This is a genomic window from Vreelandella sp. DA03-1M (assembly GCF_055725665.1).
Genome location: NZ_CM146798.1, coordinates 2346579 through 2402617 on the forward strand (window position 1 = coordinate 2346579; position 56039 = coordinate 2402617).

Annotated in this window: 58 protein-coding genes (2 of these 58 cut by a window edge); 34 read left to right on the forward strand and 24 right to left on the reverse strand. The window is 52.8% G+C overall.

The genetic code is table 11. From position 1 onward, the window contains the following. Positions 1-451: the 3' portion of a YciK family oxidoreductase gene (locus ACXUPB_RS10895; protein WP_472956628.1), read on the forward strand. Its footprint begins 311 nt before the window's first position; 451 of the gene's 762 nt are visible here — the last part of the coding sequence; the start codon falls outside the window, past its left edge; it ends in the stop codon at positions 449-451. Positions 452-495: 44 nt separating this feature from the next. Here the strand turns inward: ACXUPB_RS10895 and ACXUPB_RS10900 are convergent, their stop codons facing one another. Then, positions 496-1164, reverse strand: coding sequence for an HAD-IA family hydrolase (locus tag ACXUPB_RS10900; protein ID WP_176302116.1), 669 nt, complete (start codon positions 1162-1164; stop codon positions 496-498). Then, positions 1165-1908, reverse strand: a complete 744-nt coding sequence (ubiG, locus tag ACXUPB_RS10905) for a bifunctional 2-polyprenyl-6-hydroxyphenol methylase/3-demethylubiquinol 3-O-methyltransferase UbiG (RefSeq protein ID WP_472956630.1) — start codon at positions 1906-1908, stop codon at positions 1165-1167. It abuts the gene before it with no gap. Between the two features lie 148 nt (positions 1909-2056). Between ubiG and galU the strand changes: the two genes are divergently transcribed. The 7 genes from galU (at position 2057) to ACXUPB_RS10940 (ending at position 12342) form a co-directional block, all read left to right on the forward strand. Then, the gene (gene galU, locus ACXUPB_RS10910; protein WP_472956631.1) at positions 2057-2947 is read left to right on the forward strand and encodes a UTP--glucose-1-phosphate uridylyltransferase GalU; all 891 of its coding nucleotides are present in this window, start codon (positions 2057-2059) and stop codon (positions 2945-2947) included. A 3-nt stretch (positions 2948-2950) separates the two neighbouring features. Next, positions 2951-4243 carry a nucleotide sugar dehydrogenase gene (locus tag ACXUPB_RS10915; RefSeq protein ID WP_472956633.1) on the forward strand — a complete coding sequence of 431 codons (1293 nt, stop codon included), beginning with the start codon at positions 2951-2953 and terminating at the stop codon, positions 4241-4243. Positions 4244-4252: 9 nt separating this feature from the next. Beyond that, positions 4253-5074 carry a GumC domain-containing protein gene (locus ACXUPB_RS10920; RefSeq protein ID WP_336268997.1) on the forward strand — a complete coding sequence of 274 codons (822 nt, stop codon included), beginning with the start codon at positions 4253-4255 and terminating at the stop codon, positions 5072-5074. A 130-nt stretch (positions 5075-5204) separates the two neighbouring features. Continuing rightward, entirely contained in the window at positions 5205-7058 is a 1854-nt protein-coding gene (tamA, locus tag ACXUPB_RS10925; RefSeq protein ID WP_472956635.1) for an autotransporter assembly complex protein TamA, read from the forward strand. A gap of 9 nt (positions 7059-7067) precedes the next feature. Continuing rightward, positions 7068-11111, forward strand: a complete 4044-nt coding sequence (gene tamB, locus ACXUPB_RS10930; protein WP_472956637.1) for an autotransporter assembly complex protein TamB — start codon at positions 7068-7070, stop codon at positions 11109-11111. Between the two features lie 11 nt (positions 11112-11122). Then, positions 11123-11749 (forward strand): peptide-methionine (S)-S-oxide reductase MsrA, encoded by a 627-nt coding sequence (msrA, locus tag ACXUPB_RS10935; protein WP_472952364.1) that lies wholly within the window; start codon positions 11123-11125, stop codon positions 11747-11749. Between the two features lie 62 nt (positions 11750-11811). After that, positions 11812-12342 (forward strand): c-type cytochrome, encoded by a 531-nt coding sequence (locus ACXUPB_RS10940; protein WP_472952366.1) that lies wholly within the window; start codon positions 11812-11814, stop codon positions 12340-12342. A gap of 27 nt (positions 12343-12369) precedes the next feature. Here the strand turns inward: ACXUPB_RS10940 and can are convergent, their stop codons facing one another. Continuing rightward, a complete protein-coding gene (gene can / locus ACXUPB_RS10945; protein ID WP_176302125.1) occupies positions 12370-13017 on the reverse strand; it encodes a carbonate dehydratase in 648 nt (215 codons plus the stop codon). Positions 13018-13203: 186 nt separating this feature from the next. On the opposite strand from can, the gene gorA reads away from it, so the two are divergent. The 4 genes from gorA (at position 13204) to ACXUPB_RS10965 (ending at position 17332) form a co-directional block, all read left to right on the forward strand. Beyond that, complete coding sequence (gene gorA, locus ACXUPB_RS10950; protein WP_472952367.1) at positions 13204-14586, forward strand: glutathione-disulfide reductase; 1383 nt, start codon at positions 13204-13206, stop codon at positions 14584-14586. Between the two features lie 308 nt (positions 14587-14894). Beyond that, the gene (gene ectA / locus ACXUPB_RS10955) at positions 14895-15473 is read left to right on the forward strand and encodes a diaminobutyrate acetyltransferase (protein ID WP_008957963.1); all 579 of its coding nucleotides are present in this window, start codon (positions 14895-14897) and stop codon (positions 15471-15473) included. Positions 15474-15582: 109 nt separating this feature from the next. Continuing rightward, positions 15583-16851 carry a diaminobutyrate--2-oxoglutarate transaminase gene (gene ectB / locus ACXUPB_RS10960; RefSeq protein ID WP_035558202.1) on the forward strand — a complete coding sequence of 423 codons (1269 nt, stop codon included), beginning with the start codon at positions 15583-15585 and terminating at the stop codon, positions 16849-16851. A gap of 91 nt (positions 16852-16942) precedes the next feature. After that, positions 16943-17332, forward strand: coding sequence for an ectoine synthase (locus ACXUPB_RS10965; RefSeq protein WP_008957961.1), 390 nt, complete (start codon positions 16943-16945; stop codon positions 17330-17332). 100 nt (positions 17333-17432) lie between these two features. Here the strand turns inward: ACXUPB_RS10965 and ACXUPB_RS10970 are convergent, their stop codons facing one another. Next, positions 17433-17981, reverse strand: coding sequence for a DUF3833 domain-containing protein (locus ACXUPB_RS10970; RefSeq protein ID WP_336273075.1), 549 nt, complete (start codon positions 17979-17981; stop codon positions 17433-17435). A gap of 228 nt (positions 17982-18209) precedes the next feature. Between ACXUPB_RS10970 and ACXUPB_RS10975 the strand changes: the two genes are divergently transcribed. The 6 genes from ACXUPB_RS10975 to yidD are packed head-to-tail and all read left to right on the forward strand — an operon-like array spanning position 18210 to position 22963. After that, positions 18210-19046: an ATP-dependent zinc protease family protein gene (locus ACXUPB_RS10975; protein ID WP_179915110.1), complete on the forward strand. Its 837-nt coding sequence runs from the start codon at positions 18210-18212 to the stop codon at positions 19044-19046. 38 nt (positions 19047-19084) lie between these two features. Then, complete coding sequence (locus ACXUPB_RS10980) at positions 19085-20608, forward strand: inactive transglutaminase family protein (protein WP_339935289.1); 1524 nt, start codon at positions 19085-19087, stop codon at positions 20606-20608. Then, positions 20605-21603, forward strand: a complete 999-nt coding sequence (locus ACXUPB_RS10985; RefSeq protein WP_035558183.1) for an alpha-L-glutamate ligase-like protein — start codon at positions 20605-20607, stop codon at positions 21601-21603. The genes ACXUPB_RS10980 and ACXUPB_RS10985 overlap by 4 nt, the downstream gene beginning before the upstream one ends. Positions 21604-21660: 57 nt before the next feature. Beyond that, entirely contained in the window at positions 21661-22101 is a 441-nt protein-coding gene (locus ACXUPB_RS10990; protein ID WP_035558180.1) for a transcriptional repressor, read from the forward strand. Positions 22102-22142: 41 nt separating this feature from the next. Then, positions 22143-22613 carry a phosphoribosyl-AMP cyclohydrolase gene (gene hisI / locus ACXUPB_RS10995; RefSeq protein ID WP_035558177.1) on the forward strand — a complete coding sequence of 157 codons (471 nt, stop codon included), beginning with the start codon at positions 22143-22145 and terminating at the stop codon, positions 22611-22613. Between the two features lie 17 nt (positions 22614-22630). Continuing rightward, entirely contained in the window at positions 22631-22963 is a 333-nt protein-coding gene (gene yidD / locus ACXUPB_RS11000; RefSeq protein WP_082072684.1) for a membrane protein insertion efficiency factor YidD, read from the forward strand. Between the two features lie 9 nt (positions 22964-22972). Here the strand turns inward: yidD and ACXUPB_RS11005 are convergent, their stop codons facing one another. After that, entirely contained in the window at positions 22973-23389 is a 417-nt protein-coding gene (locus ACXUPB_RS11005; RefSeq protein ID WP_035558174.1) for a SufE family protein, read from the reverse strand. 66 nt (positions 23390-23455) lie between these two features. Further along, positions 23456-24619 carry a tyrosine-type recombinase/integrase gene (locus ACXUPB_RS11010; protein WP_035558172.1) on the reverse strand — a complete coding sequence of 388 codons (1164 nt, stop codon included), beginning with the start codon at positions 24617-24619 and terminating at the stop codon, positions 23456-23458. 214 nt (positions 24620-24833) lie between these two features. Here ACXUPB_RS11010 and ACXUPB_RS11015 point away from each other — a divergent pair, with 214 nt between their 5' ends. Then, a complete protein-coding gene (locus ACXUPB_RS11015) occupies positions 24834-25883 on the forward strand; it encodes a DNA-binding protein (RefSeq protein WP_472952372.1) in 1050 nt (349 codons plus the stop codon). Between the two features lie 93 nt (positions 25884-25976). Here ACXUPB_RS11015 and nfuA read toward each other — a convergent pair whose 3' ends face one another. Beyond that, positions 25977-26600: a Fe-S biogenesis protein NfuA gene (gene nfuA, locus ACXUPB_RS11020; RefSeq protein WP_035558166.1), complete on the reverse strand. Its 624-nt coding sequence runs from the start codon at positions 26598-26600 to the stop codon at positions 25977-25979. 292 nt (positions 26601-26892) lie between these two features. On the opposite strand from nfuA, the gene metH reads away from it, so the two are divergent. From metH to ACXUPB_RS11040, 4 genes are all read left to right on the forward strand, one after another. Beyond that, positions 26893-30588 carry a methionine synthase gene (gene metH, locus ACXUPB_RS11025; protein ID WP_472952374.1) on the forward strand — a complete coding sequence of 1232 codons (3696 nt, stop codon included), beginning with the start codon at positions 26893-26895 and terminating at the stop codon, positions 30586-30588. Positions 30589-30591: 3 nt separating this feature from the next. Then, a complete protein-coding gene (locus ACXUPB_RS11030; protein WP_472952377.1) occupies positions 30592-31917 on the forward strand; it encodes an MATE family efflux transporter in 1326 nt (441 codons plus the stop codon). Positions 31918-32073: 156 nt separating this feature from the next. Next, positions 32074-33726: a nitrite/sulfite reductase gene (locus tag ACXUPB_RS11035; protein ID WP_472952379.1), complete on the forward strand. Its 1653-nt coding sequence runs from the start codon at positions 32074-32076 to the stop codon at positions 33724-33726. Beyond that, entirely contained in the window at positions 33719-34282 is a 564-nt protein-coding gene (locus tag ACXUPB_RS11040) for a DUF934 domain-containing protein (protein ID WP_472952382.1), read from the forward strand. The genes ACXUPB_RS11035 and ACXUPB_RS11040 overlap by 8 nt, the downstream gene beginning before the upstream one ends. Before the next feature lie 59 nt (positions 34283-34341). On the opposite strand, the gene smrA is transcribed toward ACXUPB_RS11040, so the two are convergent. Continuing rightward, positions 34342-34932, reverse strand: coding sequence for a DNA endonuclease SmrA (gene smrA / locus ACXUPB_RS11045; protein ID WP_008957944.1), 591 nt, complete (start codon positions 34930-34932; stop codon positions 34342-34344). 300 nt (positions 34933-35232) lie between these two features. Between smrA and ACXUPB_RS11050 the strand changes: the two genes are divergently transcribed. The 3 genes from ACXUPB_RS11050 to ACXUPB_RS11060 are packed head-to-tail and all read left to right on the forward strand — an operon-like array spanning position 35233 to position 36696. After that, complete coding sequence (locus ACXUPB_RS11050) at positions 35233-35628, forward strand: gamma-glutamylcyclotransferase family protein (RefSeq protein ID WP_472952384.1); 396 nt, start codon at positions 35233-35235, stop codon at positions 35626-35628. A gap of 58 nt (positions 35629-35686) precedes the next feature. Beyond that, the gene (gene wrbA / locus ACXUPB_RS11055) at positions 35687-36310 is read left to right on the forward strand and encodes an NAD(P)H:quinone oxidoreductase (protein ID WP_472952387.1); all 624 of its coding nucleotides are present in this window, start codon (positions 35687-35689) and stop codon (positions 36308-36310) included. Then, entirely contained in the window at positions 36307-36696 is a 390-nt protein-coding gene (locus ACXUPB_RS11060) for a DUF2069 domain-containing protein (protein WP_472952389.1), read from the forward strand. The genes wrbA and ACXUPB_RS11060 overlap by 4 nt, the downstream gene beginning before the upstream one ends. Before the next feature lie 7 nt (positions 36697-36703). Here ACXUPB_RS11060 and ACXUPB_RS11065 read toward each other — a convergent pair whose 3' ends face one another. After that, positions 36704-37390, reverse strand: coding sequence for a cytochrome b/b6 domain-containing protein (locus ACXUPB_RS11065; protein ID WP_472952391.1), 687 nt, complete (start codon positions 37388-37390; stop codon positions 36704-36706). Positions 37391-37627: 237 nt separating this feature from the next. On the opposite strand from ACXUPB_RS11065, the gene pdxH reads away from it, so the two are divergent. Further along, positions 37628-38272 (forward strand): pyridoxamine 5'-phosphate oxidase, encoded by a 645-nt coding sequence (gene pdxH, locus ACXUPB_RS11070; RefSeq protein ID WP_472952393.1) that lies wholly within the window; start codon positions 37628-37630, stop codon positions 38270-38272. Positions 38273-38367: 95 nt separating this feature from the next. On the opposite strand, the gene ACXUPB_RS11075 is transcribed toward pdxH, so the two are convergent. After that, entirely contained in the window at positions 38368-41115 is a 2748-nt protein-coding gene (locus tag ACXUPB_RS11075) for a bifunctional acetate--CoA ligase family protein/GNAT family N-acetyltransferase (protein WP_472952395.1), read from the reverse strand. A 103-nt stretch (positions 41116-41218) separates the two neighbouring features. On the opposite strand from ACXUPB_RS11075, the gene ACXUPB_RS11080 reads away from it, so the two are divergent. Together ACXUPB_RS11080 and ACXUPB_RS11085 are read left to right on the forward strand one after the other, a co-directional pair. After that, positions 41219-42160 (forward strand): histone deacetylase family protein, encoded by a 942-nt coding sequence (locus ACXUPB_RS11080; protein ID WP_472952396.1) that lies wholly within the window; start codon positions 41219-41221, stop codon positions 42158-42160. Positions 42161-42262: 102 nt separating this feature from the next. Beyond that, positions 42263-42895, forward strand: a complete 633-nt coding sequence (locus ACXUPB_RS11085) for a helix-turn-helix domain-containing protein (protein WP_008957936.1) — start codon at positions 42263-42265, stop codon at positions 42893-42895. A gap of 17 nt (positions 42896-42912) precedes the next feature. Here ACXUPB_RS11085 and ACXUPB_RS11090 read toward each other — a convergent pair whose 3' ends face one another. From ACXUPB_RS11090 to ACXUPB_RS11110, 5 genes are all read right to left on the reverse strand, one after another. Continuing rightward, positions 42913-43263, reverse strand: a complete 351-nt coding sequence (locus tag ACXUPB_RS11090; RefSeq protein ID WP_472952398.1) for a TusE/DsrC/DsvC family sulfur relay protein — start codon at positions 43261-43263, stop codon at positions 42913-42915. A 3-nt stretch (positions 43264-43266) separates the two neighbouring features. After that, positions 43267-43557 (reverse strand): sulfurtransferase complex subunit TusB, encoded by a 291-nt coding sequence (tusB, locus tag ACXUPB_RS11095; protein WP_472952400.1) that lies wholly within the window; start codon positions 43555-43557, stop codon positions 43267-43269. A gap of 10 nt (positions 43558-43567) precedes the next feature. Then, positions 43568-43933 (reverse strand): sulfurtransferase complex subunit TusC, encoded by a 366-nt coding sequence (gene tusC / locus ACXUPB_RS11100; protein ID WP_472952402.1) that lies wholly within the window; start codon positions 43931-43933, stop codon positions 43568-43570. Positions 43934-43944: 11 nt separating this feature from the next. Then, positions 43945-44334 (reverse strand): sulfurtransferase complex subunit TusD, encoded by a 390-nt coding sequence (gene tusD / locus ACXUPB_RS11105; protein WP_472956739.1) that lies wholly within the window; start codon positions 44332-44334, stop codon positions 43945-43947. 102 nt (positions 44335-44436) lie between these two features. Continuing rightward, a complete protein-coding gene (locus ACXUPB_RS11110; RefSeq protein WP_008957931.1) occupies positions 44437-45117 on the reverse strand; it encodes a Bax inhibitor-1/YccA family protein in 681 nt (226 codons plus the stop codon). A gap of 173 nt (positions 45118-45290) precedes the next feature. On the opposite strand from ACXUPB_RS11110, the gene ACXUPB_RS11115 reads away from it, so the two are divergent. After that, the gene (locus tag ACXUPB_RS11115) at positions 45291-46049 is read left to right on the forward strand and encodes a dienelactone hydrolase family protein (RefSeq protein WP_472952403.1); all 759 of its coding nucleotides are present in this window, start codon (positions 45291-45293) and stop codon (positions 46047-46049) included. A gap of 72 nt (positions 46050-46121) precedes the next feature. Here the strand turns inward: ACXUPB_RS11115 and ACXUPB_RS11120 are convergent, their stop codons facing one another. From ACXUPB_RS11120 to ACXUPB_RS11160, 9 genes are all read right to left on the reverse strand, one after another. Further along, the gene (locus tag ACXUPB_RS11120) at positions 46122-46289 is read right to left on the reverse strand and encodes a hypothetical protein (protein WP_472952405.1); all 168 of its coding nucleotides are present in this window, start codon (positions 46287-46289) and stop codon (positions 46122-46124) included. Between the two features lie 128 nt (positions 46290-46417). Then, positions 46418-47440 (reverse strand): LacI family DNA-binding transcriptional regulator, encoded by a 1023-nt coding sequence (locus ACXUPB_RS11125; RefSeq protein ID WP_472952406.1) that lies wholly within the window; start codon positions 47438-47440, stop codon positions 46418-46420. Positions 47441-47543: 103 nt separating this feature from the next. Continuing rightward, on the reverse strand, positions 47544-48476 hold the full coding sequence (kce, locus tag ACXUPB_RS11130; RefSeq protein ID WP_472952408.1) for a 3,5-dioxohexanoate:acetyl-CoA acetone transferase: 933 nt from the start codon (positions 48474-48476) through the stop codon (positions 47544-47546). A 34-nt stretch (positions 48477-48510) separates the two neighbouring features. Next, positions 48511-49479, reverse strand: coding sequence for a 3-hydroxyacyl-CoA dehydrogenase (locus ACXUPB_RS11135; RefSeq protein ID WP_472952410.1), 969 nt, complete (start codon positions 49477-49479; stop codon positions 48511-48513). Positions 49480-49503: 24 nt separating this feature from the next. Beyond that, complete coding sequence (locus ACXUPB_RS11140) at positions 49504-50277, reverse strand: SDR family oxidoreductase (RefSeq protein ID WP_472952411.1); 774 nt, start codon at positions 50275-50277, stop codon at positions 49504-49506. 26 nt (positions 50278-50303) lie between these two features. After that, complete coding sequence (locus ACXUPB_RS11145; protein ID WP_472952413.1) at positions 50304-51572, reverse strand: TRAP transporter large permease; 1269 nt, start codon at positions 51570-51572, stop codon at positions 50304-50306. Positions 51573-51574: 2 nt separating this feature from the next. Next, on the reverse strand, positions 51575-52102 hold the full coding sequence (locus ACXUPB_RS11150) for a TRAP transporter small permease (RefSeq protein ID WP_472952415.1): 528 nt from the start codon (positions 52100-52102) through the stop codon (positions 51575-51577). Between the two features lie 59 nt (positions 52103-52161). Next, positions 52162-53160: a DctP family TRAP transporter solute-binding subunit gene (locus tag ACXUPB_RS11155; RefSeq protein ID WP_472952417.1), complete on the reverse strand. Its 999-nt coding sequence runs from the start codon at positions 53158-53160 to the stop codon at positions 52162-52164. A 460-nt stretch (positions 53161-53620) separates the two neighbouring features. Next, on the reverse strand, positions 53621-53803 hold the full coding sequence (locus tag ACXUPB_RS11160; RefSeq protein WP_045812118.1) for a hypothetical protein: 183 nt from the start codon (positions 53801-53803) through the stop codon (positions 53621-53623). Positions 53804-53899: 96 nt separating this feature from the next. Between ACXUPB_RS11160 and ACXUPB_RS11165 the strand changes: the two genes are divergently transcribed. The 4 genes from ACXUPB_RS11165 to ACXUPB_RS11180 form a co-directional block, all read left to right on the forward strand. Further along, positions 53900-54382 (forward strand): hypothetical protein, encoded by a 483-nt coding sequence (locus ACXUPB_RS11165; RefSeq protein ID WP_472952420.1) that lies wholly within the window; start codon positions 53900-53902, stop codon positions 54380-54382. A 293-nt stretch (positions 54383-54675) separates the two neighbouring features. After that, positions 54676-55002, forward strand: a complete 327-nt coding sequence (locus ACXUPB_RS11170; protein ID WP_139041550.1) for a hypothetical protein — start codon at positions 54676-54678, stop codon at positions 55000-55002. Continuing rightward, complete coding sequence (locus ACXUPB_RS11175; RefSeq protein WP_158414210.1) at positions 54999-55142, forward strand: hypothetical protein; 144 nt, start codon at positions 54999-55001, stop codon at positions 55140-55142. The genes ACXUPB_RS11170 and ACXUPB_RS11175 overlap by 4 nt, the downstream gene beginning before the upstream one ends. Before the next feature lie 134 nt (positions 55143-55276). Next, positions 55277-56039 carry the 5' portion of an ion channel gene (locus ACXUPB_RS11180; RefSeq protein ID WP_472952423.1) on the forward strand. The gene runs 299 nt beyond the window's last position, so 763 of the gene's 1062 nt are visible here — the first part of the coding sequence; the start codon lies at positions 55277-55279; its stop codon lies beyond the right edge, outside the window.

A 56039-nucleotide genomic window follows, 5' to 3' on the forward strand; every position in this document is an offset into this window, starting at 1 on the left:
TGGGCTATTAGGTCGCATTACGCCATTTGAGCAATATAACCCTGAGCTATGGCAGCAGGTGATGCAGGTCAATATCAATGGGCCTATCTGGATGACCCAAGCGTTATTACCACTACTGCAACAGTCTGAAGATGCTTCGATAATCTTCACTTCCTCTAGCGTTGGCCGTAAAGGGCGAGCCTACTGGGGGGCTTATTCTGTCTCTAAATTTGCCACTGAAGGCTTTGTCGAGGTATTGGCTGATGAGCTGAATAATCAGTCACATATTCGGGTGAATTCACTTAACCCCGGCGCCACACGCACCCAAATGCGGCGTACGGCGTTTCCTGGTGAAGATCCCTTCACACTGCGTACGCCGGAAGAGATTATGCCGACCTACCTGTGGCTAATGGGGCCAGACAGCGCAGGCACCAGCGGGCAAAAGCTAGATGCCCAACCTCCCCGCACATAACCGTTTGTTTTGAAAGCCGCGTCGATGCTCGCCATCATGCTTGTCTAGAGCTTGAACTCGCCTAGGGCATCGACCAGCGCTGCACACTCTTCAAACCAAATATCAGCGGGCCACTGCTGGTAGTCATCCTCTTCGCTGATATAGCCATAGCCAACCGCGACGGCGGTCATACCGGCGGCGACGGCGGCCTCCATATCCCGTACATGGTCACCGATGTACCAGCAATGTTTAGGGTCAACGCCAAGGCGTCGGGCAGCTTCCCAAAGCGGTTCAGGCGCTGGCTTTTTAACGCTGAGATCATCCGCACATAGCAGTGCGCCAGGCTGTAGCAGCAGAGCTTCTAGTAGCGGCAAGGTATAGCGGCGCGGTTTGTTGGTGACAATCCCCCAAGGCCGCTGATCGCCGTGCCACTCTTGTAGCCACGCATCAAGCGGCGAAAAAACCCGGCTGTGTACCGCTACAGCTTGCTCATAAGCATCAAGTAGAAACTGGCGTGCTTGAGTGTGTCCCTCAGCAGAGGCCTCTAAGCCCAGCGCTAGCGTAACCAGCGCACTGCCGCCATTAGAGACTTGGCGGCGAATTACCTCAAAGGGTAGCGGCGCTAACCCATGGTGAGCACGCAGTGCATTGGTCGCTTCTGCCAAATCGGGGGCCGTATCGACCAACGTTCCGTCCAGGTCGAAAAGTATTGCTTGAGGTGCTTGCATCGACATTTAATCGCTTACCTTGCGGCAGTACATCATGTAATTGACCGAGACATCATGGCTGACCAAGCGGTAGTGGCGGGTAAGCGGATTGTAGGTTAGTCCCGTCTGTTCACGCACTTCTAAACCGCTGTGGCGAGACCAAGCCGCCATTTCTGAAGGGCGAATAAATTTTGCATAGTTATGCGTGCCTCGTGGCAGCAGTTTAAGCACATACTCGGCGCCTAAAATTGCGAACGCGTATGACTTGGCAGTACGGTTTAACGTAGAGAAAAACACATAACCACCCGGACGCACGAGGGCGCTGCAAGCACGAATGACGGAGGCAGGATCCGGCACGTGCTCCAGCATTTCCATGCAAGTTACCACGTCGTAAAAACCAGGCTTCTGAGCGGCCATGGCCTCCACGCTGATATGTTGGTAATCAACTTTTACGCCACGCTCTTCGGCGTGCAACCGGGCCACTGCTAATGGCGCTTCACCGAGATCAATGCCCGTTACCGTCGCACCGCGGTGGGCCATTGACTCGCTTAAAATGCCGCCTCCACAGCCTACATCAAGCACTTTTTTACCCGCCAGCCCCGCACGCGCATCAATAAAGTCAAGACGTAAGGGATTAATATCATGAAGGGATTTGAATTCACCCTGCGGATCCCACCAGCGGCTAGCAAGAGCCTCAAATTTGGCGACTTCTGCTGCATCGACATTGTCTTGATAGTGATGAGCAATGCTATCCTGTGGTGTCGCTTGCATAGTGTGACTCCCATAACTTTTGAACATTTAGCAAAATATTGACGTGTAGCCACTTGTTCGCCGTTGCGAGGTGGTATCCATCCACGCCTTCAGTATTATGGACATTCTAACCACTCCTGTGTCGGAACGCATGAAAAGGACCTCTTCTATGATTCGTAAAGCCGTACTTCCTGTTGCCGGGTTTGGTACCCGCTGCTTGCCAGCGTCTAAGGCTATTCCCAAGGAGATGATTACGATTGTCGATAGGCCGGTGATCCAGTATGTCGTTGAAGAGGCAATTGCCGCTGGTATCCGTGAGATTGTGCTGGTCACTAGTAGCAATAAAAGCGCTATCGAAAATCACTTCGATACCCATGCTGAGCTGGAAGCTAGCTTGGAAAAAAAGGGAAAACATGAGCTTCTGACAATGTTGCGCAATATAGTGCCTGACGACGTCAGCATTATTAGCATTCGTCAGGGCGTGCCGTTAGGGCTAGGCCATGCAGTACTCTGTGCCCGTCCCATCCTTGGCGACGATGAACCTTTTGCGGTGCTATTGCCCGATGTGTTGGTCGATAACAGTGCCAACTCAGCAACGGACTTGGCCGGTATGTTAGCGGCCTATGATCAGCAGCAAACGGCGCAATTGATGGTGGAAGAAGTCGCCTGGGAGCAGGTGGAAAAATATGGCATCGTGGCGCCAGCAGGGGATGTGCCCGCTGCAAACGAGTCAGCCGATTTAGCCGGCATGGTGGAAAAACCCAAGCGTGATGCTGCACCCTCGAATTTAGCGGTCATAGGCCGTTATGCGTTACCAGGCCATATTTTCTCCATATTAGAAAAAACACCGCCCGGTGCCGGTGGTGAAATACAGTTGACCGATGCGCTGGAAACACTGCGAGAACAGATGGGCGTCCAGGCATATCGCATGCAAGGTGTTACCTACGACTGTGGACAGCCCTTAGGTTACCTTGAAGCCACACTCGCCTACGCGCGCCGCCATCCTGAGTTTGGAGAAGCTTTCCAAACCCTGCTGTCACGTTACCACCAGGGAGAGTAACGCATGCGGGTGTTACTTTACGGCAGCGAATTAAGCGCAGCGACGGCAGCCGCTGCGCTTGCATGGGTGGGGCATCAGGTTCAGTGGTTACCCCACGCTGAAGCGCCTTGGTCAGTGCTTTCTGAGGTGGACTGGTTACGCAGTGAACCTCATTTAATGACGCATCTCGAGCAGGGCTTAGCAGAGGGTACCCTGCAGCTCATTGAGCAGATTGATGATGCCGCCATTCCAGAGGTGGTTTGGATGGCGTTATCACCTTCACAGCGCAGTTCGGCCAGTGCACTACTTGAGGCCCCGTTATTAGCGAATCAGCACGGTATTGTACTGATTAATAACTCGACGTTTCCGGTAGGCGAGACCGAACGCCTGCATACGTTAATGGGGGCTCAGCACTCCAGTGTGGCACTGCCCGACACGTTAGAAGAGGGCCGTGCATGGGATTTTTTTACACGCCCAACCCGGCGCTTGCTAGGCTGCGATGATGCGACGGGTGAGCAAGTCACCAGAGAGCTGTTACGCGCCTTTAATCGGCGTAGCGAAGTGTTTCAGTGTATGCCTCGCCGTGCTGCGGAGTTAACCAAGCTGGCCATTAACGGCATGTTGGCCACGCGTATCAGTTATATGAATGAAATCGCCGGTTTGGCTGATACCCTAGGTGTTGATGTCGAACATGTCCGCCAGGGGATGGGGGCCGATTCGCGTATCGGGTTTGAGTACCTGTACCCTGGATGCGGTTTTGGAGGTCCTAACTTCTCCCGCGATTTGATTCGCTTGGCCGATGTGCAACTGCAGAGTGGCCGATATTCAGCGCTGCTTGAGCAGGTAATGGATATTAACGAACAGAAAAAAGAGACGCTGTTCCGCAAGCTGTGGTCCCATTTTTCCGGCGAAATGGCCGGAAAAACCGTGGCGATTTGGGGAGCTGCGTTCAAGCCCGGCACTGCACGTATTGACCACGCGCCCGTAATAACATTGCTTGAAGCACTTTGGGCGCAGGGAGTTAAGGTTCAGCTACACGACCCAGCCGCCGTTCCAGCTCTCCATGCCCTGGTAGGCGAGCGCGAGGATTTGCGCACCTTTACTCATGACCCCTACCAAGCCTGTGAGGGCGCCGATGTACTGATGTTGGTGACAGAATGGAAAACCTATTGGAACCCAGACTGGCATCGGCTGAGCTCGTTATTAAACGCTAAGCTCGTATTAGATGGACGCAATATTTACGATCCTGAATTTGTTGCCAGCTGTGGATTAATGTACCGCGGGATAGGCCGTCGTGCCGACCCGAAGACTCTCTGAGGAAATGTTATGCCAGACGCCACTGCATCCTCTCGTATCGTACCCGATGTGGATCAAAGCTTGACGGCGCAGCATTTGCGCCACCGAAAGGGGCCTACTTTGTGGCCGCTATGGCTATGCTTGTTATTAATCATTGCCCTACTGGGTGCGGCGGCGGCTGGACTTTGGTACGAACGTGAACGACTGTTAAATGAGTTACATCGGGTAAGTGGCGAAGTGTCCAATGTTCATGCTCGCTTGGATTCGGATGACACTGATGTACAAGATACGATAACCTTTGTACAAGCTCAGATGTCGACGCTCTTTCAAGAGCAAGAGCAGCTGTCCATTGCGCTGACCGATACTCGCGAAGAGTTGTACAGTTTGCTAACAATGAATGAGGACATGGCCTCTAGTGATTCGATCAATTCATTGCTGCAGCAGTTGAACCAGCTTAATGAGCAAGCTGAGTTGCGCGACAGTCAGTTGTTGGCGATGCGGGAATCATTGAATGCCCTGGAACAGGCTGGTACCTCAGGACGGCAAAACTTGATTGAGGAAGTGTCCCATCTTGAGCAACTGACCGAACAACGCCTGTCCGTACTGGACAGTCAGATCAGTAACATTAGTAGTGATTGGGAAGAGCAGTTATCAGCGCAAAGAAGCGCCATTGAGTCGCGCTTTGATGAGCTGGAGGCTTCTATTGCTGAGGTTGAAGCGTCACCGGATCAAGATGCTTTGACGGCATTAGAGCAGGAATGGTCGGAACGTTTGAATGCACTAGAGAGTGATGTTCGACAAGTCCGTCAGGCACAGCTTGCCTTTAGTGCCCAGTTAGAAATGCTACGTTAAAAGGTAGTCAGAATAGTTGTATAGCATTGATGCATTCTAGTGCCGAAGAATATTATTTAAGTCGTTGAAAATACTGGGTTTTTATATGACTGGGTAATGAAGCCGCTGATTTAGGTTAGGATAAAAATGTATGGGAAGACAACGGCGATGGACTTCAGCCACCGGTCGCACAGTGTTGGTAGTGCTACCACTGTTATACGCAACACACGGGGCATGGGCGTTAGAGGCGAGCATCACGGGTGTTTCCGATGAAGTCGAAAGTAATATTCAAGCCTATCTACAGAACGTAGAGGCTGAGCAATACACCGAAGCACGTTTAGAAGGTGAGGTTCGTCAACGTACTGAAGAAGCCATGCGTGTGTATGGGTATTATGAGCCTGATATAACCTTTGAGCACACCGGCGATGAGCGCGTCTCGCTTGAGGTTGAGCCAGGACCTCAAATTGAAATTGAAATTTTATCAATTAATGTCAAAGGCGACGCCAGTAACGACCCACCGTTTCAACAAGCAGTAGAAGACTTCCCACTGGAAGAGGGTGACGCACTGCGGCATGCCCCGTGGGAGCGGCTGCGTGGTCAGTTTTCTGGTTTGGCTATCGAGCGCGGTTACTTTGACTGGGGCTTTACGGATCGGCGTATGGAAGTCCGACCGTATTTACAAAGTGCGCGCCTCTATATGAATTTTGACAGTGGCCCACGCTACCAGTTTGGAAAGACTTCAATAACGGGTAGCCACATTGAGATTGACCGATTACTCCGTATACAGCCGTTTGAAAGAGGCGATCCCTATCTAGCGCAAACGCTGGCTGACTATAACCAATCGCTTGCAGAAACCGGCTGGTTTAGCTCAGTGTCAGTGCGGCCGCGCCTTGAAACAGCGCAAGAGCTGGCGATGTCTCCGTCTGGTGGTGGAGACGCCTGGTGGAGCGAGGCGACTGCTTCCCAGCCAGAGCGCCCACGAGTCACCGGTGCGGCTTTAACCAGTGCGCTAAGCATCAATAAGCCCAGTGATACGCAGTTACCTATTGATGTCAGTGTAGAGCCTGCTGATCGCCACCAGTTTGAAGTCGGCATTGGCTACGCAACCGATGTGGGGCCCCGTCTGCGTTTTGGTTGGGAGCAACCATGGATCAATCGCTATGGGCATAGTCTTGACCACGACCTCTATATATCCTCCCCAGAGCAGCGGTTTACCGGGGTATATAACGTTCCGCTAGAAGACCCGCTGCGCGATAGCTACCGGCTGCAATACGGTATCCGTAATATTGACGATAGTGATACCCAATCATTAGAAGGCACCGTTGAAGTAGCTCGGCGCTGGGAGTTTGATAACGATTGGGTTCAAACTCTGTACTTCCGTACCACTTACGAAGACTTCGAGCAGGGGGGCGAAGCCGATCAAGTATGGCTGTTTTATCCAGGTATTCAGTGGTCACGAACTCGAACACGTCCTCAGCGCTTTCCGTTGTGGGGCGACCGTCAGCAGCTCTCTTTAGAGTACTCGGATAAGGTTTGGGGGTCGGATGCGCAGTTCACACGCGTTACGGCCGATACGGAATGGATTCGCACTATCGGCAATGATAACCGATTCCTGGCGCGGATTAGTTTAGGCGCCATCGAAACCGATGACTTTGCCAAAATCCCACCTTCGTTACGCTTTTTTGCCGGTGGCGACCGCAGTGTGCGCGGCTACTCCTATGAAAGCCTTTCACCACGTAATGAAGAAGGGCGGCTCCGGGGCGGCCAGCAACTGCTGACTTCGACCCTTGAGTATCAACGGCGTGTTACGGGGGATTGGTGGGCAGCCACCTTCGTGGACAATGGTGATGCGTTTGATAACTGGGGACCTAACGATTTGAAAACAGGCGCCGGCGCCGGGGTGCGCTGGGTTTCACCGGTCGGGCCAATTCGCTTTGATATCGCACATCCTTTTGACCACGAAGACGATTGGCGTTTGCACTTTTCCATCGGACCGGAATTCTAGGAGAGAGATTTGCCTCAGGTTGAAACAGCGACATCTGATAAGCGTCAGCGACTATCACCCAAATACCGTACCTGGCTTCTGTTGTGGAGCCTTTTACGCCTGATTATCGTATTGCCAATTTGGCTGTTTGGGATTGCGGCGCTGCTTGTTGGGGTAGCGTTATCGCCCTGGGGCACTGGTGTATTGCTCTCGCAGGGGGAGCAGCGGGACTTATTCACCTATGCACACCATGAAGGTGGGCTGCTTGATCATTTTCTGATCGAAGATTTCCAACTGCAGCTGGGTGAAACCCGTATTACTGTGGATGAATTTGAGCTTGCGTGGGGGGATGACTGCGTCCTGTCGGGCCGGTTATGCATCGACACACTCCGCGTGGTAGGCGCTGATGTTCGTTTAGGCGCATCGGGCGAACAGGAGCCGCCGCCAGAAGAAGAGGGGGCGCCACTCGCTATTCGTTTCCCTTTCCCGATCGAGCTACGTTCGCTACAGCTTGACGATGTCAGCCTGCGTCTTGCCGACGGCACCGAGGTCGCGTGGCGCTCGTTAAGCTCAGCGGCTGTTGCTGAAGGCAATCAAGTGCGACTTGAGCCGACCCACTTGGAGCAACCGCGCCTTTATTTGCCGCCATCGGCGGGGGTGTTACTAACGCAAGCCACTGAAACACCTCTTTCTGCTGAGGCTATCGATGCCGCTATATTGCTCCGCGTACCGCAAGACGAAGCCGTACTGGCAGTAGAGTCTCCTGAAGAGCAGTTAGAAGCACGAGAACGGCTGGAATTACCTGCCATTACCTTGCCGGTGGATATTCAAATACCCGAATTTACGCTTAACGATTTTCGCCTGGAAGGCGCCACTGAGTATCAAGTGGAGCGCCTTCAGCTTGGACTGATGACCGAGGGCGACCGCATTGAGTTAACCGAGCTTGCTGTCGTTACCCCAGACGCAGAGGCTGAATTAACCGCAAAGGCAACTTTAAGCGACAGTTACCCACTTGAAGCTCGTTTGAACGTAGAACTTTTTTTAGCTGAGAGGTTTCCTGAGCTCGATGGCGAAACCTTGACGTTAACGCTGTCTGGCCCACTCGATGCACTTGAAGCACAGTTGGAGGTATCCGGCGCGGTAAACGCGTCGTTAAACGGACAAGTAGACGCGCTAGCCCCTACGCTGCCATTTCAAGTGCAGTTACAAAGTGACCAGGTACAGTGGCCGCTCGCCATTGACGAAACGGCGCAAGTCGACGGCGATGTGGCCACCGACCCTTATGTGGTCGATGAGCTGGATTTACAGATGACCGGCAGCCTGAGAGAGTATAGCGCTCAGCTCGCGATGGCCGTTGAGGGCCCCAGCGTGCCGCGTACCCAGATTAACGTCAGCGGTGAGGGCGACCTTGAACACTTTAGCTGGCAGCCGCTTAACCTGGCCGTAGGCGAAAGCTCCCTGCGCAGTGAAGGCACCGTTAGCTGGTTAGCTCCCTTGCAGGTTAATGCGAGTATCCGTTTGGATCAGTTTGACCCTTCCCACTTCGTGGATCAGTTAAACGGCAGTCTGAATGGCGATATTGAGTTTTCCCTGTTCCAGCAAGAGAGCCCGCAAGGTGCCCTGTGGGCTGTCAGTGTACCCAACTTGGCGATCGATGGTGTCCTGCGGGACTACCCCCTAACACTGCAGGCAGCCTTGGACGCCAACAGCAATATGGAGCTGGATATTGAACAGTTGCTGTTTACCCAGGGGGATAACCGGTTGGAAGCGGCAGGCCAAGTCAGCGAACAGGCGATGTCGTTAAATGCCGACATTGCGCTACGCCAGCTGCAAACCCTCTCGCCGGATCTGGCGGGCAACATTGTGGGAACGCTGAAGGCTAGCGGTAGCTTTGATCAGCCGCAATTGCTTGCTGATTTACAAGGTGATGGCGTGCGTTTCGGCGAAAATCGCATTGAACGGCTCACGCTTAATGCCGATGTGCAGGGAATCGATGACCCTACCCTTGATGTTCAACTGGCTCTACAAAATGTCAATGCCGGTGGCCAGGCGCTGTCTACCATGAACGTAAATTTATCCGGGCGCCTCTCAGAACATCGTCTTGAGCTTAATGCCCAGGGTACGGACAACAACGTATTAAGTCGCGCGCAACTCGCCCTTGATGGGCGTTTTGATCAGCCGAACCAATTGTATCAGGCCCGGGTAACGCCACTGGAAATCGATTCCGAAGCTGGCGATATTCGCCTTGAAGCACCCTTGGATCTTCGCTACAACTTGGCCAGCGGTCAGGCGAACCTTTCACCCTTCTGTCTGCGTCGTGAGCAGGGCGGCTTGGTCTGTTCTGAAGAGGAAATAAATGCTTCGGCGCAACAGGGCAGCGCTGTGCTTTCATTACGTGAAGTCCCTATGGAGATGCTGGAGCCTTTTTTACCCGAAGAGTGGCAGTTAGAAGGCGATACAACGGCGGACCTCAACGCTGATTGGCGCCAGGGCGGTGCCCAGTGGCAGGCAAATCTGCAGGTGCTCAGTGAACTCGCAGTGACTGCCATCAATGATTATGGTCAGCCCGTGCAATTGCCAGAAATTAATTTAGACGCCCAGATTGAGGCTAACCAGGCACAAGCGGATGCCAATGTGACGCTTTCGCTTGCCGAGGCAGGCAATCTGAATCTGGAATTATCGATCAATGACCCCTTAGGGGCAGGCGAGCTCAGTGGGGAATTGCGAGCAGACGATGTTTCACTGCAACCTTATCGCCCTATGCTCGTCGGGATGGATCAACTGGAAGGGGATCTGACCGGTAGTGTGCAAATTTCGGGCACTACTGACCAGCCCGGTTTACAGGGCCAGCTTGGGTTACGTGGTATTCGTGTTAATGGTCCTGATATTCCAGTCGATGTACAAGATGGAGAGTTACTGGTCTCTTTTGACGGTGAGCAGGGCGATATTGACGGTTATCTGGCGGCCGAGCGCGGGCGTTTGGAAATCACCGGTGATGCTTACTGGCCAAGCGGTGACGATTGGCGCATTGGCGTCGACCTAAATGCTGTTCAAGAGCCTATTCTGATCGTATTGCCACAGTTTGGTCGTCTTGAAGCTGCGCCTGATGTTCGTGTTCGTGTGACCCCAGAAAGGCTGCAAGTAAGGGGAGACATCAACTTACCCTGGGCAAGACTGGAAATTGGCGATATGCCATCGTCGGCCGTTACGCCTAGCAGTGATGAAGTGATTATCACCGAACGCGATGATCGGCAGGCAGAAATTGAGGCACAGCGTGCTGCCGCCAATGGTGATGAGCCTAGCGCTGCAGATGAACTAGCCGCTACCGGCATGGCCCTTGATGTGCTGGTAACGCTAACGCTGGGCAGTGATATGCAGCTATCGGCCTACGGCTTAGAATCCGGATTGGGAGGTTCATTAGAAATTCGCCAAAGTGGCGGTGCATTACAGCTATTTGGCGATGTCAATTTAGTCGATGGGCGCTTCCAGGCGTTCGGTCAAGACTTGGTCATTCGCCGCGGTGAACTACTGTTTAGCGGACCCCCTGGGCTACCTACCCTCGACTTTGAGGCCATCCGTAATCCCGACGTTACCGAAGATGACGTTATTGCTGGCCTGCGTGTCACCGGTAATGCCGAAGCCCCCAATGTACTGATCTTCTCCGAACCAGCAATGGATGAAACACGAGCACTTTCATATTTACTACGGGGCCGCGCCCCGGACGCCTCCAGTGGTGGGGTGGATAGCGCACTGACGACGGCGTTGATTGGTATGTCGTTAGGACGCACCGGTGGCGCAGTTGGCTCGATTGGCGAGGCTTTCGGCATTGACGACTTAACCCTGGATACCACCGGCGCAGGCGATGACAGCCAAGTCGCCGTCAGTGGCCAACTGACCGACGACCTTAGGATTAGTTACGGCGTGGGAATTTTCTCGCCGATTGCAGAACTAACACTACGCTATACGCTGTGGCGTAACCTTTATCTTCAGGCCGTATCGGGTACCAATCAGGCGGTTGACTTGATCTACACCTTTACCCGTTCCGGTGACCCAAAAATCTTACAGCAGCAATGAGTGAGGGCGATATGTCGCTATTTTCTTCTTCAAGTACCAGTCGTGTACTGCCTGGCCGTGATACCCCTATAGAGACCAGCGATGTTCACACCATCAACGGGCATTCGTTGCATCCACCGTTTCCAAAGGGCCATGAAGAGATTGTGTTGGGAATGGGCTGCTTCTGGGGTGTTGAACGTCTGTTTTGGCAATTGCCCGGCGTCTATGTGACCGCGGCAGGTTATGCCGGCGGTGAAACGCCCAACCCCACCTATGATGAGACCTGCACTGGGCGTACCGGTCACACCGAGGTGGTGAGGGTAGTCTACGATCCAAAGCAAGTCGACCTGGAAACGCTGCTACAGGTGTTCTGGGAGCAGCACGATCCTACCCAGGGAAATCGACAGGGCAACGACATTGGCTCGCAGTATCGTTCAGCTATTTTCACCACCAGCGAGGCTCAGCAAGCAGCCGCTGAACAAAGCGCGTCCGCCTTTCAGCAGGCGCTCAACAAGGCAGGCAAAGGGCAAATCACGACCGAAATAAAACCGCTTGAAGCGTTTTATTATGCAGAGGCTTACCATCAGCAGTATCTCGACAAAAACCCGAATGGCTACTGCGGCTTAAAAGGCACCGGCGTGACCTGCCCGATAGGCTAAAAGCTCATTTTTATCAAAGTTAATTTAACCAAGCTAACCAGCGCATTATAAAGGAAGCCATTATGCAGCAGCGTTATCACCGAAAGCGGGCTTTCCAGCGTAGCGCGATAGGCAGCACTTTGGTACTGCTACTATGTGCGCCGTTATCCTGGGCGGGCGACGAGGCCACTAGCGAGCTTTCAATGCCTCAAACCGTTGGCGACACTCAGTTCGCCAGCGAGCGTGACGCAGTGATGTGGCGCCAGCAAGAGCTCAAAGATATTGAAAGCCTGGTTCGTCAGCTGCGTTTTGACTTAGTTAACAATCAAGATGTAGAGGCCGCTGCCCCACGCTTAACGGAACTCCAAGAGCGTGCGACTGCCCAGCAGCTACTGCCTGCCTTTATTGCAGGTACGCATGGCGGTGGTTCTGAGGCGCGCGCCTCTATTTGGGAAGAGTGGAGTGAGTTTGCCGCTGGCTTTACTGACCTTGAGGATAAAATCACTCAGCTGGTTGAGGTCGCCGAACAGGGGGATACTCGTGACACAGCGAGAGCACTTTCCGAGGTAGGCGCTAGCTGCAAGAGCTGCCATCGCGCCTACCGCTACGACTAGCGTCTCAGTAGGCGCTCAAAGAGAGACTTAATCGCCTGATTGTATGCGGTCAATGCGGTAAAGCGTTTCCACTTGCTCTAAGCCACTGATGGTGCAATTCAGGTCTTTAACGCGACCATCGCTTAAACCGTAAACCCAGCCATGTACCGAGATTTGCTGCCCACGCTGCCAGGCGCGCTGCAAAATCTTGGTACGGCACAAGCTATTCACCTGCGCTTTAACGTTGAGTTCGCACATACGGTCAATTTGGTCTTCCAGAGGAAGATGGTCTAGCGAATCACGGTGACGGTTGTACTGTTCGCGAACCGAATGTAGCCAATAATCGACCACACCGCATTCGCCACCCATCATGGCGGCCTTAATGCCCCCACAACCATAGTGTCCGACAATCATAATATGGCTGACTTTAAGCACATCCACCGCGTACTGAACCACCGACAGGGCGTTCATATCCGTATGGTGGAGCAGGTTCGCTACATTGCGGTGAACGAAAACTTCCCCAGGCGGCAGCGCAATAATTTGATTGGCGGGCACACGGCTATCCGAACAGCCAATCCATAAATAGTCTGGGTTTTGCTGACTTGAAAGCCGTTTAAAGTAGTCGGGGTCCTCTTCGCACATGCGCTCAGCCCAGGCACGATTGTTATCGAGTAGCGTCGCAATAGAGTCAGACATAGTGTCTCCAGCAAGATTAAATAGAGTTAAGTCGCTGATCGAGAAGCGGAATAATAAATCTTAGCAAGTATAAGGGATTGGACAGTATAAAATAGCAGCAAATGGTTTTAACCCCCCCGGACAGTCAGGTCAATATCCTTGTTTGGCCGTCAGGGGTAATCATTTTTAACTTCACAGGAGCAAACGATGGCCGACTTTTCCGAATATGAATATGACCTCCTGGTGATTGGTGCAGGCTCCGGCGGCGTGCGTGCTGCGCGTATGGCAGCCGCCACCGGTGCCAGAGTAGCGATTGCCGAAGACCGATACCTGGGCGGTACCTGTGTCAACGTTGGCTGTGTGCCCAAAAAACTTTACTCATACGCCGCCCATTTTCACGACAGCTTTGATGACTCGGCCGGTTTTGGCTGGCAGTTGCCTGGCCCGGCAAGCTTTGACTGGGCGACGCTGCGTGATAATAAAATAAGCGAAATCAAACGGCTAAACGGTATTTATCAGCGCATGCTGGAAGGCGCGGGAGTAACACTTTTTAATGCCCGGGCTCGGCTGGCTGATGCGAATACAGTGACGTTGAGCGGAGAGCATGGCGATATTTCGATAAGCGCAGAAAAAATCCTGGTGGCCACGGGCGGGTGGCCATGGGTGCCCAATTTTCCGGGTAGCGAATATGCGCTGGACTCCAACCAGATCTTTGATCTCGATACGTTTCCCAAGCGCTTTCTGGTTTTGGGTGGCGGTTACATCGCAGTCGAGTTCTCTAGCATTTTCAACGGGCTTGGTAGCGAGACACACCTCATCTATCGTGGCGAGCTGTTCTTGAAAGGTTTTGATCAACAGGTTCGCGAATTCACCTGTGCCGAAATGGAAAGAAAGGGGGTCAACCTCCACTTCAACACCAATATTGAGCGTATTGAAGCCACCCAGAATGCCTACAACGTTTATCTCACCGATGGGCAGGTAATGGAAGTCGATGTGGTGCTGGCGGCAACTGGGCGCAAAGCTAATATCAAAGACCTGGGTCTGGAGGCGCTGGGTATTAACCTGGATGAGCAGGGCAAGATCCCTGTCAACGAGCGTTTTGAAACGGCGCAACCGTCAATCCTTGCGCTAGGCGACTTAATCGCTGGCCCAGAACTAACGCCAGTGGCCTTGGCAGAAGCGATGCAGCTGGTGGATGTCCACTTTGCCGACACCGTCCCCCAGCCGCTCGATTACACCACGATTCCAACCGCCGTTTTTTGCCACCCTAACATCGGCACGGTAGGGCTTTCCGAAGAGGCGGCTCGTGAAAAATTCACCAATATCCGCGTTTATAGCACCAATTTTCGGGCCATGAAGCACACCTTGTCGGGTAGCCAAGAGCGCACCTTAATGAAATTGGTGGTAGACGATGCCACTGATGTGGTGGTCGGGGCCCATATGGTCGGCGACGACGCAGGTGAAATCATTCAAGGTATAGCTATCGCGGTAAGGGCAGGCCTTACCAAGCATGACTTTGACCGCACTGTGGGTATCCACCCAACGGGAGCAGAGGAGTTCGTCACTATGCGCACGCTCACGCGTACTTGACCCGGTGCTTATGTTGCCTTGCGACGAGCGCTGGATGCCCGTGCAGACATCGCATATGAAGATCGTGCATGTGAAGACAAGTTGTGAGTGAAAACAGATTTAGGTATGCCCATTGGCACGCCTTTTTTTGTCGGCAAGTTGGGCTATTCTAAATCAGTAACGACAGATCTGAGCGCGAGCAGATAGCTAACAAGCCGTTTCTCATAACAAAAAATTATGGAAAGTAGGGTGGTGAATAATATGATTTTTGAATTGCTCATAATCAGCTGTTATAATGATCATCAAATTCGCTACAGCGAAGCATAACTATGAGTACGCCCATACAACCGTTTACCCCCTCTGCTGACTTGGCCAGGCCTACAGTGGCCGATGCCGTCGTTGGTCATGCGGAGACACCGCTGTTTATTCGCAAACCTAATGCGGATGACGGCTGGGGAGTGTACGAGCTTATCAAAGCCTGCCCGCCGCTGGATGTGAATTCTGCCTACGCCTATTTGTTACTCGCTACACAGTTTCGTGATACCTGTGCAGTCGCTACCAATGAAGAGGGTGAAATCGTTGGTTTTGTATCGGGCTATGTGAAGGATAATGCCCCCGATACTTACTTCTTATGGCAGGTAGCCGTCGGCGAAAAAGCACGCGGTACAGGGCTTGCACGTCGCTTGGTCGAGGCAATCATGTCGCGCCCCGAGCTTGACGATGTGCATCACCTTGAAACCACGATCACGCCAGACAATCTAGCCTCTTGGGGCTTATTTCGTCGCTTGGCCGCGCGCTGGCATGCGCCGCTCAATAGCCGCGAATACTTCTCTACCGAACAGCTCGGAGGGGAGCATGACCCGGAAAACCTGGTTCGTATCGGTCCGTTCCAAACAGACCGCATCTAATACGTGCGTTTAACCATAAACAGCACGTAGTGAACATACTGTTTTTCCCGCTCATGTTGCTCCGGGCTAGCAACGCCTAATGGCAAAATGATTGACCAAGGAGGTCGCAATGCAGACCCAGACGCTTGAACGCATGGAATCCAATGTACGTACTTATTCTCGTTCATTCCCGGTGGTATTTACCAAAGCGCAAAATGCGCGCCTAACCGATGAGAACGGCCGTGAATACATTGATTTCCTCGCCGGCGCGGGCACGCTTAACTACGGTCACAATAATCCGCACATGAAGCAGGCAATGATTGATTACCTGTCAACAGACGGTGTTGTGCACGGTCTGGATATGTGGACCAATGCCAAGCGCGATTATTTAGAAACGCTTGAGGAAGTCATCTTCAAGCCACGCGGTCTCGACTACAAAGTGCATTTACCAGGCCCGACTGGTACCAACGCTGTCGAAGCCGCCATTCGTTTGGCCCGTGTTGCTAAAGGCCGTCACAACATCGTGACGTTCACCAATGGCTTCCACGGTGTAACGATGGGCGCTTTGGCTACCACCGGTAACCGTAAGTTCCGTGAAGCCACGGGCGGTATCCCAACTCAGGGTGCCAGCTTCCTGCCCTATGATGGCTACATGGGCGAACATACCGACACGCTGGATTACTTTGAAAAACTGCTGGGCGACAAATCCGGCGGTCTGGATGTTCCCGCTGGTGTCATTATTGAGACCGTGCAAGGCGAGGGCGGTATCAACGTGGCAGGCCTGGAGTGGTTGAAGCGTTTGGAAAGCATTTGCCGAGCCCATGATATTCTGCTGATTATCGACGATATCCAGGCAGGCTGTGGTCGTACCGGTAAGTTCTTCAGCTTTGAGCATGCAGGCATCACGCCAGACATTATTACCAACTCGAAGTCACTCTCTGGCTTTGGTCTGCCATTTGCGCATGTCTTGATGCGTCCAGAACTGGATAAGTGGAAGCCAGGTCAATATAACGGCACCTTTCGTGGCTTCAGCTTAGCGATGGTGACAGCCACCGCCGCGTTAAAAAAATATTGGACCAACGATACCTTTGAGCGTGATGTTCAGCGCAAAGGACGTATTGTAGAAGAGCGTTTCCAAAAGCTTGCGGCACTGCTGACTGAGAGCGGCATGCCTGCCACTGAACGTGGGCGTGGTTTGATGCGTGGCATTGACGTGGTATCGGGAGATATCGCTGATAAAATTACCAGCAAAGCGTTTGAGCACGGCTTGATAATTGAAACCAGTGGTCAGGACGGTGAAGTCGTGAAGTGTCTGTGCCCACTGACCATCAGCGATGAAGACCTGCTGAAAGGCCTGGATATTCTGGAAATGTGCGTGAAAGCTGTTGCTAGCGAGTAATTTGGCGTTAGGATAAAGCGTCAGCTCACACCCGTTTCGTTAGGGAAACTGCGGCTAGTAATCGCTAGCCGCTATGCTATGGAGTACTTCTATGATCGTTCGTAATCTCGAAGAAGCGCGCAAAACAGAACGCCTAGTCACCGCTGAAAACGGCAATTGGGATAGCACACGTCTTGTTTTAGCCAATGATAACGCTGGCTTCTCGTTCCATATTACCCGAATTTTTCCCGGCACTGAGACCCACATTCATTATAAAAACCACTACGAAGCGGTGTTTTGCTATGAAGGTGAAGGCGAGGTGGAAACCCTGGCCGACGGTAAAATCTGGCCGATCAAAGCAGGCGACATTTACCTGCTAGATCAGCACGATGAGCACCTGCTACGCGGTAAAGAAAAAGGAATGACGGTTGCTTGCGTCTTCACACCGCCGATTACCGGCAATGAAGTCCACCAGGAAGACGGTTCATACGCAGCAGAATAGAAACGCTATTTAGAAAGAAATTATGAAATCGTCAGCTTGAGATGAAAAAAGCAGCCCGCTGAATAGCGGGCTGCTTTTTTAGCTAGGTGCCGAGTTTTGTCTATTGACCTGTATTCTCAAAGGTTTTCTCAAAAACTAAGGTGATTTCACCCAGCGTTAAGCCAAATTTTCGCATAGCCGTTCGATTGATCAAGCGGCCATCCGGTTGCAGGTACATCCAATCATCCATGGTGAACGTAATCATCCGCCCGTCGATAGCAATCTCTAACGGGTAACGCATATGGAAAGCATGTCCATATTGGCGAGCTTTAACGTGTCCCTCCACGTCGCTGGCGGTGCCAACCCAGTGATGCGCGTCGATACGTTCAAACGTCCATACCCGTCGGTCGGTTTCACCATCTGAAAACACGAAGGACTCATCCAGCGTTAGTGTATCGGCCTCGTAGGTGCCCTGGATTTCCACCGTGAAGCGGCGCTGTACCTCACCAGAATAATCCTGCACCATGCCCCAAGCTCGCGTAGTCCCTGTAAAGTACTCGGCAATATCCAAGCGAGGCTCTGAATCAGCGTAATCTTCGATATCAACACCCACACAGCCAGTCAGCAGGAAGAGCAGTATGAAAAAGCTTATGCGCAGCGAATGGATCATGGCATCATTTCCTATATTAAAATGGGCTCAGGTACAGCTATGGTAAAATAATTTAACAGCATAGAGCAGCTAAGCTGTTGTAGCCACTGCGTCTTACTCGGGTTCGCTTAATATATATTATGTTAAATAAGGTAAATTGTGTGTCTGAATAATCGTGATGACGTTGGACACTAGTCCCCCATCTCCTTATTATTCCCTCCACCTATTTGTCCAAGGATATCTCTCGTTATGCGCCCAGGTGTTTTGTGGCTAATAGCTAGCTTGTCGCTTTCAATCGCAGGCTGTGCAGCAACCCAGCCAGAAACTAATGAACCGCCTCCCCTAAGCGAAGCGTCTTTCAATACTCGTATCCTTGAATTAGAAAGCCAATTGGCGCAGCAATGCGACACCCGTTCTGAGCTTCAGACACGCCAACTTGATCAGCAGCAGGTACTCACTGCCGACGTACGTGAAGTCGGTAGTTTGTTGCGTTCGCTACGCCAAGATGTCCAGCAGTTAGAAGCCCGTGGTGAAGAACCTGTCATCATCCGCGAAGAGTGTGAAGTTGATGAGACGCTAAGCACGAAAACGCTACTGGGTCGTAGTGAATGGGTTGGTTTTCCAAGCCTGGGTACCTACCTCAAGGCGCGAGTCGATTCAGGAGCTAATACCTCATCGCTGTCGGCCGACGAAATCACCCGCTTCGAGCGTGACGGTGAAGACTGGGTGCGTTTCAAACTAGCGCTAAACGACGACGATGTGGCCGTTGAGTCACAGCGTGATGAATGGGTAGAGGCGCCTATTGTTCGTCGGGTTCGTATTCTTCAAGCTTCTGGTGAAGAATCCCGCCCGGTTATTTCATTATTAATGACGTTGGGACCTATCCGCGAAAACGTCGAGTTCACGCTGAATGACCGCTCACATTTAGAGTATCCAGTGCTACTGGGTCGGCGCTTCTTAATGGATATCGCGGTAATAGACGTCGCCGATACTTACTTACATGACCGTCCCGAGTTTCCTGGTGGCGAGCCAGCCGATCAAGCTGCTGAAGATGAAGCAGTTGATGACGACGATACAGAAGAGTAACTGCTCTCCCCTGGCGCTTTACGTAGAAAGGAATCTCCATGTCACGGTTAATGTTTTATATTATTGTCGGCTTGCTGTTGGTCGCGGGTATTGCCACCAGCATACATCGCCATGTGCAGTTTGAAATCCCCTGGTTACCCGGTGAACAACGCCAAGTCTGGGAGATTGAAGCGGGCATAAACTTCAATGCTCAAGATGGTCCTGTGCAAGTCGATTTGGCGCTGCCTTCTCATCAGGCTGGCTATCGGGTATTAACCGAAAATACAGCATCGTCAGGGTATGGCTTGGCCTACCAAGCAGATGAGCTAGGCCGTACCGCGCAGTGGACGATTCGCGAAGCGGCTGGCAGCCAAACGCTATATTACTCTGTTCAAATGCTGGTATCGCAAGATGCCCGAGCACCGGCGCAAACGCCGCCTGAAATGACCCCAATAACGCCATGGGAAAGCCCTTATGACACGGCGGCTAGCCAGCTGATCGAACAAGCCTGGGCTCGCAGCGCCAATAACGCGACGTTTGCCCGGGAACTGATCCGAGACGTGAATGGTGAGCGTCAGGGTGAGAACGCGCGTCTTCTGTTATCTCAGGAAAACCCAGCAGCGCTGGTGGTCCGCTTGCTCAACCAAGCGGGTGTATTAGCGCGCGAAGTAAGCGGCCTGCTATTGGAAGATGGACGTCGCCGCCAAACACTTAGTAGTTGGATTCAAGTGTTTGACGAGTCTGGTGAGCAGTGGGCCATTTTTCATCCGCTGACAGGCGAGCAAGGCAAACCCGAAAACCTACTGTTGTGGGAAACGGGTGGTCGAGCTGTTTTAGAAGTACAAGGTGGCACCAACTCCCGGGTTACCTTCTCAATGATGACCCACGATCAGCCGGCTTCAGCCGCGGTGCGCAATCACTATTCCGAAGACACGCTGCTGAATTTCTCCATTCATAGTCTGCCGTTGGAAGAACAGGCGCTATTCCAAACTATCTTGCTGATTCCCATTGGTGCGTTAATGGTGGTGTTTTTGCGTGTGCTAGTGGGCATCAAAACGTCCGGGACCTTTATGCCGGTGTTGATCGCCCTCGCCTTCATTCAAACCACCCTTCCCACGGGTTTGATTGGCTTCCTGCTTATCGTCGCGGTCGGGCTGATTATCCGTAACTATCTCTCTTACTTGAACTTGCTGCTGGTGGCCAGGGTCTCCGCGGTTATCATCACGGTGATCGCGATCATTTCTATCTTTACTGTGCTGGCCTATCGCATGGGGCTGAGTGCTGGCTTAACGATTACCTTTTTCCCGATGATCATCCTTGCCTGGACTATTGAGCGGATGTCGATTTTATGGGAAGAAGAAGGTCCTAAACAGGTGTTGATTCAAGGTGGCGGTAGCTTGATTACGGCTATCCTTGCTTACCTGGCGATGAATAATCCCTGGGTGCGTCACATCACATTCAACTTCCTGGGCGTGCAGTTGATATTGATGGCGTTGATTTTGTTGCTGGGCAGTTACACAGGCTACCGCCTATTAGAGCTGCGCCGTTTCAAACCAATTACAGATGATGAGAAACCATCATGAGTTGGTTTAACAATTGGACCTGGCCAACGCGCTTGCGTGATAAGGGTATCATTGGCATGAATCGGCGTAATATTCGTTATATTGGTCGCTATAACAAACGCCGACTCTATCCATTAGTGGATGACAAGCTTAAAACCAAGCTGCTGGCTCAGCAGTATGGCATTACCACGCCAGAGCTAATCGGTACGGTGACGACCCAGTTTGGCGTAAAGCACATTGGTGCCATGCTCACGGGGCACGCAGGCTTTGTTATCAAGCCTGCCAAGGGAAGCGGTGGCAAGGGAATTTTGGTGATTGAAAAGGTGGAGGATAACGCCTTTATCAAACCCAGTGGTGCCAAGCTAACGCTTACCGATGTTGAGCGGCACGTGTCGAATATCCTCTCAGGGCTATACTCGCTGGGCGGCTCGCCTGATGTGGCGGTCATTGAAACGCTAATTAATTTCGATGAAAGCCTGATGGATTACACCTATGAAGGGGTTCCCGATATTCGGGTTATCGTCTTTAAGGGCTACCCTGTCATGGCCATGATGCGTCTCTCTACGGCGGCTTCTGATGGCAAGGCTAACCTGCACCAAGGGGCGGTAGGCGTTGGTTTGAACATTGCGACCGGCGCCGCATTGCGTGCCGTTCAGTTTGACCGGCCCTGTTTTAGTCACCCTGATACGGGGCACGACCTGGCTAGCTTGGTCGTGCCACAGTGGGAAACGCTACTAAATCTGGCGGCAGGCTGTTATGAAATGACGGGATTAGGCTACTTGGGAACCGACATGGTGTTAGACCGTAAATACGGTCCCATGCTACTTGAGCTTAACGCCCGGCCAGGGCTGGCGATTCAAATGACCAATGGGGAAGGCTTGCGCCGCCGTCTTGATCTTATTGAGCGTCAGCCTGATGGCGTGCCTGCAAAAGAGCGCGTTGCCTTTGCGCAGCACCATTTTGCTCGCCAAAGCGAACTGGTAGAAAGCCCTGACACCTCCTCCGCCAGCGCGTAGACTGATACGAGAGACTAGTGAAGAGAGCCTAGGCTAACCACGTTCAACGAGTTGCCCATGACCCAAGCGAATACACTACTGCAGCAGGCGGAGTCTCAATGTCATCTCCGCGGCGTTCGATTCACCCCTATCCGCCGGCGTGTACTTGAGCTAATTGCCGAAAACGGAGGTGGCTTGAAGGCATATGATCTGCTCGATAAGCTCTCTACGGAACACGCTGCTGCTCGGCCACCAACGGTTTACAGAGCGCTTGAGTTCTTAATTGATCAAGGCCTGGTGCATCGAATAGAGTCACAGAACTCCTACGTAGCCTGTGCATGTCCCGAGCATGTTCACGGCTTTCAGCTGCTCATTTGTCGTCACTGTGGCTATGTGGAAGAGCTGCATCTAGACGAGATAAGTGATCAACTGGTGGCATTGGCCAAGAGTCAAGGATTTAACGTTGAGCGCCAAACGATTGAGCTCCAGGGGCTCTGCCAAGATTGTCGAACAAGCTGATGTGTTGAGCAGCTATGTTAAACAGCTAGCGAGTAAACAGTATGTCCCGTTTTGACCAAGTGGCTCCAGACGCCCTTTTTAAGCAGCTTGAGCGAGCCACGCCTGATGATACTCTTCCCGCTGTCGCTACCCTACTGACGGCAGTTTGCTTTAATAGCGATGGCTTGATTCCTGCCATTGCTCAGCAGCATGACTCGAAAGAAGTCTTGATGATGGCATGGATGAATCGCCAGGCCCTTGAAGAGACGCTAACCACTCAGCGGGTCTGTTACTACTCGCGCTCACGGGGAAAATTGTGGCGCAAAGGTGAGTCATCGGGCCAGCAGCAGCTGCTTGTTTCTGCTGCGCTAGATTGCGATGGTGATACGCTGTTGTTGCAGGTCGAGCAAACGGGGCCTGCTTGCCACACCGGGCGGCGTAGCTGTTTCTATATTGCCGTGGATGGAGAGCAGGCCTCAATTACCAGCAAGCCGCTGATTGATCCTGACGATCTGTACGGCAAAAAAACCTAGTTCTGCCTATGCAAGCTATGACTCGGTTAATATCAGCCCTGCGCTCAGGTTCGCGCTGGGTATTGATGAAGGTGATGATTGGCTGCGTTAGAGTCTATCAATATACGCTTAGCCCCCTTTTAGGCCCACGCTGCCGCTTCTGGCCAAGCTGTTCGTCTTACACGATTGAAGCGATTCAGGTGCATGGGCCAATAAAAGGCGGCTGGATGGCCGTAAGGCGGATCGTTAAGTGCCACCCAGGCAATCCTGGCGGTATGGATCCAGTGCCCGGCGGCCGCAGCGAACAGCTTTGTCGCGAGGATGATGAGAAAGCATCGTCGTCCTCTTGCTGTGATCATCACCCTCGCTAGCTTGTTAGCCTACTTCTGCTGCGCTACTGCGTAGATCTTCTCCAGCATGGCGTGCAAGCCGTTGCTGCGCGTGGGTGAAAGGTGTTTATCCAGCCCCAAATCGGTCAAGAAGTGTGGCTCGGTGGCACGAATTTCAGCCGCTGTGCGCTCGTTATAAATACGCAGCAATACGGCAATCAGGCCGGATACGATAGCGGCATCAGACGTTGCCTTGAACACCAGCTTGTCTCCCTCCTCCTCATGGCGCATCCACACGTTTGACTGACAGCCCTGAATTTTAAGCTCCTCGATCTTCCACTCTTCTGGAAAGTCAGGCAGCTGCTTACCCATATCGATAATGTACTGATAACGATCCATCCAGTTATCAAATATCTCGAAATCTTCGATTAGCTCTTGCTGGGCCTGTTCGGCGCCGGAAGTGCTCATGCTATTTCCTTCTCTATTGGAATTGGCTGAATAGTGGCGACTGACATTTTGCGTCTCATTGAGCCATTATAACGGCTCAAAGGAGTCTTGAGGGAGGTTGTGTCCTGAAACAGTCAATCGATGGCGCTGCTGCTCGCGATGCCACTCGTTGTCTTCGCTGTGCAGATAGCGTGAGGTGGTATCGAGGCGCGCGTGACGGGCGCTTTCGGCCAGATGGCGCAGGCTAATGCCCGATTGAGCCTGATGGGTGATCGATGTGTGCCTTAACCAGTGCGGCGTTGCCTGGTTAAGCGCGGTCACATGTTCCGATGCTCCGTCGATATCTTCAAGTGCTTGTGCCGCCTGCTGAAACGTTGCGCGAATAAGCCGATAAAGCTGGTTATGGCCCAGGCCACGCTGTCCATCCAGAGCGCGAAGCACCGGTGCCTCAGCTTCAAACTGCTCAGGGTATTCAGACAATCCCAGCACATGGCGCCACTGGCGCAGACAATCCAGCATATCGTCAGGCAGCGGAATGCGTGCCATCTTGTTTCCCTTGCCCACCACATGCCACCACCAGCGCCCTTCGCTGCGCTGAAAATCCCCCATGCGCGCATCGGCCATCTCGCTAAGGCGCGGTGCCAGCAAATAGGCAAAGCCAAAGATAAAGCGCCGTCGTGCATGTTCAAAACGGGCACGACTGCCCTCCCCAGCCTCTAACGGGCTATTCAGCCACTCCCACAGCCACGCCCACAAATCACTTTCCAAATAGCGCTCAACACGCGGCGTTTGATTACTCAGGCGTCGCGATTTATCGCGCATCAAGCGAAACGGGTTGTGGTTAACCCACCCGGCTTCTACCAACCAAGCAAACATACCTTGCAGTATCACCAGGCTTTGACGGCGGCTAGCAGGAGACAAGGCACCACGAAATGGTCGCCATGCTGGATGGGTGCGTGGCTTTGAAGGCCCAACCCACTGCTCACTTGGTTGTGGGTCGGCGAGAAAGGCTTCAAAGCGGCGCAGGTTTTCGCGGTTGATATCGGCCAGCGTGTGCCTCTGGCTGGCAAGCCAGAGCAGCAACCGCTCCGCTTCGCGACGGTACGCTTTCCAGGTTTGTGGACTATCCACGTACTCTTCAAGCCATGCGGTCACTGCCTGGGCATCGTTTTGGGCGCTGATACGTCCGCCACTCGGCGACTCTTTCAATATCTGTAGTTGACCAGTGGGTGTCATAACTTCGTTCGCCATGCCCGTCCCTACTCTCTTCTTTTAGCCGGTTTTTGCATCCTCTTACCTTAAGTATGTCTCTGTAGTCATATAAATTCAAGATAATACGGGTAATCTTGAATTTATGCTTGTTTTCATAAATAAAATTACGTATTACATAATACGTAATTATTGCCTTTTGCACGACAAGTCCCGACAATAGTGGCTATAGAAGCTCTCAAGGAAGGATCATTTCATGGCCCGCAACGGCATTCAGTACAGCGATGTTCAACAAGCCATTGATGCCCTGCTGGCTCGCGGCGACACGCCCAGTGTGCAGCGTATTCGCGATGTGCTGGGTACCGGCAGCTTCACGACGATTAGTGATCACTTTCGCTTGTGGCGCAGTGAGCGGGAGCAGAATCGCGACGTGCCGCCGCCCAAGGGTGTGCCGGAAGTCGTGGTAACCATGGCTAGCGAGCTATGGCGCGAGGCCCAGGAGGTAGCGAATCAAACACTGCTCCACTATCGCGAAGATGCCAATCGCCAGGTTGCAGACGCCCAGCAGCTCGCAGAAAATGCAAAACAGCAGGCCGCTAACGCCGAGCAGCGCGAAAGCGCCCTCGCCGAGCATTTACGCCATATTGAGCAGCGCATGGAAGCGTTAAACCGGGAATTAGCTGCGAGTCAAACCAGTGAGCACCACTGGCACCAGCTTGCTGAAGCGTCACACAGTGAAGTCAATCAACTGAAGCAGGCGCAACAGCAGCTAAAGAGTCAGATAGAGGCGCAGCGTGATACGCATAGCCAAGCCCTTAGTGAGCAGCAGGTGGCGTGGGAGCAGCGGCTGGCACAAGAAGAGCTGCGTCATGAGGCAGCGGAAGGCAGGCTAATGGCGATGCTGGATAGTGCTCAACAGGCACGCGCCCAGGAGGAGAAGAGTTACCAAAAACGCCAGCTGCAGTCTGAGCAGCGTGTGGAGACATTAAGTCAGGAGCTAAAAACAAAGCAGCAGGCCCTGCATCAGCTGCAGTTGGAAGGCAACGAACGCGAGCAACGGCTTAGTGACCAGACGCAACAAATCACATCGCTTGAAAAGCAGTTGAAGGCGCTTACCCTACAGCTGGATGAGTCGAAGGTGGCGCTCAAGAAGCAGGCCCAACAGCATGCTGATCGCGAAACCGCGCTACAGCAAGCGTGGCAAGAGAAGTTGTGGAACCGTATGGAGGCGTTGCAAACACAGCTAACGGCGCTTCCCGACGCGCTTTCACATCAGAGTGCCAAGGGTAATGAGCCAGAACAGTGATCAAAGCTGCGTTCTTAAAAGACTGGCCTTAAAACGGAGAATATAAAAAAGCCCAGCTGTTAAAGGCTGGGCTTTTGGCGCGATACCGTTAGTTTAACGGTAGTAAGCGTTGGTCGTATCGGTATGGTCGGTGACGTCGCGAATGCCGGCAAGCTCCGGTATACGTTCCATCAGGGTTTTCTCAACGCCATCTTTCAGCGTTAAGTCGACCGCTGCACAACCCTGGCAGCCACCGCCAAAGGCAAGGACGGCGTACTGCTGTTCGGTCAGTTCAACCAACTTGATTTCGCCGCCATGGGCCGCCAGCCCAGGATTGATCTCGCTGTAAAGCACGTAGTTGATACGGTCTTCAAGGGGACTATCCGCATTTACCTTGGGCATTTTGGCGTTGGGTGCTTTGATCGTCAGCTGACCACCCATTCGGTCAGCATTGAAATCAACCACCGCTTCTTCCAAAAAGGCCAAGCTGTTTTTATCGAGAAATACATTGATTTTCTCGAGCTCCAGCGTGACATCGGTAGGCTCTTCTTCGCCGGGACGGCAGTAAGCTAGACAGGTTTCCGCGTAGGGTGTGCCCGGCTGAGTAATAAAAATGCGTACCGCAATACCTTCGACGTTCTGCTTTTCCAGCAGTTCTGCCAAGTATTCCTGCGCGCTGTCTGTGATATCAATACCTTGGGTATCGATTTTAGTATCTGCTTCGCTAGTCGTGGTCATGAGGGCTGTCTTCCTCCCGTGGTAGTGGCGGCGCCACTTCACATGTCATTTGTGTCTATGGTAAGCAAAACAGGGCGCTGACACAATCCCGACTGTTTTAGTAGGCTATTTAAGTGTTGCTTCGCAAGTTCGCGTATTGATTGTCTTTACTTATGCAACGTATAGCGCTCCCTAGGGGCGCCTTTTGCACTCCCTTTTGTTATCATTATGCGCCTTATAACGACAGATGCTGCTTTTCCGACGATAACAACATCCCCTTTGACGACTGTGACGCTGGAGAACTCCCCCTGCCATGGCTGATAGTGCTTTGATCGCGACCCTCACCCAACGCCTTGACGAACGTATCCTGATTCTGGACGGCGGCATGGGCACCATGCTGCAGAATGCCCAGTTGAGCGAGGAGGATTTTCGCGGCGAGCGGTTTAGAGACTGGCCCTCGGATCTCAAAGGCAATAATGATCTACTCGCGCTCACCTGCCCTGATGTAGTCACGCGGATTCACCGTGACTACCTGGAAGCCGGTGCCGACATTATTGAGACCAACACCTTTAATAGCACTCAGCTGTCACAGTCTGATTACGGTATGGAATCGCTGGTGGTTGAACTCAACCGCGAATCAGCGCGACTGGCCCGTGAGGTCTGCGACGCAGTGGCCGCCGAAACCGGCGTACCCCGCTATGTTGCGGGCGTATTAGGCCCCACCTCGCGCACCGCGTCGCTATCGCCGGATGTGAATGATCCCGCCAAGCGCAACGTCACCTTTGATGAGCTGCGTGAGAACTACTACGAAGCCGCCGAAGCGCTGATTGCAGGCGGTGCCGATCTGATCATGATCGAAACCATCTTCGATACGCTTAACGCTAAGGCCGCCATCTATGCCCTGGAAGAGCTGTTCGATGATCGCGGCGAGCGTTTACCGGTAATGATCTCCGGCACCATTACCGATGCCTCCGGGCGTACCCTTTCCGGACAAACGACTGAAGCCTTCTGGAACTCGGTACGTCACGCTCAGCCATTATCTGTTGGCTTGAACTGTGCCTTAGGCGCCGAAGAGCTTCGCCCTTATTTAGAAGAACTCTCTACCAAGGCCGACACTTTTGTCTCCGCGCACCCCAACGCGGGCCTGCCCAACGAGTTTGGTGAGTACGACCAAACGCCGGAAGAAATGTCCGAGATCGTCAGTGAGTTCGCCTTCAGCGGGCTAGTCAATATTATCGGCGGCTGCTGTGGCTCTACGCCTGAGCATATTCGCGCCATTGCGGATTCCGTGCGCGATATGGCGCCGCGGGTGATTCCTGAACGCAGCCGCGCGTGCCGTTTATCCGGTCTTGAGCCGTTCAATATTGAAGCCGGCTCGCTGTTCGTTAACGTTGGTGAACGTACCAACGTCACCGGCTCGGCACGTTTTAAGCGCTTGATAGTAGAAGAAGACTTCACCACTGCCTTGGAAGTCGCCCTTGAGCAAGTCGAAAGCGGCGCTCAGGTCATCGATATCAATATGGACGAGGGCATGCTCGAGTCCAAGGAAGCCATGGAGCGTTTTCTTAACTTGATCGCCGGCGAGCCGGATATCGCCCGGGTGCCGATTATGATCGACTCCTCCAAGTGGGAGATCATCGAAGCGGGCCTGAAGTGCGTTCAAGGCAAGGCGGTGGTGAACTCCATCTCGCTCAAAGAAGGCGAAGATGCCTTCCGCGAACAGGCAACCAAATGCCGACGCTATGGTGCTGCCATTGTGGTGATGGCGTTCGATGAAGCGGGCCAGGCAGACACCTTTGCGCGTAAAACCGAAATTTGTCAGCGCGCTTACCGTCTATTGGTCGATGAGATAGGCTTCCCCGCCGAAGATATCATTTTCGACCCCAATATCTTTGCCATCGCCACCGGTATTGAGGAGCACAATAACTACGCGGTCGACTTTATCGAAGCGACCCAGTGGATTCGCGAGAACCTGCCTCACGCGATGATTTCCGGCGGCGTATCTAACGTCTCGTTCTCGTTTCGTGGCAACAATCCGGTACGCGAAGCGATTCACTCGGCGTTTCTTTATCATGCGATCCGTGCTGGTCTCACCATGGGTATCGTTAACGCGGGTCAGCTCGCGGTCTATGACGACCTCCCCGCTGAGCTGCGCGACGCGGTTGAGGATGTGGTGCTCAACCGCCGCAGCGACGGCACCGAGCGGCTGCTGGATATTGCCGATAAGTACAAAGGCGACGGCAGCGGGGCTCCCAAAAAAGAAGACCTTGAGTGGCGTAGTTGGCCGGTTAACAAGCGTATTCAGCATGCGCTGGTTAAAGGGATTACGGTGTATATCGAAGATGACACCGAAGAAGCCCGCGCCCAGGCTGAGCGCCCTATTGAGGTCATCGAAGGCCCGTTGATGGATGGCATGAACGTGGTCGGCGATTTATTTGGCGACGGCAAAATGTTCCTGCCTCAGGTGGTCAAATCGGCACGAGTCATGAAACAGGCCGTGGCCTACTTGATTCCTTATATCGAGGCTGAGAAAAGCGAAGAGACCAAAGCCAAAGGCAAGATCGTCATGGCCACGGTCAAAGGCGATGTGCACGATATCGGTAAGAACATCGTTGGCGTGGTGCTGCAGTGTAATAACTACGAAGTGATTGATCTGGGGGTCATGGTTGCCGCCGATAAGATCCTGCAGGCGGCCAAAGATCACAACGCGGATATTATTGGTCTTTCCGGACTGATCACTCCGTCGCTGGATGAAATGGTTCACGTGGCCAAGGAGATGCAGCGTCGGGGTATGGATTTACCGCTTCTGATTGGTGGTGCCACTACCTCTAAAGCGCATACCGCGGTCAAGATCGAACCGCAGTATGAGCATCCGGTGATTTATGTCACCGACGCTTCCCGTGCCGTTGGGGTAGCGGGCAAATTATTGACGCCAGCTTTAAAAACACCTTACGTAGCCGAGATCCGTGAAGAGTACGAAAAGGTCCGCGAGCGTAACGCCAAGCGCCGCCCTAAAGCAGCAGACCTGGACTACACTCAGGCGCGCAAGCGGCGCTTCCGTACCGATTGGAACGCCCACACCCCAGCTGAGCCCAATATGCTGGGGCTAAAAACGTTTGAAGACTACGATCTTGAAGAATTGATTGAGCGCATCGACTGGACACCCTTCTTCATGAGCTGGCAGCTGGCGGGCAAGTATCCCAAAATCCTCGACGATAAGGTCGTTGGTGAAGCTGCCCACAACCTGTTTGAAGACGCTAAGGTCATGCTACGCAAGTTGGTAGAAGAGAAGCGCGTGCAGGCACGCGGCGTAATCGGCTTATGGCCCGCTAATAGCGTGGATGACGACGTGATCGAAGTGTATGCCGACGAGTCGCGCAGCGAAGTGATTGAACGCCTGCATCACATTCGTCAGCAAACGACGAAAGGACGCGACGGTATTTGCTACAGTCTGGCTGATTTCATTGCCCCAAAAGAGAGCGGCAAAGGCGACTGGATTGGCGGCTTCGCGGTCACTACGGGCCACGGCGTTCATGAGCTATCCAAAGCTTATGAGGCCGCTGGCGACGACTACAATGCGATTATGGTGCAGGCATTGACGGATCGCCTTGCGGAAGCCTTCGCCGAGCGCATGCACGAACGGGTGCGCAAAGAGTTTTGGGGCTATGTGCCGGAAGAAACGCTGGACAACGATGCCTTGATCGCCGAGAAATACCAGGGTATCCGCCCCGCGCCTGGCTACCCCGCCTGCCCGGATCACACCGAGAAAGCCACGCTATTCCGGTTGCTTGATGCCACTGAAAATACCGGTCTGGCGTTGACCGAAAACTTCGCCATGTGGCCCGCAGCGGCGGTTTCCGGCTGGTATTTTGCGCACCCACAGTCGAAGTACTTCTCCACCGGTAAAATCACCCGCGATCAGGTTGAGGCCATCGCCGCACGTAAGCAGATGCCCCTTGAGGAAATGGAGCGCTGGCTCTCCCCGGTGCTCTCCTACGACCCGAGCTGATTAATGCTGTTAGTCGCTCGCCGTCACGGCAAGGTTATTCGCCTTGCCTTACCTATCATGCTGGGCATGCTCTCCCAGAGCATGCTCAACTTGATCGATGCCGCACTGGTAGGGCATTTAGGCGAGGTAGCCCTTGCTGGCGTGGGAGTCGGCGGTTACGCCATGTTTATGCTCAGCGCTGTCGTGTTTGGACTCTCCTCAAGCGTGCAGTCACAAACTGCTCATCGCGTCGGTGCTGCCCACACAGAGATCGCCCACCCGCTTAGGTCGGGGCTGGTGATTGGGCTTGCAGTTACCCTGCCGCTTACTCTCTGGGCCTGGTGGCAAGCGCCGCTGCTGATTAGCTTGATTAGCCAAGCCGATGACGTTCAAGCCGTTGCGGTTGGCTATTTTCGTTGGCGGGTGGTGTCACTGATGGCCATTGCGCTAACACTCTGTTTTCGTGGCTACTGGAATGGTCGTCAACAGACGCATCTCTACTTACGAATTATTGTGGCGGTTCATTTGCTCAACGTGGTGGTCAGCGCCGTTTTGATTTATGGCCTGGGAGGCCTGCCTGCAATGGGGTCTAGCGGCGCGGGTGCCGGTACGACACTGTCGCTGTTTGTAGGCTTGATTGCGTGGTGCTGGGTAAGCATAAAAAGCCCCTCTAGCGCGCATTTTTTGACACACCTGCCAAGCTTAGCCACCCTGCGTACTACTCTGGTTCTTGCCGCCCCCCACTCTTTGCAGCAGCTGTTGTTCGCAGCGGGTTACGTGGTACTCATTGGGGTATTAAGCCAGCTGGGCACGGCCAGCGTTGCGGTGGGTCATGTGTTGATTAATCTGTCGCTGTTGCTGATCTTGCCCGGAGTAGGGGTTGGCGTTGCGGCCATGAGCCTGGTGGGTGAAGCGCTAGGCCGGGATGCTCAGCAGGAGGCCCACCGCTGGGGGCTAGATGCGCTGCGGGTCGCCTGGTTGCTCCTGCTTGTTCTGGCGCTGCCGATGCTGCTTGTGCCCGAGCAAGTACTCGCACTCTTTTTTACCAACAGTGAGCTAGTCGCGCTGGGTAAACTTCCGCTGCAGCTAACCGGCGTGATGATTGTGCTGGATGCCGCCGCTCTGGTGCTTGCCCAGGCGTTAATGGGCGCAGGCGCCCAGCGCACGGTCATGATGCTAACCCTGGGGATGCAGTGGCTGCTTTTTTTACCCCTGGCCTGGTGGGTGGGGATTGGCTTAGAACAGGGTTTATTAGGTATTTGGCTTATGCAACTGCTTTACCGATTGATAAACTCAGCCGGTTTTTTATGGGTATGGCAGCGCCGCCGCTGGCTTGCCCCCGCTTTCTAACTCGTTGACTAGCCCATGATATGTGTTCTAAATAGCTTTTAGAGATAAAAAGATAATTATATATTCTTTTGTAGAATATGACGCCCGCGTTAAGGTGACACAATATTAACGTCCGTCTCAACGTGACCATTTCGCTTTTTAGCAGGATCGTGCCACATGTACCGTTATGATATTCACGACCAAACACTGGTTGATGAGCGTGTCGCTCAGTTCCGCGACCAAATGGAACGCTACCGCGCTGGGCGTTTGGGTGAAGAAGAGTTCCGCCCATTAAGGTTGCAGAACGGCCTCTATATTCAACGCCATGCGCCCATGCTGCGCATTGCGATACCTTACGGCATGCTGGCGGGTAATCAGCTACGTGCCCTTGCTGAGATTACTCGTCGTTATGACCGTGGTTACGGCCACTTCACCACACGACAGAATCTACAGCTGAACTGGCCCGCCCTTGAGGATGTGCCGGATATTTTGGCAGATCTGGCCAAAGTACAAATGCACGCGATCCAGACCAGCGGCAACTGTATCCGTAACACGACCAGCGACCAGTTTGCTGGTATCGCCAATGATGAAGTGGAAGACCCGCGCCCCTGGTGCGAGCTGATTCGTCAGTGGTCTACCCTGCACCCTGAATTTGCCTACTTGCCGCGTAAATTCAAAATCGCAGTCAGCGGTGCCGCACAGGACCGCGCCGCGATTCAGGTTCACGATATTGGCCTGCGTCTGTGGCACAACGCTGACGGTGAGCTGCGCATTAAAGTTTTGGCCGGCGGTGGGCTTGGCCGCACGCCAATGATTGCGGACGTGGTACGCGAAGATCTGCCCTGGCAGCACCTGCTGACCTATCTGGAAGCTTGTGTGCGGGTTTACAACCAGTTCGGTCGTCGTGACAACAAGTTCAAGGCGCGGATCAAGATTCTCGTCAAAGCACTGGGCATCGAAGAGTTCCGCCGCCGGGTTGATGAAGAGTGGGCACACCTGAAAGATGGCCCGCAAACACTCAACCAGGCGGCTGTTGATGCAGCCAAACTCCACTTCCCTGAGCCAGATCGTCGCCCGGTTGCCGAGAACGCCAACGAAGCGTTCGACCTACTGCGCGCTGAAAACCGCAGCTTTGCACGCTTTGTGACCAATAACGTTTCGGATCATAAGGTGACCGGCTATAAGGCCGTAACGCTTTCTCTGAAACGCCGTGAGCACGCACCTGGTGATGTTACCGCCGACCAGATGGAAGCCGTCGCTGATTTAGCTGACCGCTACAGCTTTGGTGAAGTGCGCGTTACCCACGAGCAGAACCTGGTGCTTTCTGACGTACCGGTCGATGAGCTGGAAGCGCTATGGAAAGAGCTTGAAGCGCTGGGTATGGCGAACCCCACGGTAGGTACGCTTAACGACATAATCTGCTGCCCTGGCGGCGACTACTGCAGCTTGGCTAATGCGGTCTCTATTCCTATCGCTCAAGCGCTGCAGGAGCGTTTTGAAGATCTAGACTTTCTGTATGATCTTGGCCCACTGGATCTGAATATCTCCGGCTGCATGAACGCCTGTGGCCACCACCACGTTGGCCATATTGGTATCTTAGGCGTGGATAAAAAAGGTGAAGAGTTCTACCAGATATCGATTGGCGGTAACTCCACCGATGATGCGTCACTGGGTAAGATTCTAGGCCCGTCCTTTTTCCGCTCTGATGTGCCGGATGTCGTCGAAAAAGTGTTGGAAGTCTATGTGGCGCAGCGCCATGAAGACGAGCGCTTCCTGGATACTTATCGCCGTATTGGCTTAAAACCCTTTAAGGAGCGTGTCTATGCCTAATAGCCCTGAGCCTAATAAAACAGATGAGACGCAAACTGAAGCAATTGAGCAAACGCCAGTACATGTTGATCATTTGATAGCTAACGGCGAGCTAGCGGCAGAGAACGCTTGGTGTGTCTCCTACGAGGTGGAAACGCTTCCTGAACAGCGCCCGGCGTTTGTACCGCTGGCGCTGTGGCAAGCCAATCAGGAGGATGCCGAGCTGGCGCCACTGCTCACCAGCGACACCGAACTGACAGCCGAGTTGGCGCAGCAGCTTGGCAACGCCCAGGCTATTGCGATTGACTTTCCTGCCTTCACCGATGGGCGTGGCTACAGCCTGGCGCGCCTGCTGCGCGAGCGCTACGGTTATGAGGGCGAAGTTCGTGCCGTGGGCGATGTGCTGGTAGATCAGCTGGACTACATGCGACGCTGCGGGTTTTCGAGTATGGCATTGCGCGATGATCAGCACCCAGAGGATGCCCTGCGTGCGCTAAGCTTTATCAGCGTTCGCTACCAGCCTGATGTGGAAGAGCGTCAGGCGCTGTTTGAACGCCGCTTAACCGCTAGCGAGTAGTTTAACAATGACGTAAAAGGGCAGCTTCGGCTGCCCTTTTTGATGGTTAGGTCAGCAGATTAGCCTCGTCGCTTCTGCTGGCGCTCGCGGTTATTGGCTTTGGCACGGTCACTCTTGCGCAGCATGACCCAGGTGGCGCCTAGCCCCCCTTCTGAAGACTGGGCGGATACATACGCCTGAACTTCCTCAAACTGGCTGAGCCACTTGGCAAGATAGGAACGCAGCACGTTGGCAGGACTGTCGATTTCGCGCCCCCGGCCATGAACAATCATGACTGAGCGCAAGTCATGTGCATAAGCTTCCTGAATGAACGGGAACAGCATTCGGCGGCACTCACTTAAGGGTCGCCGCAGCAGGTGCAGCTGTGATTGAACGCTATAACCGCCGTGCTTTAATTTATCGACCACGCCTTGCTGAATACCCTCACGCCGATACTCCATCGGGTCGAACGGAGGAAGCAGGTCGACAAAGTCATCGGATAGAAAGTTGCGCGCCCCCATCTCCTCTTCCGCCCATTCACGGCGAGCCAGCTGCGCCTCAGAAGGCCTTTTGCGATTAGCGCCAGGGTCTGCACGATTGCTTGGTGGTAGTGGCTTAACGTCGCCGATGAGATCACGAAAATCCATATCATCACGAAGTGGCTGATTCATTGCAGGCTCCTCCGGCAGGATCAAAAGACCATCTATGCTACATAAATAGCCTAGCAAATCTGACCACTTTGCTTAAGCAGATAAAATAAGTCGATTACTCAGGATGTGAAGCATAGCGCTCAAAACATGGGGCTTAAATTATAGAGCTTGTTTTCACCAAGTTGGCACGCCAAGCTATGCAGCCACTTTTTCATCATCAATCCGAGGCGCTTTGGTTTGGCTAAAATGGTGTGGCTTAAATGCCTTTTTGTTATCGCTGGCGTGGGGTTGCTCAGTCTAGCGGGATGGTTATGGTTAACCATGCTGAGCCCGTGGTTTTACGACCGCCCAGAGGACCTGGCCGACATCGAACAGCGCCCTCACCAGGTCTTCGTTTATGGCACGCTGCGCTATGCGCCCATTCGCTTGGTGGTTATGGGCAGTTTCGGCGTCCCTGAAAAGGCCACTTTGGAAGACTATCAACGCGATGGGTTGGACCTTTCCCCCCAGCCTGGGAGTGATGTAGAAGGCCTGCTGCTCCATGTGGATGCTGATGAACTGGCCCGCCTTGACCGCTATGAACGGCTGGGTATTCGCTATGAGCGAATGGAAATCACCCTCAGCGATGGCACCCGCGCCTGGGTATATCTGCGTTTACCGGCGCTAGAAAATACGTTTGTACCGGACGCGGACTTACCAATAGCTCTGGTACCATAGGCAACCATGTTATGCGCTATTTGCGTGACAGCTTCCATGATCCTAGCCAGGAATAATGATGAGTGAAATGACTCCGTACGTTTTGGTGCTCTACTACTCCCGCTCTGGGGCAACGGCCACCATGGCGCAGCAAATTGCTGCTGGTGTAGAAAGTGTGCCCGGTATTCAGGCGCGCTTGCGAACAGTGGCACCGGTTTCAACCACCTGTGAAGCCGTCGATCCCGAGATTCCTGAGCAGGGCGCGGTCTACGCTGATTTGGACGATTTACGCAACTGCAGCGCACTGGCGCTCGGTAGCCCAACACGATTTGGCAACATGGCCGCGCCGCTGAAATATTTTATCGACTCTACCAGTAGCCTCTGGATGAACGGTGCGCTGATTGATAAACCCGCCTGCGCTTTCACCTCGACATCAAGCCTGCACGGTGGCCAAGAAAGCACATTGCTAACCATGCTGGTACCACTACTGCATCATGGCATGGTCTATTCGGGCGTGCCGTACAGTGAAACCACGCTGCTGGAAACTCACACCGGCGGTACACCCTACGGTGCCAGCCACTTGGCCGGTACGCGCAGCGATCGCTCGGTGGATGAACACGAGCGCGCGCTATGCGTGGCCCAGGGCAAACGCATAGCGCGGCTCGCCCTCGCCCTGGACGCTATGCGTCAGGAGGCATTATGAGACAGTGGTTAGAAGACGTAGAAGCCCGTCATGGGATTGATAAACTCACACAGCGAACCCGCCAACTGGTGTTGGCCAGCTTTGCTATTTTATTGGTGCTGGTTATTTACCGAGGCTTTCTAGTACAAGGCGACGAGTTTAACTGGCGCCCGGTGTTAGCCTTTGTCCTGCCCCTGGTACTGTTCCTGCCCTCTATCATTGGCCAGCGAGCCCGTGGCCATGCGTGGCTGGCATTTGTCAGCCTGCTCTATTTTACTCAGGGGATAATGTTGGCAACGTTGCCCGGACAAAGTACGCGCGGGCTTTTAGAAGCGGCCGTTTCGCTGGCTCTATTTGCGGGCTGCATGGGCTATGCGCGTTTCCGTAGCCGGCAGCTACGTCAATAAATAACGTTTAAAACCAGAGCCATACGACAACACCAGCAGCTATTAGCAGAGCACCCAGCGCTCGTAAACGCAGCATGGAGGCAGTTAACGGCTCATTATGAGCATCGGTCGGCTGCTGGTGAAAGCGCTTGGTACCTCCCAGCATCGCCGCTAACAGCGGCTCTCCAAGCAGCCGATGGACTACCAACCCGACCAAGTGCAGCCCAATTAAGATGATCAAGAGATCACTATTCCACTGATGCAAGGTTCGCAACTGGCTGCTAGCACCTTCCCCAAACAAGCCATACAGTGGCGCCTGAAAAAAGATGTCGTCGCTCAAAAACAGACCGCTGACTGCTTGAAAAGTGAGCGAGAGCAGCATGATCACCACCATCCAGCCGCCTAACGGGTTATGGCTGGCATAAGCACTCGGCTTTCGCTGGATGAGTGTCTTTGAATAGGCCATTGTTTTAGCCGGTGGATACAAAAATGTCTTGAATCGCGCATAGACACTACCCAGGACGCCCCATAACCAGCGAAAGACAAGTAACCCGAGTATCAGATAACCTGCCTGGGCGTGTATCTCAATGGGAAAGAGAAAAGGCGCACCGCTGGTCTTGGTGGTATAAAATGAGATCAACACTGCCACCACCAATCCCCAGTGAAACAGGCGCATCCAACTATCCCATACTTCAATTGCTACCTTGCCACGCATAGCCCTTTCCTCTATCAGCAGTGATGAGCTAACCGGTGGTGAGCCCGTATGGGTGAGACAGCTTCGCATTAATTCTAACTTTCTCATAGAATGCGGGACAGTTAGTCGCAACCAAGTTTGTCTCTACGGGAGAAGTGACCGTCGTGAATAGTTGCGTTAAACATTCATTGATGGCGATCACTTGAGCTTTAAAGGCAGACCAGCGAACATGGATTAAATTCAAGGGAGAAGCATTCGATGACACGTAATATAGCCGATATCAGGCGTGATTATGAAGGCGGCAGGCTTGATGAATCCCAGGCACCTGACGATCCATTCGTGTTATTCGATGAGTGGTTCACTCTTGCGCTGGAAAAAGAAGGCAAGGATGGTAACGCCATGACGCTTGCCACCGTTGACAGCCAAGGCAGGCCCCATGCCCGGGTAGTACTATTAAAAGGGTTTGATGAGCGTGGCATGGTCTTTTTTACCAATTACCATAGCCATAAAGGCAGCGAGTTGAGCAATGTACCCTTCGCTGCCATGACATTCTGGTGGCCTTCGCTCTCTCGCCAGGTTCGTATCGAAGGCCCCGTTGAGCCGGTGTCAGTCGAAGAGTCCGACGAGTACTTTGCCAGCCGCCCACGCGGTAGCCAGCTAGGTGCATGGATTGCGACTCAGAGCGTTGTGATCCCCGATCGCAATTGGATCGAAGAGCGCCAAAACCGTTTCGAACAAGCCTACGATGGTCAGGACATCCCTCGCCCTATCCATTGGGGAGGCTATCGCGTCGAACCGGAAATGATCGAGTTTTGGCAGGGCCAGCCTAGCCGCTTGCACGACCGGCTGCGCTTTGAGCGCCGCGATGGTGGCGAATGGGGCCGCTTCCGGCTGGCGCCATAAATTATCACGATACGCTTAAGGCCTGACGATAAAAACGCAGGCCTTTTGGGTTGTGCTCCCTCGTCCGGCAATTAACCCGGTACTTAGTCTGGCGCTTAGTCAGGCAAACTTGCCAGGCGGTGCCGCTGCCACTCGCTTTCGGGTTCGTTGAGACGCAGCACGGCATCGATGACCTGCTCTTCCATGTTGTAACGGCTCTTGAATCCCAGGTGTTTCATCAAGGCCCGCATCGGGTGGTTGTCGACCATGATTTTGCCGATCATTTCCAGCGTGCCGATGTTGGTGCAGTAAGCAATCATCTTTTTCATCAGCAGGCTACCAATGCCGAGCCCCTGTAGGTCATCACGAATGATGACCGAAAATTCGGTACGGATATTGTCCGGGTCGTTCCATACCCGCACTACCCCTAGCATTTCCTTGCTGCCATCTTCGCTCAAGTGTTCGGCGATAAACGCCATCTGGCGGTCATAATTGATATGCGACAGGATCGACAGATCGCGCTGAGTAAGATTGGACTTATTGTGGAAGTAGCGGAAGCGAATACTCTCTTCCGACAACTGACGGTGGAAGGTGGTAATCAAGTGAGCATCTTCAGCGCGAATGGGTCTTACTTCCACCTTCCAGCCATTTTTGAGTGTCACCCATTCACGCAGCTCTTCCGGATACGGCATGATCGCAAAACGCGACGGCGTACCAAGATCCATGGCGAAATCCACAGCGACCATGCCATCGCGATTAAGCAGCAAAGGGTTCACTTCCAGCCCACGCAAATCGCCCAAATCCGATGCCATCTGCGATAGTTTCACCAGCATTTGGCACAGGTGCTGTATATCGCGATCAGGTTCAGCGGAGTGTTCACGGATTAGCGAAGCGGCATGGGTTCGACCCACCACATCGGCTGCCAAGCTCATATTAAGCGGTGGCAGCGCTACTTGGCGGTCAGCCAGCACGTTGACCTTGTAGCCGCCGATACCAAAGACGATCAGGGGCCCAAACACAGGGTCGCGAGTGATACCGGCGCAAATTTGCATCGAGTGTTTGCCACGCTGCATAGGCTGCAAACAGTATTCGCGGATCGCATACTCGGGGAACTTCTCGGCCACCTTCTCGCCTAGTCGCCGCACGCCTTCAGCTACCTGTTCTGGTGTTTCCAAATCCTGCAGCAGGCCTGCCGAAATTTTATGCGGGTGTTTACGGTAGCGATAAGGACGGCAGTTGCCTTCATGAACCACCTTAAGCGCTTTGGTGCCGGGGATTTCGGTCGCCCGGGCAAGCGCTTCGTCCGGGTTGGCCAGATAGACGCTTGGCGCGGTTGGGATACCATATGCCTCAAGCACCTGGGCGGTTTCCGAGTGGGTCAGCGTCTGCCTGCCCTGCTCTTTTGCCCCTTTGATCAAGGTGCGGCACTGGGCACGAATTTCCGGGCTGGTTGAAAACGGCAAGCTGGGCGGGATTTCCTGCAGCAGTGCCTGAACGCGCTGGTAAATCACCATATGCATAAACGCCTTGACGGCTTTTTCAGGCGAAATATAGGTCGGAATTCCGGCCAGATTACAGGCGTGTCTGGCGTTGAGTGCCTCTTTTAGGCCCATCCAACTAGTCAGCAGGTTGCGGCGAAACTTCTTGCGGTTATCGATTAGGGCTTGGGCCGTCACCAGCGATGGGGCCATGCGTGTGGGGGCATGAACCACTAACACGGCGTCTACGTTGGCATCGGACGCGACAATCTCCAGTGCCTGGACAAACCGCTCGGGTGAGGCGTTACCGCCCAAATCCACCGGGTTCTCGCCCGGTTTACTCATATCGACTTCGCTTCGGTGTAGCGCAGCCTGAGTTTCGGCGCTAAATTCAGCCAATTTTCCGCCGGCACTAATTAACTTGTCGATGGCCAGCATGGCGGGACCCAAACCATTCGAGACAATCGCCAGGCGGTCGCCCTTCAGCGGCTTCATTCGCGAGAGGGTTTCCAGCGCGTCGAGCAGTTCATCGGAGTCATCAACCCGCACGACCCCCGCACGGGCAAAAGCGGCATCAAACACCACGTCGCGGTTGGCGATACCAGGTGTCGGTGCCATGCCGGAAATATCCGATTCTGGCGTACGGCCGCTCTTGATAGCCAGTACCAGACGGTTGCGCGAGGCGTCACGCACAGCGGTCATGAAGTGCTGAGCGTCACTGATCCGCTCCAGGTGCAACAATATGGCCTGCGCGGGAGAAAATTGATTAACGTAATCGATTAGATCCGGCAGCAGCACATCAACGCTGTCGCCAACCGTAATCAGATGTGAAAAGCCGACATCCCGCCCCGCGGCCCAATCGATCATCGCATTGGCGAGCATGCCGGACTGGCCAAGGTAGGCGACCTTACCTGCCTTCACCGGCTGACTGGCATACGAGGCGTTGAGTTTTTTACCCGGCACAATCAACCCCATGCACTCCGGGCCCAGCACACGAATACCGGAGACGCGTGCCGCACTCAGCATGCGTTCGCGAATCGAGCCCTTGTTGCCCTTGTCGCGATCCAGATAGGCGCCTCCGGAGAGCACCAGGGCAGCCTTGACGCCGTGCTGACCAAGCTTTTTGATCAGGTCAGGTACGCCCTCGATAGGCGTGCAGACCACGGCCAGATCAGGCACCTCAGGCAGTTCACTCACCCGGCTCACGCAGGGGGCGCCAAATACCTGCGGGTACCCCTTGAGATTGACCGCCCAGAGCGCCCCCTTGAAGCCGCCCTCTTGAATATTTCTTAGCACTAAACCACCCAGCGATGCGGGCTTTTCAGAGGCGCCAAACACCGCTAGTGTATGAGGTTCAAAGAAATGGTGTAAAAAGCGCGTGCTCACGAATGAGTCTCCCCTGGCTAAATAGCGGCTGTACGACTTATTGACACTGTCGCGTAGGGCATGGAGGCGATTAAGGTGGCATCAATAATAATGGAGCGTTTGAATGATTACCGCCTACCTTACCCACCCAGACTGCTCATTGCACCATATGGGGCCGGAGCATCCCGAAAGCCCTCAGCGTCTGGAGGCTATTCGCGCTCGCCTATCGCTTGCTGGTCTATTACAGCAGACCATGCAGGCAGATGCCAAAGAAGCCTGCGAAGAAGCCCTGGCTAGGGTACATCCCTTGCGTCATCTGCGCGCCCTGGAAAAGTGCTTGCCCAGCATGGGCATTGTTACGCTAGATAGCGACACCATGATGAACCCTAACAGCCTGAAAGCCGCGCGCGTGGCTGCGGGGGCAGTCATTCGTGGTGTTGACCAGGTATTTAAACGTCAGGCGGATAACGTATTTTGTGCCGTAAGGCCGCCCGGCCACCATGCCGAAGCCAGCGATGCCATGGGGTTCTGTTTTTATAATAATATTGCCGTGGGCGCGGCTCATGCCCGGGCCAAGTATGGCGCCAAACGCATCGCTATTCTCGATTTTGATGTACACCAGTGCAACGGCACCATCGATATCTTCAAAAATGATCCTGAGGTGCTGATCTGCACCAGTTTTCAATATCCGTTTTATCCCTGGCGCTATTTGCGCAGCGAGTGGCAAAACGTCGTCAATACGCCGCTGGAAGTGGGTAGCGACGGACGCGAGTTCCGTCGCGTTGTGGAAAACCATTGGCTGCCTGCCTTGCACGCCTTCAAGCCCGATCTCGTCATGATTTCCGCCGGGTTCGATGCCCACCGAGATGACCCGATGGGCGATCTCTGCCTGGAGGACGAAGATTTCTATTGGGTAACGCATTTGGCAATGGAGATCGCGACACTCTATGCCGACAACCGAATTGTCTCGGTACTTGAGGGCGGCTATAACCCTAAGTCGCTGGCCAGTGGTGTCGAGGCGCATCTCAAAGCGCTGTTGGGTCTGCCCTTTGCAGAGGTTCCCTAGTGCTGGCGATTGGCAATCACTCTTGGCGGCCTGGCGGCTGTGATATCATGGGCGTTTTACAGCTACTTCCAGCCCAAGCCAACGCAGCCAATTTGACAATTTATGACCGCTACTTCTGAACAGCATGCCGCGCTGCGTATCGCATCGGGAAGCAAACCGTTTGTTGAGCCGCTGCGCCTGGGCGAACGGCTCAAGCAAATTCGTCTTGCCAATCAATGGACTCTGGAAGATGTTAGCCAGCGCACGGGGCTTGCCCGCTCGACGCTCTCTAAAATCGAGAATGATCAAGTCTCTCCTACGTTCAGCGTGGTACAAAAACTGACTACTGGTCTCAACATCGACCTACCCCAACTGCTGACGCCACCTAAACGCGAGCGTTACACCATGGGGCGGCGCGATTTGACCCGGAAAGGAAAAGGTCAGCTGCACCCTACGCCGACTTACGAGCACGAGCTGCTGGGGCATCAACTAGCCCAGAAACGTATGATTCCGTTCAAAACCATTGTGCGGGCACGCAGCTTCGACGAGTATCACCAGTGGGTGCGCCACGATGGCGAAGAGTTCTTGATGGTGCTACATGGCGACATCATGCTCTACACCGAGTTCTACGCCCCATTGGTACTGGCAGAGGGTGACAGCATCTACTTTGATAGCGACATGGGGCATGCACTCGTTTCCACCAGCCAAGACGACGCTGTGGTGCTTTCAGTTTGTACCCGTGGCGATGTGGCCTAGCGAACGCAAATAGTACGTTATAGGCAATTGGTAGGCTTGGGCAGTCCGGCTAGGCGGGCAATCCTTTTTGCTGGACTGCCAGGAAAGAGCTGCATAAGATAAATCGAACGTCCCTTCTCTTCTCCCAACGCATTTTTCGTTGCCTTGACGAGTGGCCGCATGGCCGGTGCCATTTCGTAGCGTTGGTAGAATGCCCGAACGACTTCAATAATTTCCCAGTGAGCAGGCGTAAGCGGCAAGCCTTCTTCTTCTGCCATCAGGTTAGCGACAGTATTGTTCCACTTTGACTGATCAACTAGATAACCTTCAGGATCCAGTTTCCATTTTTTATTTGAATCAAGATAACGGTATATTTTTGAATCTGACATGAGTTAATACCAAGTAACTGTCTTTGTGTATTGCTCCGTAAGGGCTACAAAGCCGTCCATCTCCAGGGTTGGCAGTTGGTGCTCGGCCGCAATGCTGGCAAGGCCACGAGACCTCAGGTCCTCCAATAACAGGAATATTCGCGAAGGGCACTGCTCCCAAGCCGACCAAGCAGGGGCAAGCGCAGCAGTGACCGCCTCTTCAATCAACAGCACGCTATCCTGCGCCCCTACTGCCTGCTGCATTTGAGCAGCTGCACTGCTATCAGGCGCTTTGGTGAGGATGTGTAGAATCATAGTAGCCCCACTAAAAATTAAGAATGTTGCTGTGCTGCTGCAATAACTCAGGCACTTGCTGTTCCGCTAGGAGGGTAACTCCTTCTACGAGGGCATCCGTGGTTAAGTGCATGCCTTGTAGCGCCTCTTCTGTTACCCATAGTTTCTCAATATCGTACATTTCCAACATGTCGATAGTGGGCAGCGTCGCTTTTTGCCCGGCAGCCCCACTGCCCTGCTCTTTCAGCAAAGCCAGTATCCCCTGCCCCATGAACAGTAGATGCACAGGCTGGCCAAACGCCGCAGCCACCAAGGCAGCATCTAACCCTTCACGCAACCAGTTTGAGTTGTAAGGAGCGTGTCGAATAATCACTAACAGCGCGTTGGGCGTCGCCATGGGGTCTCCTTTTAAGCAAAAGTAATGAGGCGATCGGCACGTTGCTGCAACTCAAGCAGCTGGCCAAGACCGGTCAACTCAAAGGGAGGAGAGAGATTAAACGCCTGCTTCCCATGACGCTGCGCTTCCGACTCATTCATCAACCCGCGTCGCAGGGCAGCGGCGATACAGACGTCCAGGGGAACCGCATGTTGCTGGTGCAGCTCAGCCCAGGCGTCGTGCATATTGAGTTCGTCCTGCGGTGGCGCCATCAGAGAAGAGGCATTATGAACGCCGTCGTGATAGAAAAAAACACCTGCGAGTTGATGCCCACGCGCCAGCACGGCATGGGCAAAACGCAATGCAGAGTGAGGAGCCGGGCTGCTGTACGGTGCGCCCATTACCAATAAGCCGTACTGCATCATTTTAATACCTAGTTTTTACTACCTAGTGACGGTGGCCCTAAAAAAAAGACAGACCCTAAAAATAGGGCCTGTCATATCATCTAATAGCGCTCCCAGAGATCAATCGTTGCTCATGATACCCAGAATTGAAAGCAGGCTCACAAACAAATTGTAGATCGAAACGTAGAGCGTCACGGTGGCGAGAATATAGTTGGTCTCGCCAGCACGGTGAATGATCTCGCTGGTTTGATACAGGATGGCAGCTGAAGCAAACAGCACAAAACCAGCCGATACCATCAGTGAAAGCGCAGGAATGTTAAAGAAGAACCCCGCAATCATGGCAAGAATCAACACGATGGCACCTGCCATCAAGAAGTTGCTCAAGAAGCTAAAGTCTTTCTTGGTGGTTAGTGCCACCGCTGATAGACCCACAAACGTCAGACCGGTCATGGCCAGCGCGTTCATGATCAGCGCACCGCCGTTAGGCAGGGTCAAGTAGGCAGAAAGGATCGGCCCTAGCGTAAAGCCCATGAAGCCGGTGAAGGCAAACGTTGCCAGCAGACCCGCTGCAGAGTTAGCGGTTTTGTGGACAAGGAACATCAGGCCGTAGGCACCAATGAAGAACACAAAGATGTTCATCTGTTGAATACCAAGTGCAACTGCGGCACCTGCGGTTACTGCCGAAAACAGCAGTGTCATTGCCAGTAGCGCGTAGGTGTTTCGCAACACCTTGTTAGTACTAACACTATTAGCAACGCCGCCCGACTGGGGACGTGCCATACGTGAATCGTTGTAAGCCATGTGTTCATGCTCCCTAATGGTATTTCCAACAACTGACAAGCATGCCGTTACCGAGTTCCAGACGCAAGCCTTTGTCTATTTCACACTATCTTCTTCGCCAATGGTTATTCAACGTTGAATCAGCTTAGCAAACATTGTCTATGCTTCCTGAATACTCAATTGGACACGTTACTATGAAAAAAATTCTGCTCTCTGGCAGCACTTTAACTCTCTTGGCAATGGCACTGCCTGCTTTAGCATTCTCGCCCGCGGGGGAAGATATCTCGTACAGCGTGAACGGAGAGGACTTCCAAGGCTATTTTATCACTGGAGGAAACAACGCAAAGGGCAGCGTATTAATTGTCCATGACTGGGATGGCCTGGATGACTATGAGCGCCAGCGCGCCGATATGTTGGCCGAGCAGGGCTACGACGCCTTTGCTGTTGATCTCTATGGTGCAGGCAACCGCCCCCAGGCGGTCGACGATAAGCGAGCTGCCACTAACCGCCTCTACCAAGATCGAGAGCGTATGCGTGCCCTAACGCTGGGCGGATTAGCGCAAGCGAGAGAACAGGGCGCTGCTGAACAAACGGTCATAATGGGTTACTGCTTTGGCGGTGCGGTGGCGTTAGAAATTGCGCGTTCCGGCGAGGCGGATAATATTGCCGCCTATACCAGTTTCCATGGCGGACTAACGACACCCGAGAGTCAAGCTTACTCAAGTGAAACAGCGCCTATATTTATTGCCCATGGGGGTGCAGACAGCTCGGTGAGCCTAGATGACGTTGCTATCCTGGCAGATGAATTGGAAACTGCCGGTGTCACCTATGAAGTCGGTATTTATTCAGGTGCCCCACACGCGTTTAGTGTATTTGGCAGTGGTGCGTACCACGAACGCGCCGATCAACGCTCCTGGGTCGCCTTTAACGAATGGTTGGATGAAATGCTTTAAAGCAACGCCATGGCGGCACTGAGTGCAGCCATGGGTTTATGATTGATACAGCGTTGTAAACATACCCGCAGCTTAGCTCTGAACTTCTTCGTCGTCTTTCTCATCTTTGTGTGGCGTAATGACTGTCGCTGCTGTTTGAGGCGCATTTTGCGGGGTATTGTAAAGACGAGCATCAATCACATGCAGTACCGCCAATTGCGCAAACAGCACCGCAAAACAGACGATTAAACCTTTTAACATGAGGATTTTCCTTAGGGAGCTAATAAGCCAAGTTAAGAAAATAATAGCGCTAAATCTAGTAAAGACAATGGGTAATAACATGAATTAAATAGCGACTGACTGCCCTTTGGGACGTATAAAAATCCCTATTAAAACGCCGAAATATGAGACGTGCTCTGGCGTATCCTGGGTGTTACCGGTAGCACTAGCTGTTCAGGTAGTGCTTCAGGGTTGTTAATATGTTTTAGCAACAGTTCCGTGGCCTTAACAATCATTTGCTCGACGGGTTGCTGCAAGGTGGTCAGCGAATGGCTTGGCCAAGAAGACATCACCATATCGTCAAATCCCACTACTGAAACATTATCGGGCACCGTTAAATGCAGCTCATCTCGCAACGTTTCCATTACAGCAATAGCCATCAGGTCATTGGCAGAAAAGAGTGCATCGGGCATCTTTTCGAGTTTACGCGCTGAAAATAGGCGGCGCGTGGCATCACAGGCGTCATCGTAACGATAATGCCCTATATCGTATGAGAAGCATGTTTGCCCTTCTGCCGCTAAACCGGCCTTAAACCCCTCTTCACGCTGTCGGTTAGTGGTGGACTCAGGAATCCCGGCCAAATAGGCGATGCGTTGGCGACCCAGTGAAGCCAAGTAGCGTCCTGCCCAGTAGCCACCTTGAAAATTGTCACTGCCGACTTGGCTAATGCCAGAGTATTCAACGGTGCGGTTGATGATCACTACCGGAATGCCAAAATCAGCTACCTCTGCCGCTTGGTGCTGATTCAGAGTGATCGCCAGCATCAGTACCCCTTCAACCTGACTACGAATCAAATCATCCACCACCATGTCAAAATCGCCGTTCTGCGGGGCGAAAAACAGCAGAAGATGGTAGCCCTGCTCCTGTAAAAAACGAGAGGCTTTTTCAAGTAAATACGCATAAAACGGGTTTTGTAGACTGTAAGTCACCACCGCTATGGTGCGGCTTGAACGCGTAATTAAAGATCGCGCGATGGTGTTTGGTCGGTAGCCAAGCTTCCGAGCCGCCTCCATCACTTTTTTGCGCGTTTTCTCTGACACACTGGATGCTGGTGAAAAACTGCGGCTAACCGCTGATTGTGAAACACCGGCAAGGTGAGCGACATCGCGTGAAGTGATGGATTTTCTTTTCATTTATTCAACTTAATTGGCTATGAGTTATGGGACTTGAACTGGAGTTTTTGTGGTGATAAAAACCAGAAGGCCCTGGCTGGGGCCTTCATTAGCATTGAGCATTTTAAAAGCCAACCTTATCTGCACCTTTCAGTTCCAGCATTTCCCGCGCTTCATCAGGCGTAGCAATTTCAAAAGAGAGTGACTCTAAAAGTTCGCGCACCCGCTTTACTTGGCTAGCGTTGTTTTCAGCCAACTTTCCGGGTTCAAGCCATAGAGAGTCCTCCAACCCTACCCGTACATGCCCACCCATGGCAGCTGATTGCGCGGCAATCCGCATCTGACTGCTACCGGCACCAAGTACTGACCACTCATACTGTTCACCAAACAAGCGGTCTGCGGTACGGCGCATGTGAAGTACATCTTCAGGATGAGGGCCAATGCCCCCCAGGATTCCAAACACACTCTGTACAAATATCTTACCGTCGACCACTCCCCGGTCAATCAGGTTACGAAGATTATACAGGTGGCCGATATCGTAACATTCGCACTCGAAGCGGGTGCCATTCTTCGTCCCCAGGGTGATCGCCTTTTCAATATCCGCAAAGGTGTTTTTAAACACCAAATCACGGCTATTCTCCAGGTGGTCACGCTCCCACTGATGCGCAAAGGTTTGATAACGATTAAGCATCGGAAACAGGCCAAAGTTCATCGATCCCATATTCATCGATGCTAATTCGGGCTGAAACTCCATTGCCGGTCGCATGCGCTCTTCAACCGTCATATGAGGACTTCCACCCGTGGTCAAGTTGATCACCGCGTTGGTAGAGGTCTTAATCTTGGGTAAAAACTGCTCAAATATGGTGGGATCTTGAGTCGGTTTGCCATTGACAGGATCGCGGGCATGAAGATGTAAAATGGCCGCGCCCGCTTCAGCCGCAGCAATACTGGCGTCGGCAATTTCCTCAGGCGTTACCGGCAGATGTGGCGACATTGATGGCGTATGAATAGCCCCGGTCACCGCACAGGAAATAATCACTTTACGTTTTTGAGCCATGTTAAGGCCTCCTTATTGTAATAATTCAAGCTTCTTATTCAGGCATTGAGCGTTGATGGGCCATCAGCGCCATCAATCTACGGTCGCGCCACTCATGACGAGTCGGCAATTGAGCACTGGGCAGTAAGTCACGGCGCTCTTTATCCAGGGCCTGTAACGTCGTTTCATCCCAGGGGTTCTCCCTGCCCCGCTGTTGGTCTACCTGATGGTACAAAGGACCATAACGATTGGCGTAATCCACAACGCCCGCCGGTGCGTTGAGGTCAATGGTTTCAAATGGCCCCATAAACGACCAACGCAGCCCAAGCCCGTATTTCACGGTTTTATCGAGGTCTTCTGCGGAAACGTATCCATCACGGAACAAACGCAGGGCTTCATTGAGCAAGGCTCCTTGCAACCGATTGAGTACAAAGCCCTCAATTTCTTTACGCACCAAAATGGGTGCCTGCTGGGCGGCCTCCATTAGCGCTAATGTAGTATTGGTCGCAACGTCTGCGGTTTGCGGCGTGGGTACCACTTCCACCAATGGAATTAGATAAGGTGGGTTAACGGGGTGCGCAACCAGGCACCGCTCGGGACGACGCAAATGACCGCTAAATAGCGAAGCGGCAATGCCAGAGGTAGAGCTGGCCAAAATAGTGTCGTCTGCGACTACCGATTCAAGCTCACGATAGATGACTCTTTTGCCCTCGACATTTTCAGGCCCGCACTCTTGCACATACCCCACTCCCTGCATGGCGCTAGCAAGGTCGCCATCAAAGCGAATGTGCCTCATCACTTGCTCCACGCCATTCACCAAACCTGCTTGCTGTAAATCTACAAGTGATTGCCGAATAGCCGAGCCGGCATTTTCAAGCGCCGCAGTGTTAACGTCATACACACTCACCGTAAAACCAGCTCTGGCAAACACAATCGCCCAAGCGCGACCAATTAAGCCAGCGCCGACTACGCCAATCGTCATTGTTGTTGGCTGCACCTGCGACTCTTCAGTTATTGATTGCATGAATATCGCACCTCTTCTTTGTATTTATAGTGTTTCAACATTGCCACACACGCTTAGTGCCTGACCGGAGATATTGGAGCCACCAGGAGCAGATAAAAATAGCGCCATCGCGGCAACGTCCGTGGGTTCTACCATTTTGCGCATAGAAACCTTGGCTAGATTCTCTTTCTCCATTGCCTCATAGCTGATTCCCCGCTTGGCAGCGCGATCTTTAATCACATTCTCAATCCGCGGGCCGCGAACAATACCGGGCAGTATCGCGTTCACACGAACACCATCTGGGCCCAGCTCGCACGCCAAGCTCTTGGTTAGACCGACGACCGCCCATTTACTCGCCGCATAAGGTGTACGATAAGCAAACCCCAATCGCCCGGCGACAGAGGCAAGGTTGATCATTAATCCCTGGCTTTCACGTAGCAGTGCGGCTGAGCGATGAGCAACCCGATACTGGCCGTTCAGGTTGATATCAATGGTTCGCACCCACTCCTCTTCGCCGATCTCCTCAATACCCGCGGTTGGCCCCGCTATTCCAGCATTGTTAACCACCACATCAAGCCCGCCCAACTGCTTTACATCATCAAATAAACGGGTGATTTCGGCCTCTTTGCTAACATCCGCTAGCGTATACGTAATGCCCTCCGGTAAGGCACCCAGTGCTCTTTCGTCCACATCGCATACATGCACCGTTGCGCCTGCCTCTTTGAAGGCCTGGGCGATCACTAAGCCAATGCCATTTGCGCCTGCGGTAACCAGTACCTTTAATCCTTGACGCGGTATTAAGCTTTCAATGACTGACATGTTTATTCTCCTTTTTATTAGGGGTATCAAAGTGACGGTAGCCACGTGGATAGCGCAGGTATCAAGCTGATAATTAAGACGTTGACAAGTACGATGGCGACGAACGGCAAGATGGCACTCGTTAAGCGGGCGACACCGATATTGGAAATCTGCGAGGCTACAAAAAGATTTAGGCCAACGGGAGGCGTAAACATCCCCATCGCCAGATTCACCACCATGATGATGCCGAAATGAACCGGGTCGAAGCCAAAGCTAATCGCTATCGGCAATAATATCGGTACGAAAATAAGAATGGCGGCAGCGGCTTCAATGAACATACCCACAAACAGCAGCAGCGCATTGGCCATAATGATAAATGCTAAAGGGCTACCGATGGTTGAAAGCACAAAGTCCGATACCATGGTGGGCACTCTCAGGCTTTGCAGAATTCTTCCATACAGTCCGGCTGCCGCAATAATGCTTAATACCACGGCCGTGGTAACCGCTGATTCTTGCAAAATGCGCATTAAATCCCGCAGTTTAATTTCACGATAAACCACGAAACCAATGATAAATGAGTAGGCAACGGCAATCACAGCAGCTTCGGTTGGGGTGGTGATCCCGCCGTAAATGCCTCCCAAAATGATTACCGGCATGAGAATTGCCAGCAACGCTTTACGGGCCGCTAACAGCATCTCTTTAGGCGTGCTTTTCTGGTTGCCCCCGATGCCGTTTTTACGGGCAAAAATGTAGGCAAATATCAGCAGCGATATGGTGACTAATATGCCAGGCAGGATACCGGCAATAAACATATCGCCCACCGATACGTTTGCGGCAATCGCATAAAGAATGAGTGGAATGCTGGGCGGAATAATAACGCCAAGAGCCCCTGCCGCTGCCTGATTTGAAGCCGCATAGCTGCCTGGATAGCCTTTCGCCATCATTGCTGGGATCAAGATGGAACCTATGGCGGCGGTTGTCGCGGCGCCTGAACCGGAAATGGCCGCAAAGAATAGCGAGGTAACGATAGCCACCATAGCCAACCCGCCGGTCATCCCACCCACCAGGGTATTAGAGAAATTAACCAAGCGTTCAGAAATGCCGCCGTACTGCATTAACGATCCCGCCAGAATAAAAAACGGAATCGCCATTAAGGGAAAGGAGTTCACCGAACCAATCAATTGCTGGGTCACAATCAGCATAGGCATTAAATCGCCGTGCCATACCGTCACGGCCGATGCCAACCCTAAAGAGAAAGCAATAGGAACCCCAACCAGAAAAAAGCCTAATAGCAGGAGGAACAGCATGATGGCCATGATTAGTTAACCTCCGGCGGCTGGATGTCTGCCCGTTTTGGGTGCTCTTTACCCACCACTTCATCGATTAACAGTGCCACGCTATTAACGAGAATAACGATACCGCCTAGCGGGACAGCCATATAAGGCCACATCATTGATACGCGAGTGCTGGGTGCCGTCTGGCTGGCCACGCGGCCGACAAGGTCGAACCCATATATCACGATAATCAGTGCAAATAGCGCCGAACAAAGCACTACTAACACTCTTAATACGCTCGAGAAACGAGGTCCTGAATACTCAAGAAGAATATCGACAGAGATAAGTGCGCCTTTGCGATAAGCGTAACCCGCCCCAATAAAGGTCAACCAAATCATCGCGAAACGTGCTATTTCATCAGAAAAAAATAGCGGTTTTCCGACGACAAACCGAGCGAAAACTTGCCAAAAAATCAGTACGGTCATGGTCAGCAACAAGAACGCCAAGCCCCAACCCACTACACGATTAAACTGATCAATCACTCTGTTGATCAGTAACAGAGAAGACTTCATAGCTGCCTCACCATTAGAGAAAGAGCGCGGGAGACATTTCTCCCGCGTATTTCCAGGGATCAGTAATCGAAATTAATAGCAGCCTCAACGAGGACTTCACCCACTGTCGGTGACCACTGTTCAATCACAGGACGGACAGCCTCACGGAAAGGCTCAAGGTCGGGATGAGTAACTGTCATACCCAGCTCTTCGAGTTGCACGAGGTAGCGCTGTTCAAGCTCCTGGCTAGCCTCACGCTGAAAAGGCAACGCAATTTGTGCGGCTTCCAGAATAACCGCCTGGTCTTCTTCACTAAACGAATTGAACAGATCCAACCCCATCATCAACGGTGCCGGTGAGTAAACATGCTGAGTCAGGTTCAAGTAGTCCTGCACTTCGTAAAAATTTACATCGTAGATGGTCGGTAACGGATTCTCCTGGCTATCCATGACCCCTTGCTGCAGAGCGGTATACACCTCGGTCCAGGCCATCGGAGTAGCATTGGCGCCCAACGCTTCCCAGGTGTCCACCTGCACACGGCTTTCTTGGGTGCGGTGATTGATACCCTGCAAATCTTCTGGGCTGTTAAGTGCACGCACTGAATTGGTGTTGTGGCGGAAGCCATTTTCCATCCATGCTAAGAACTTAACGTTCATTTGCTCTTCAGCAAGCTGTGCAAGCGTTTCGCCATGCTCACTGTCTAGGAAAGCATAAGCATGGTCATGGTTTTCAAAAATATAAGGCAAATCAAACAGCATGAACTGATCGACAAAGCCGCCCATTGGCCCAGTAGAAGTAATACCGGCATCAATAATGCCGAATCCCATTCCCTCTACCACTTCACGCTCGGCCCCTAAGGCATTGTTATAGTGCGGCTCAATGCTCAACCGCCCTTCTGAAAGGCGTTCTAACTCTTCGCCAAACTTCAATACGCCAACGCCCTGCTGAGAATCAGGGCCAAGGGGCAAGCTAACATCAATAACTCGCTCGGCTTGTGCAGCGGCGCTGGTGGCCATTGCTAGCGCAACCGCACCCGCTAATACAGAGATTGTTCGCGAAGTAAGCTGGATGTGATTCATTCGTTAAGCTCCTTTTGTCATTATTTTTGTTGCCGATGCAACGCCACGCTCTTGGGAATCAAAGCCTGGCTACGTTCAACCTCCCTAGTTCTAGATGAAAAAGACTACGTATTCAATATGGCAATTTATTTGATTTTGATAACCAATATAACCATTTGAAATAAATATGATATAATTTAGTATAATATCATGAATACGTAGTCTTTTAATTTCTAAATACTCGCGTTGAAGGGACGGATATTCATGCTTAGAGGCTTAATTCATGGCCCAGTAGCGCTGGAGACGATTAGGGGGATTTTTGGTGTCTATCTTGTCTTCTAGCAAGGAGCAGGTTGATTTGCAGCTAGAGATAGACACTCAAAAAATAAAGCGCAACCATGCGAGAGCTTAGAATGCCTCACTGCGTTGCTAAGTTAGGAGCCTTGCTAGGCAAGTAAAATTTTAATAAACAATGAAAGGTTCACTCCTTAACAGACACATCCCGCAAATCTTCAACTGTGACTCCATCTGGTAAATCAGACTCCTCCGCAGGTATCCAAACAGGTGATAAGTCACTATCTTCCCTGCCGTCTTCATGCTTATGACCGGGAATGCGGTATACAACCTGACGGTGGTGGTGATCCCATGCGAATATACGATCCATACTCATTTTCCTAGTAATAAGGTGTTTCACTAAGACATAGTCATACGCCATGATGTTCCGCTGGCAAATTCATCCATGGAACGGGAGATATTAGCAATGAGCGTTACTAACGCATTTTTCTTCAGCACTGTGGCTGCCTTAGCACTAGCGGCCTGCTCCCAAGAAAGGGATAGCAACAACCCTGAAAGACAAGACTCCCGCAGCAGTTCGGCTCAAGAACACCGACTAACGCCTCTTTCCGAAGACGATATGAGCAATGCTGAGCTAGCGGGTGAGCTAAGCTGTGCTTTTACTTCTGATAATGAATCCGTCTTACTGGTTGCCATGGGTGTGGTTGCTTCAACATCACCTGCTGAAGGGCTCATCAAGCTAGACAATGAGCTTTACCATGTCAGTGCACCTGGGGGCTTTGATGGCATGCTGCGAGGCACCACCTTTGAAGGTGATGGCGGCGCTGTTGAAGTTTCCATCACTGGCGAACCCCAAGGCAGCGGCGAATCTCCCCCCTCCCCAGCAGAATTAATGGTCGTCGGGTCAGATCAATCGGCTATCAAAGGCCAGTGGATCTGCGGCCCCTAGACTAAAATTGCCATCCGTCGATCATCGACACGCTCATTAACGATGATGTTCAATGACGTAAGGATTATTTTGCTGACAAGGAGTTATCAATGAAAACGCTTATTCCCCTCTGCCTTTTGGCCTTTATGCTTGTAGGCTGTAGCTCAGGCCCAACCTCTTCCAGAACGGCAGACTGCCGACAACTTGCTGAAGAAGCTGGCGACACCATGGTTTATGGCGACTGCACACGCGGAACCCAAGTAAATAAGGCTGGCTTTTAATTACTGTTTTTGACATTAATGACAGGTGGTCGTTTGAAAGAACCTCATGATGGTAAAGACCCGCAAGAGGCTCTACGTGCTAGGCTCAACAAAAGCTTACAGGAACGCAGGGCCTCAGCAGTACGCAGGAGAATAGGCGCCCGAGCAACCCGGCAGCAGTTCCTGGAAGCGACTCGCAACGTGGGCGTGATCGTAGTGGCCACTTGCTTCACGGCGGGCTGGGTAGTCACCAATCCCAGCTTAAATACCGATAATGTTTGGATGGGCGTGGGACTGGGTATACTCTTGATCTTTGTCGGGTCGTTCGGCTATGGTTATGTGGAGCGGGATAAAACCTCAGATGAGGAAAGTAAACCATGAATGAACTTATTCTTGCCAGTATGTTGATGAGCCTTGCGGTAGTATCAGGCGGTATGGTCTGGAGTCAGTACCGCGAGCACCACGGTAAAAAATCACTTACCGAGAGCGCATTTTCCTGGATTGCCAAGCGCTTCGCTTAAGAGCTACAGCTTATAAATAACAAAGGGTCGCTACTTGCGGCCCTTTTTGTTTATTCCATAGACGCTTAAACACTCAATTCTCGACTTCCGCGCCAAACAAAGAACATGCGCACTTATTACTCTAAGAGACCCAAATGCCTGTAATCCAGCGACTGCTTCGCGTCCTCAAAGCATCAACTCTTCAAATCTCTTGGACATTTCTTCTGCTAGTAGTCCTCGCACACATGGGCACTACCTGGGCGTTTTTTTCCATGGTCGGCGAAACAATGGCCGACTCCATTACCGGTTGGGTTTACTTTTATGTGGTGGTTGCCAGCACTGTCGGTTTCGGTGATTTCAGCCCCGAAACAGTGGCTGGCAGATGGATCACCACGCTCTATCTCATTCCAGGCGGCATTTCGCTGTTTGCAGCGTTGATTGGTAAAGCCACTGTCACACTTTCAGTTTTTTGGAGACTGCAAATGCAAGGAAAAGGCGATTTTAGCCACCTAACCGGCCATACCCTCGTTATCGGCTGGCACGGCGAAACCACAGAACGTATTTTGGATATTCTCAAAGCCGACAAAAGCCTACCTGACGAGATAGTGCTTTGTGTGATCAAAGAGATGAGCAATCCACGCCCAGCCGATCTAAAGTTTATTAAAGGCGAGAGTTTTTCCAATGCTGATCTTCTCAAGCGGGCGGGGGTTGAGAACGCCAGCCGTATTATTATTTATGACACAAGCGATGATCGGGTGGCCACTGTCGCACTGAGTGCCTACAGCCTAAAAGGGAAAGGTGCCCATATTGTCGCCCACTGCGCAAATCCTGACACCGCAGCGATGCTACGTCGCACCTTACCCGGTATCGAATGCACCCAGGCGCTGGCACTTGAAATGCTGGTACGCTCCGCTTCAG

Bases quoted from the DNA above. Each gene is read 5' to 3' on its own strand.
- ACXUPB_RS10940 (WP_472952366.1), top strand. From the start codon at position 11,812: ATGCAGCAGCGTTATCACCGAAAGCGGGCTTTCCAGCGTAGCGCGATA.
- nfuA (WP_035558166.1), bottom strand. From the start codon at position 26,600: ATGACCACGACTAGCGAAGCAGATACTAAAATCGATACCCAAGGTATT.
- ACXUPB_RS11150 (WP_472952415.1), bottom strand. From the start codon at position 52,102: ATGAAGTCTTCTCTGTTACTGATCAACAGAGTGATTGATCAGTTTAAT.
- ACXUPB_RS11010 (WP_035558172.1), bottom strand. From the start codon at position 24,619: ATGGCGAACGAAGTTATGACACCCACTGGTCAACTACAGATATTGAAA.
- ACXUPB_RS10970 (WP_336273075.1), bottom strand. From the start codon at position 17,981: ATGATCCATTCGCTGCGCATAAGCTTTTTCATACTGCTCTTCCTGCTG.
- ACXUPB_RS11050 (WP_472952384.1), top strand. From the start codon at position 35,233: ATGCTGAGCCCGTGGTTTTACGACCGCCCAGAGGACCTGGCCGACATC.
- ACXUPB_RS10985 (WP_035558183.1), top strand. From the start codon at position 20,605: ATGAGTTGGTTTAACAATTGGACCTGGCCAACGCGCTTGCGTGATAAG.
- ACXUPB_RS10915 (WP_472956633.1), top strand. From the start codon at position 2,951: ATGCGGGTGTTACTTTACGGCAGCGAATTAAGCGCAGCGACGGCAGCC.
- tusC (WP_472952402.1), bottom strand. From the start codon at position 43,933: ATGGCGACGCCCAACGCGCTGTTAGTGATTATTCGACACGCTCCTTAC.
- metH (WP_472952374.1), top strand. From the start codon at position 26,893: ATGGCTGATAGTGCTTTGATCGCGACCCTCACCCAACGCCTTGACGAA.
- ACXUPB_RS10920 (WP_336268997.1), top strand. From the start codon at position 4,253: ATGCCAGACGCCACTGCATCCTCTCGTATCGTACCCGATGTGGATCAA.
- can (WP_176302125.1), bottom strand. From the start codon at position 13,017: ATGTCTGACTCTATTGCGACGCTACTCGATAACAATCGTGCCTGGGCT.
- ACXUPB_RS10990 (WP_035558180.1), top strand. From the start codon at position 21,661: ATGACCCAAGCGAATACACTACTGCAGCAGGCGGAGTCTCAATGTCAT.
- ACXUPB_RS11115 (WP_472952403.1), top strand. From the start codon at position 45,291: ATGAAAAAAATTCTGCTCTCTGGCAGCACTTTAACTCTCTTGGCAATG.
- ACXUPB_RS11015 (WP_472952372.1), top strand. From the start codon at position 24,834: ATGGCCCGCAACGGCATTCAGTACAGCGATGTTCAACAAGCCATTGAT.
- ACXUPB_RS11060 (WP_472952389.1), top strand. From the start codon at position 36,307: ATGAGACAGTGGTTAGAAGACGTAGAAGCCCGTCATGGGATTGATAAA.
- ACXUPB_RS11080 (WP_472952396.1), top strand. From the start codon at position 41,219: ATGATTACCGCCTACCTTACCCACCCAGACTGCTCATTGCACCATATG.
- hisI (WP_035558177.1), top strand. From the start codon at position 22,143: ATGTCCCGTTTTGACCAAGTGGCTCCAGACGCCCTTTTTAAGCAGCTT.
- ACXUPB_RS10975 (WP_179915110.1), top strand. From the start codon at position 18,210: ATGCGCCCAGGTGTTTTGTGGCTAATAGCTAGCTTGTCGCTTTCAATC.
- ubiG (WP_472956630.1), bottom strand. From the start codon at position 1,908: ATGCAAGCGACACCACAGGATAGCATTGCTCATCACTATCAAGACAAT.
- wrbA (WP_472952387.1), top strand. From the start codon at position 35,687: ATGAGTGAAATGACTCCGTACGTTTTGGTGCTCTACTACTCCCGCTCT.
- ACXUPB_RS11090 (WP_472952398.1), bottom strand. From the start codon at position 43,263: ATGTCAGATTCAAAAATATACCGTTATCTTGATTCAAATAAAAAATGG.
- ACXUPB_RS11030 (WP_472952377.1), top strand. From the start codon at position 30,592: ATGCTGTTAGTCGCTCGCCGTCACGGCAAGGTTATTCGCCTTGCCTTA.
- ACXUPB_RS11125 (WP_472952406.1), bottom strand. From the start codon at position 47,440: ATGAAAAGAAAATCCATCACTTCACGCGATGTCGCTCACCTTGCCGGT.
- ectB (WP_035558202.1), top strand. From the start codon at position 15,583: ATGCAGACCCAGACGCTTGAACGCATGGAATCCAATGTACGTACTTAT.
- ACXUPB_RS10965 (WP_008957961.1), top strand. From the start codon at position 16,943: ATGATCGTTCGTAATCTCGAAGAAGCGCGCAAAACAGAACGCCTAGTC.
- ACXUPB_RS11165 (WP_472952420.1), top strand. From the start codon at position 53,900: ATGAGCGTTACTAACGCATTTTTCTTCAGCACTGTGGCTGCCTTAGCA.
- ACXUPB_RS11160 (WP_045812118.1), bottom strand. From the start codon at position 53,803: ATGGATCGTATATTCGCATGGGATCACCACCACCGTCAGGTTGTATAC.
- ACXUPB_RS11140 (WP_472952411.1), bottom strand. From the start codon at position 50,277: ATGTCAGTCATTGAAAGCTTAATACCGCGTCAAGGATTAAAGGTACTG.
- pdxH (WP_472952393.1), top strand. From the start codon at position 37,628: ATGACACGTAATATAGCCGATATCAGGCGTGATTATGAAGGCGGCAGG.
- ACXUPB_RS11065 (WP_472952391.1), bottom strand. From the start codon at position 37,390: ATGCGTGGCAAGGTAGCAATTGAAGTATGGGATAGTTGGATGCGCCTG.
- ACXUPB_RS11135 (WP_472952410.1), bottom strand. From the start codon at position 49,479: ATGCAATCAATAACTGAAGAGTCGCAGGTGCAGCCAACAACAATGACG.
- galU (WP_472956631.1), top strand. From the start codon at position 2,057: ATGATTCGTAAAGCCGTACTTCCTGTTGCCGGGTTTGGTACCCGCTGC.
- ACXUPB_RS11120 (WP_472952405.1), bottom strand. From the start codon at position 46,289: ATGTTAAAAGGTTTAATCGTCTGTTTTGCGGTGCTGTTTGCGCAATTG.
- msrA (WP_472952364.1), top strand. From the start codon at position 11,123: ATGTCGCTATTTTCTTCTTCAAGTACCAGTCGTGTACTGCCTGGCCGT.
- tamA (WP_472956635.1), top strand. From the start codon at position 5,205: ATGGGAAGACAACGGCGATGGACTTCAGCCACCGGTCGCACAGTGTTG.
- ectA (WP_008957963.1), top strand. From the start codon at position 14,895: ATGAGTACGCCCATACAACCGTTTACCCCCTCTGCTGACTTGGCCAGG.
- ACXUPB_RS11110 (WP_008957931.1), bottom strand. From the start codon at position 45,117: ATGGCTTACAACGATTCACGTATGGCACGTCCCCAGTCGGGCGGCGTT.
- kce (WP_472952408.1), bottom strand. From the start codon at position 48,476: ATGGCTCAAAAACGTAAAGTGATTATTTCCTGTGCGGTGACCGGGGCT.
- ACXUPB_RS11035 (WP_472952379.1), top strand. From the start codon at position 32,074: ATGTACCGTTATGATATTCACGACCAAACACTGGTTGATGAGCGTGTC.
- smrA (WP_008957944.1), bottom strand. From the start codon at position 34,932: ATGAATCAGCCACTTCGTGATGATATGGATTTTCGTGATCTCATCGGC.
- gorA (WP_472952367.1), top strand. From the start codon at position 13,204: ATGGCCGACTTTTCCGAATATGAATATGACCTCCTGGTGATTGGTGCA.
- ACXUPB_RS11175 (WP_158414210.1), top strand. From the start codon at position 54,999: ATGAATGAACTTATTCTTGCCAGTATGTTGATGAGCCTTGCGGTAGTA.
- tusD (WP_472956739.1), bottom strand. From the start codon at position 44,334: ATGCAGTACGGCTTATTGGTAATGGGCGCACCGTACAGCAGCCCGGCT.
- ACXUPB_RS10900 (WP_176302116.1), bottom strand. From the start codon at position 1,164: ATGTCGATGCAAGCACCTCAAGCAATACTTTTCGACCTGGACGGAACG.
- ACXUPB_RS11155 (WP_472952417.1), bottom strand. From the start codon at position 53,160: ATGAATCACATCCAGCTTACTTCGCGAACAATCTCTGTATTAGCGGGT.
- ACXUPB_RS11040 (WP_472952382.1), top strand. From the start codon at position 33,719: ATGCCTAATAGCCCTGAGCCTAATAAAACAGATGAGACGCAAACTGAA.
- tusB (WP_472952400.1), bottom strand. From the start codon at position 43,557: ATGATTCTACACATCCTCACCAAAGCGCCTGATAGCAGTGCAGCTGCT.
- yidD (WP_082072684.1), top strand. From the start codon at position 22,631: ATGACTCGGTTAATATCAGCCCTGCGCTCAGGTTCGCGCTGGGTATTG.
- ACXUPB_RS11005 (WP_035558174.1), bottom strand. From the start codon at position 23,389: ATGAGCACTTCCGGCGCCGAACAGGCCCAGCAAGAGCTAATCGAAGAT.
- ACXUPB_RS11085 (WP_008957936.1), top strand. From the start codon at position 42,263: ATGACCGCTACTTCTGAACAGCATGCCGCGCTGCGTATCGCATCGGGA.
- ACXUPB_RS11145 (WP_472952413.1), bottom strand. From the start codon at position 51,572: ATGGCCATCATGCTGTTCCTCCTGCTATTAGGCTTTTTTCTGGTTGGG.
- ACXUPB_RS10980 (WP_339935289.1), top strand. From the start codon at position 19,085: ATGTCACGGTTAATGTTTTATATTATTGTCGGCTTGCTGTTGGTCGCG.